Here is a 56007-nt window from a genome sequence, read left to right as displayed (position 1 = left end):
CGCGGCATACCATGGGGTCAGATAAAGCAACCACGGCGTGGCGAGCATCGCCACCGACGTGGTTGCCGGATGAACGAGCACGCGGGCGAACCGGCTCGCCAACATCCGGTCGATACGGTCGCGGGCCACCGGTCCCACGGCGTCGCGAAAGACGGTGACCGGCTTGGCCTGCGCGATGAAGAACGGCACGACGTAAAGCAGCAGCAACACCTGCAGCGCACGCACCCAGAACAGGACGTAGGCGTAGGCGCCGATCGCGCTGATGGTGGCCAGCAGCCACACCAGCATGCCCACGCCGAAGCAGGCGGCGTTCGCGGCGCGGACCGCGCCCGCGGCGGCACGGGCGCGCCGGTAGCGCCAGCAGTATCCGGCGGCGAGCGCCGCGACGACGGCCGCGGAGACCAGGTCGAGATGCCAAGTCTGGACGGCCGCGTCCCATGTCAGCGGTCCGGGATCGACGCGCACGGGCCCAGCCTATTGCGGCCCGAGTCAGCTCAGTTGCCGGTGGCACCGTCCGGCTTCGGACCGCGGTCCTCGCCGGTGATGTACTTCGGGCAGTAATGGGCGGCCGAGAGGTAGGTGAACTTGGCCGCGGCCGCGCCCTGGAAGTCCGGATTCTGGTTGCGCAGGTCGGTCACGATCTTCGCGTCGGACTGGCCGTCGTCGAGCAGTTCGCACACCGACTTGCCGATGGTGATCGCGTTGCCGCCGTCCTGATAGGTGAGGCCGGCGTCGCGGAGGTCTTTGAGGAAGTCCTGATCGTTGTCGATGTCCGCGTGCGCGGGTCCCGCCAGGATGATCATGGTTGCGAGGCTGGTCAGCCCGAGGAGAAATCGCATAGCGCAGTGATTCTCGCAAACCCGCGGGAGATTGGCATCTCGTCGGGCGAACGGGACGTGAACGTTCACCCGCTCGGCGCCGTCGCGTGCCGGACGATCGCGGTGCACAGCAACGCCGTCGGGCCCCGAGATGGCGGATCTGAATGCGTCGGGTGCGCGTCCCGAACAGGAAACTTTATCGCTTCAGCAAATTGAATCCCATTTCACCTCAGCGTCGGCCATATCCGTCCGGCGGCATGCTAAGTACGAAATGTTATCGAGAGATTTCGTCGATGTATGGAATTGTAAAAACTAAATCACATACGCCGCACACCGATCGCCCGCGAGCGGCCGGGCTAGTTAGAACTGGTGGTGGTCACGCTCGGGCTGGGCGAGGTGGTGCTCGAAGCCATGTACGGGCAGTACGTGCTGACGGCGATGGCCGCGAACTTGTTGGCTTTGTCCTCAGTCAGGTCGGAGTTCTTGGACTGCAGCGTCGAGACGACATCCGACATCGCGGTGGGGCCCTGAAGCGTCTTGCATACCCATTTGCCCGCTCCGACTGCCAGATCGCTATCGGAATACGTGATGCCGGCCTTATCCAGTGACGCGATGAATGCGTCGTCAGTGTCATCGGCGTGCGCGGGCACCGCCATTCCGACTACGGCGGCAAAGCCTGCCGCAATAAGAAGAAGTTTCATCATTTCAGATTGACAGAGAAGCGAACGCTCCGCATCTCGTGGAGCAAACCTTGACGGACTTCGTACGGCCGGTCACTTCCGTGCGGGCCAGTCCCCGCGGAGTCGTCAACCCAAGGTTGACACCCCGCGGGCGCGGGGCGCGGTGCTGGCGGCCCAGAACGCCGCGCACGAAGCGGGCAACGCCGAGATCACCCCGGACCACCTGTTGCTCGGCGTGCTCAGCGATGCGGCCGCCCTGGCGACGGTGTTGCTGCGGCTGCAGAAGGTCGACACCGAGGCGGTGCGCGTCGCCGCGACCGCGGCGATCGCCGCGCTGCGCGTGGAAGCCGAACCGCCGCAGCTCATTCCGTTCAACGGGCGGGCGCGCAAGGCGCTCGAACTGAGCGTGCGCGAGGCACTTCGGCTCGGCCACAACTATGTCGGCACCGAGCACCAGCTGCTGGTCCTGCTCGAGCTGGAGGGCGGCTCGTCCGACCAAGGGCCACTGCGCCGATGCGGCGTCGACAAAGACCGCGTCGAGGCGGATCTGATCACCGCGCTGCAATCCCTGGCCGGCGGCAACAGGGCGGCCCCGGGCCCCGCCGCGGGCGGCTGACCGGTGTCGCCGACCCCTCCCTCCGACGTCGCCGCGTGTGCGATCATGCGAGGGTCCCCTGCAACGGCGCCAAGGAGGCACCACATGGCGAAGATGCACCGCTGGCTGATGGTCGCGTCCGCCTTCCTGGTTGCCGTTGCCGGCGTCACCGCCGTCGGCGTCGCCGCGGCTCCGATGCCCCGCGCGTGGGCCGGGGACGCGCCGATCGGCCACATCGGTGACACGTTGCGGGTGGACAACGGCACGTTCATCGCCGACGTCACCGTGAGCGGCGTGGCGGCCTGCGACCCGCCGCCAGGATTCGGCTACACGCGCGAAGGCACCTACAAGGGCTTTCCGGGCAGCACCGTCGAGCGCGCCGACGTGACCATTCGCGCGATCCGGGTGCCCAATCCATACGTCATGGCGACCGTGATGGATTTCAACGGCGTGACCCCCAACGCCGACGCCTACAAGCCGCGGGCCTCCGATGCACCCGACGCGCTGGACAACGTGCTCGTCAACGCCCCGAACGGAGCGATCGTGCGCGGCGAGGTGTATTGGGACGCGTACCGCGATCCGGTCTCCACCGTCGTCCTGCTGGACAAGAAGACGGGCTACCACCTCGCGCAGTGGAACCTCTGACAGGAACGTTGCATATCGCGCCGGCCGATTCCGGCGACGCACCAGAGCTGGCTGCCGTTGCAGCCCTTACCTTTTCGTTGGCGTGTCCGGCCTCGACGACCGAGGGCAACATCACGGCGTTCGTCGAGGCCAATCTGTCGGCCACCCGCTTCGCCGAGTATCTCAGCGATCCGGATCGGGCGATCGTCACCGCGCGCCAGGACGGCCGCATCGTCGGGTACGCCATGCTGGTTCGCGGCGTGTCCGACCACGTCGGCGTCCAGCAAGCCGTGCAGACGCGGCCCGCGGCCGAGCTGTCGAAGATGTATGTCCTGCTCGACCGCCACTCCACCGGGGCCGCGGCGGCGCTGATGGAACGCATCCTGGCCGTCGCCGCCGACTGGGGCGTTCGCTGCGTGTGGCTGGGCGTGAACCAGGAGAACCAACGCGCACAACGCTTTTACCTCAAAAGTGGGTTTACCGTCAACGGCACCAGGACGTTCCAGCTAGGTGCCGACGTCGAGAGCGACTACGTCATGATCCGCGAGCTGGGTCAGCCGCCGCGGTCAGCGCCAACAGCCGGGAAGTTGCCCGCAGATACTTCTTTCGGTATCCCCCGGCCAGCATCTCCTCGCTGAAGATGGTGTCCAGCTTGGCACCCGAGGCCACCACGGGAATGCCCGCGTCGTAGAGCCGATCGGTCAGCGACACCAGCCGCAGCGCGACGTTCTGATCATCGATGCCGTGCACGCCGGTCAAGAACACCGCCCGCACCCCCTCGATCAGGGACAGGTACCGCGAGGGGTGCATGGTGGCCAGGTGCGCGCACAGCGCATCGAAATCGTCCAGCGTCGCGCCGTCGACCCGCGCGGCGCGCGCGGCCACCTGGTCGTCGGACAGCGGCCGCGGCGCCGGCGCCAGACCGCGGTGCCGGTAGTCGGGCCCCTCGATCCGTACTGTCGTGAAAATACTTGCCAGCGTGTGGATTTCGCGCAGAAAATCTTGTGCCGCAAAACGGCCCTCGCCGAGCTGCTCGGGCAGCGTGTTGGAGGTGGCGGCCACCGAGACCCCGCGCTCGACCAGCGACGAGAGCAGCCGCGAGATCAGCGTGGTGTTGCCCGGGTCGTCGAGTTCGAACTCGTCGATGCACACCGCCGTGTAGTTGGCCAGCAGGTCGACGCATTCGACGAACCCGAACACCCCGGCCAGCTGGGTCAGCTCCCCGAACGTCGCGAATGCCTTGGGCGCCGGGCCATCCGGTGACCCACCCGGTCCATCACCGGGCAGCTCGTAGTAGGTGGAGGCCAGCAGGTGGGTCTTGCCGACCCCGAACCCGCCGTCCAGGTACAACCCGACGCCGGGCCGAATTTCCCTTCTTCCCAATAGTTTTCGCCGCCCGTCGCGGCGCTCGACCGCCTGCCGGCAGAAGTCCCGACATGCCGCGACCGCGGCGCTTTGCGTCGGCTCCGCCGGATCGGGCTGATAGGTCGCGAAGCTCACGTCGGCGAACGTCGGCGGCGGTCTCAATTGGGCGATCAGCCGCTCCGGCGACGCCGTCGGGTGCCGATCCACCAGGTGAGCCACCCCGGCCGAAGCACCCGCGGAGGTGGACCCGTGCATGCAGGAACTGTAGCGGCGTGCTGCAATCAGACTCGTGCCCGACTCTGGCGTCCCCGAAAGCTCCGCGAGTTCCGCGGCCTCGGAGACGCCGCTGTCGCTGCTCGGATCGGTGCGCGGACTCGACGACGGCGACCTCCCCCGGCTCTACGGCTATCCCGAACACGATGGCACCTGGGTGCGGGCCAACTTCATCACCAGCGTCGACGGCGGGGCCACGTCGGGCGGCAGCAGCGGCGCCATGGGCGGCCCGGGCGACCGGTTCGTCTTCAACCTGCTGCGCGAGCTCGCCGACGTCATCGTGGTGGGTGCGGGCACCGTGCGAATCGAGGGTTACTCCGGCGCGCAGCTCAGCGTCCCGGAGCGTCAGCAGCGGCAGGCCCGCGGACAAAGCGAGGTGCCGCAACTGGCGATCGTGACCGGATCGGGCCACCTCAACCGCGACATGGCGGTGTTCACCCGCACCGAGGTGCAGCCGCTGGTGCTCACCTGCACCGCGGCGGCCGAGCAGACGCGCCGGGCGCTCAGCGGCCTGTGCGAGGTCCTCGACTGCTCCGGCGACGATCCCGAGCGGGTCGACGAGGCCGCGTTGCTCGCGGCCCTCGGCGCGCGTGGCATGCGCCGCGTCCTCACCGAGGGCGGCCCGACCCTGCTGGGCTCGCTGATCCAGCGCGACATGCTCGACGAGCTGTGCCTGACCATCGCGCCCTACATCGTCGGCGGCCAGGCACGACGCATTGCGACCGGCGCGGGCCAGTTGCTCACCCGGATGCGGTGTGCCCACGTCCTGACCGACGACGCCGGCTACCTTTACACCCGCTACGTCAAGGCCTAGCTACTGTGGTCGGCATGAGTCGGCCGTACACGTGCGCCACGATCCTGGTTGCGGTGACCGCGTTGCTGGCCGGCTGCGTCCCGGGCCTGGCCGCCGATCCGCGCTTCGCCACCAATTCCGGTGCGCGCCCGCAGGGGGCGGCCACCTCCAAGCCGGCGCCCAGCGGCCCGCCGCCGATCGCCGCACCCAGGAACGACCTCGCGTGGCACGACTGCACCTCACGGGTGTTCGCCGACGCGGCGGTCCCCGCCGCCGCCGGTGTCAAGCTGGATTGCGCGACCTATGACGCCGACCTGGACCCGGTCAACGGCGGGGGCGGCAGCCTGAGCATCGGAGTGGTGCGAGCGCGTTCGAGCCAGACGCCCCAGGATGCCGGGCCGCTGGTCTTCACCACCGGCTCCGATCTGCCGTCCTCGGCGCAATTGCCGGTCTGGTTGTCGCGGGCGGGCGCCGACGTGCTCGCCACCCACCCCATCGTCTCGGTCGACCGCCGCGGCATCGGCATGTCGAGCCCCATCGACTGCCGCGACAAGTTCGACCGCCAGCAGATGCGCGACCAGTCGCAATTCCAGACCGGCGACGACCCGGTGGCCAACCTGTCCGAGGTCTCCAACACCGCCACCACCAACTGCGGCGACGCCGTCGGGATCGGTCCGAACGCGTCCTCCTACGACGACGCGCACGCCGCCTCTGACATCGAGCGGTTACGCAGCCTGTGGGACGTGCCCGCCCTGGCTCTGGTGGGCATCGGCAACGGCGCGCAGGTGGCGCTGGCCTACGCCGGATCGCGGCCGGACAAGGTGGCCCGACTGATTCTCGACTCACCGGTTGCGTTGGGCACCAACGCCGAAGCCGCCGCCGAGCAACAGGTCAAGGGGCAGCAGGCCGCGCTCGACGCCTTCGCCGGCCAGTGCATCGCGGTGAATTGCGCGCTGGGCGCGGACCCCAAGGGTGCCGTCAGCGCCCTGCTGGCCGACGCCCGCGCCGGAAAGGGCCCCGGCGGCGCCTCTGTGGCGCAGGTGGCCAACGCGATCACCGTCGCGCTCGGCTATCCCGTCGGCGGCCGCGTCGACGCCACCACCAACCTGGCCAACGCGCTGGCCGGAGCGCGCTCCGGCGACACCAACGCGCTGAACAACCTGATCAACCACGCCAACGCCCTCCAGGACTCCGACGGCCAGTTCGTCAACGTGTGCAGCGACGCGGTCAACCGCCCCACGCCGGACCGGGTGCGTGAACTCGTCGTCGCCTGGGGCAAGCTCTATCCCGAATTCGGTACGGTCGCCGCGCTCAACATGGTCAAGTGCGTGCACTGGCCCACCGGCTCGCCGCCACCCGCACCCAAAACCCTCAAAGTCGACGTGCTGCTGCTGGGTGTGCAGAACGACCCGATCGTCGGCACCGACGGCGTGGCGGCGACCGCGGCCAGCATCATCAACGCCAACGCGGCCAGCAAGCGGGTGATGTGGCAGGGCATCGGCCACGGCGCCAGCATCTTCTCGGGCTGCGCCGTTCCGCCGCTGATCGGCTACCTCAAGAGCGGCAAATTGCCCAACACCGACACCTACTGCCCGGCCTGACGTGCTTTCGGGCGTGCACGGGCGCCGGTGTACGGTGCGCTGGTGATGGCAGCTGAATCGACCCGCACCGGGCTGGGTGGTTGGACCCTGGCCGCCTTTCGTCCCCGCACCGGAGCACCGGGCGTCGCGACCGTGCTGCGGATGGCGTTGTGGCCGTTGGCCATCTTCTCGGTCCTGCACCGCAGCATCATCCTGACGCTCAACGGCAACATCACCGACGACTTCAAACCGGTGTACCGCGCGGTACTCAACTTCCGGCACGGCTGGGACATCTACAACGAGCACTTCGACTACGTCGACCCGCACTATCTGTATCCGCCGGGCGGCACGCTGCTGATGGCACCGTTCGGGTACCTGCCCTTCACGCCGTCGCGGTTTCTGTTCATCCTGATCAACACCGTCGCAATCCTGATCGCCTGGTATCTGCTGCTGCGGATGTTCAAGTTCACGCTGTCCTCGGTCGCCGCCCCCGCCCTGCTGCTGGCCATGTTCTGCACCGAAAGCGTGACCAGCACGCTGGTGTTCACCAACATCAACGGCTGCGTCCTGCTGGCCGAGATGCTGTTCCTGCGCTGGCTGTTGGACGGCAGGGTCAGCCGGCAGTGGTGGGCCGGCCTGGCGATCGGGCTGACGCTCACGCTCAAACCGGTGCTGGGCCCGCTGCTGTTGCTGCCGCTGCTGAACCGCCAGTGGCGAACCCTGATACCCGCGATCGTCGTGCCCGCGGTGATCAACATCGCCGCCTGGCCCCTAGTCAGCGATCCGATGGACTTCGTCACCAAGACGCTGCCGTACATCGGGGGAACCCGGGACTACTTCAACAGCTCAATCGAGGGCAACGGCGTGTACTTCGGCCTGCCCACCTGGCTGATCGTGTTCCTGCGAATCCTGTTCGTTCTCATCACGATCGGCGCGCTGTGGCTGCTGTACCGCTACTACCGCACCCGCGACCCGCTGTTCTGGTTCACCAGCTCGTTGGGTGTGCTGCTGCTGTGTTCCTGGCTGGTGCTACCGCTGGCCCAGGGTTACTACTCGATGATGCTGTTCCCGTTCCTGATGACGGTGGTGCTGCGAAACTCGCTGATCCGGAACTGGCCGGCCTGGCTCGGGATCTATGGGTTCATGACGCTGGACGACTGGCTGATCTACCGGGCGATGAGGTATGGCCGCGCGCTGCACTACCTCAAGATCACCTACGGCTGGTCGCTGCTGCTGATCGTCGCCTTCACCGTGCTGCTCTTCCGCTACCTGGACGCCAGGGCCGAGAACCGGCTGGACGAAGGCATCGATCCAGCGTGGCTGACGGCCGAGCGCGAGCTCGCCCGGTGATCGCAAGCGCGGCGGAGCCGGGCGCAGCGGGTCACCGCTATTAGCGCTAGCGTGGATGCATGACCTCCCCCGACGTGTCGCAGCCCAAGCTGCAACTGAGCGACGACGAGTGGCGCAAGAAGCTCAGCCCGGAAGAGTTTCATGTGTTGCGCCAGGCCGGCACTGAACGGCCCTTCACCGGCGAATACACCGACACCAAAACCGAAGGCGTGTACCAGTGCCGGGCCTGCGGTACCGAATTGTTCCGCAGCACAGAGAAATTCGAGTCGCATTGCGGCTGGCCGTCCTTCTTCGATCCGGCGAAATCCGACGCGGTGATTCTGCGGCCCGACCATTCCATGGGCACGACGCGCACCGAGGTGCTGTGCGCGAACTGCCACAGCCACCTCGGCCACGTGTTCGCCGGTGAGGGCTACCCGACGCCGACGGATCAGCGCTACTGCATCAACTCGATCTCGCTGCGGCTGGTGCCGGCGGGCGGATAGCCCGCGGATCGTTTCCCGGGAGTCTCATTTCCCGGGAGTCTCAGGAGCCCCAGTCCCACGGGGCATGCCGATTGCCCGCCTCTGAGCGACAATTCAGCGACAAAATCGGTGCCGACCACACGTCTGCCCAAGAACGAATCACAGGCCTGCACGAGTTGTCGCTGAAAGGCGGGCAAAAATCCATATCACCCGCCGGCGGCAACGGTGCCGGGCGGCCGACTCAGCCCAGGGCGGGCCGCTCAGTCCTCGCGCGGCCGCTCAGTCCTCGCGCGGCCGCCCAGTCCACGCCGCGGGCCGCTCAGTCCACCCGGGTGGCGTGCACTTCCCAGAAGGGGGCGTGCGCCCGATCGCCCTCGAGCCACGGCTCGATCACCCGGAAGCGCTCCAGCAACTTCTCCGCCTGATCGGCCATGTCCGGATTGCGCTTGGCCATCATCTCGATGGACTCGACGCTGACGTTGACCTGATAGGTGGTCGTGCCCAGATAGGTGATCTCCCAGCCGCCGTCCGGAAGCACGTCGCGAAAGTCGTTCTCGGACAACGACCGCAGCATCTTGAAGCCGTTGACGTTGTGTTCGCCGAACTCGAACATGTACAGCCGCGCGCCCGGCCGGGTGGCACGGTGCAGCGCGCGCACGTAGGAGCTGCGCAACTCGGGTTCGGTGCTGAAGGTGTGATAGAAGGCGCAGTCGACCACCGTGTCGAACCGGCCGTCGAACCCGTCCAGCTTCGTCGCATCGGCCAGCTCGAAATTCACCGACACACCGGCCTTTTGGGCGTTCTCCCGGGCGCGTTCGATGGCGCCCGCAGAGCCGTCGATGCCCGTCGCCGAATAGCCCTTGGACGCGTAGTAGATGGCGTGATGGCCCGGGCCGGTGCCCGGGTCGAGCACCTCGCCCCTGATGGCGCCCACCGCGACGAGCTGCTGGACCACCGGCTGCGGGCCGCCGATATCCCACGGGGTGGCGGTCGGCAGGCCATGCGAGGTCCGCTGGTCGCGGTACATCTCCTCGAAGCGGGTGGGATCGGTCGGGTCAAACGGCGCGGTTGTCATGGCAGGGCGTTCACCAGCTGCTCGACGGGCACCCGGGGGCCGGTAAAGAACGGCGTCTCCTCGCGGGTGTGCCGGCGGGCGTCAGTGGCGCGCAGCTCGCGCATCAGGTCGACGATGCGGTGCAGCTCGGGAGCCTCGAAGGCGAGCAGCCATTCGTAGTCGCCGAGCGCGAACGCCGGGACCGTGTTGGCCCGGACATCCTTGTATTCGCGCGCGGCCATGCCGTGCTCGGCGAGCATGCGGCGGCGTTCCTCGTCGGGCAACAGATACCACTCATAGGACCGCACAAAGGGGTACACGCAGATGTAGGCGCCGGGTTCCTCGCCGGCCAGGAACGCCGGGATGTGGCTCTTGTTGAACTCGGCCGGGCGATGCAACGCGACGCTGCTCCACACCGGCGAGCTGGCCCGCCCCAGCGCGGTGGTGCGCCGGAAATCGGCGTAGGTGGCCTGCAGCGCCTCGACGCGTTCGGCGTGCGTCCAGATCATGAAGTCGGCGTCGGCCCGCAGACCCGCGACGTCGTAGAGGCCGCGCACCACGACGCCGCGCTCCTCCTGCTGCTTGAAAAACGTCGACGCCTCGTCGATGACGTCGTCGCGCTGGTCGCCGAGCTCACCCGGCTCCACGGAGAACACCGAGAACATCAGGTAGCGGATCGTGGAGTTGAGCGAGTCGTAGTCGAGCTTGGCCATGGAACCTATCGTGCCACTTGCGCGTCCAAGCCTCCGATGGCCCTGATCACACGCTCGACCGCGCGCCCGGCCGCGCCGACGCAGGCCGGCACGCCGATGCCGTCGAGGTAGCTGCCGGCCACCGCGAGCGTCGGCGGCAGGCCCGCCCGCACCTCGGCGACCACATCGGCATGGCCGGGCCCGTACTGCGGCATCGCGTCGATCCAGCGCTGAATGCGGACGTCGACGGGTTCGACGGTCAACCCGAACACGGTCGCCAGGTCACCCAACGCCCAGGTCAGCAGCTCGTCGTCGGACGTGTCGGCCGCCACGCGGTCGCCGAACCGCCCGAACGACAGCCGCAGCAGCTGCGCGTCACCCCGGCCACCCCACTTGCGCGAGGACAGCGTGATGGCCTTCGCCCGCAGCCGCTCGCCGGTGGCCACCAGCACGCCCGAACACTCCGGAAACGCGGTATCGCCCGGCACGGCGAGCGCCAGCACCACCGACGATGCGCTGGCGATGCGCACGGCGGCGGCGCCGCTGCGGGGGGCGATCTCGGCAAGCAGACGGCCACTCTCGCCGGCCGGGACGGCCAGGATCACCGCGTTGGCGGCCCAGCGAGCGCCGGTGTCGTCGAACACCGTCCAGCCCGCGCCGGCGGGCTTGAGCCGCGACACCGCCGCGGGCACCCAGCGCGGGCGGCCGCGCGCGACCAGCTCGTCGATCAGCACCTGGTAGCCACCCTCGAGCGCCCCGAACACCGGCGCGCCGGTGGCCGGCGGCAAGGCCTGCCCCACCGCGTCGGTCAGGCTGGGGGCGCCGCGGTCCAGCGCCGCCGCGACCGTCGGGGCGGCCGCGCGCAGGCCAATGGTGGCCGCCGAACCCGCATAGACCCCGCTCAGCAGCGGATCCACCGACCGGGTCACCACCTGGTCGCCGAACCGCTCGCCCACCAGATCGGCCACCGACGGATCGCCGCCCGCCCGCCACACCAGCGGGCGGGTGGGTTCGGCCTCGATGCGGGCGAGCGTGGCCTCGTCGACCAGTCCGGCCACCGACGCCGCCGTCGACGGGATCCCGAGAACGGTGCCCGCCGGCAGTGCCCGCAACTGCCGCCCGCTGTAGATCAGCGGGCGGGCGCCGGTCGAAACCCGCTGGCACTGCGACAGATTCAGCTCAGCCAGCAGCGCAGGCATCTCGGGGCGACGCAGCACGAAAGCCTCGGCACCCAAGTCCATCGGCACCCCGCCGACCAGCTCGGTGCGCAGCACGCCGCCGAGTCTGTCCCCCGGTTCGAACAGCGTGATCGCCGCGTCGTCGCCGGCGGCCATGCGCAGCCGGTAGGCCGCCGTCAGCCCCGAAATGCCGCCCCCTACAACACAATACGAAGGGGAACTCATAGGGAGTGGACCAGCGACACCAGGTCGGTCAGCACACCGGGGTCGGTCTCGGGCAGCACGCCGTGGCCGAGGTTGAAGACGTGACCGGCGGCCCCGGCGTCGATCGCGCGCCGGCCGTCGTCCACGACGGCGCGCGCCGCGCGTTCCACCACCGGCCAGCCCGCCAGCACCACCACCGGATCGAGGTTGCCCTGCAATGCCGTGCCGGGTTGCACGCGGGCGGCCGCATCGGCCAGGGAGGTTCGCCAATCGACGCCCACCACGTTCGCGCCGACCGACGACATCGCGCCCAGCAGTTCGGCGGTGCCGACCCCGAAGTGGGTCATCGGCACGCCGTAGTCGGCAAGCGCGGCGAAAACCCGGGCGCTGTGCGGCTGCACGTAGCTGCGGTAATTCGCCAGGGACAGCGCCCCGGCCCACGAGTCGAACACCTGAACGGCGTCCACCCCGGCCTCCAGCTGCACCCGCAGGAAGCCCACGGTGATGTCGGTCAGCTTCTCCATCAGCGCGTGCCAGGTGTCCGGCTCGGCCAGCATCATCGCCTTGGTGCGCGCGTGGTGGCGGCTGGGGCCGCCCTCGATCAGATAGGACGCCAAGGTGAACGGGGCGCCCGCAAAGCCGATCAGCGGAACATCGCCGAGCGCGGACACCAGCAGCGACACCGCGTCGGATACCGGTTGAACCCGTTGCCGCTCAAGGGGTTTGATCGCCGCCACGTCGGCGGCGGTGCGCACCGGCGACGCGATGACCGGGCCGACGCCCGCGACGATGTCCAGGTCGATGTCGGCGCCGAGCAACGGCACCACGATGTCGGAGAACAGGATCGCGGCGTCGACGTCGTGGCGGCGCACCGGCTGCAGGGTGATCTCGCTGACCAACTCGGAGTCGAAGCAGGCCGACAGCATGTCGGTCTGGGCTCGCAGCGCCCGGTATTCGGGCAGCGAGCGACCGGCCTGCCGCATGAACCACACCGGCACCCGGCTGGGTTTGCGGCCGCTCACGGCCGCCAGATACGGCGACTCGGGAAGATCGCGGCGAGTACTCATCAGCCCTAATGCTGCCATGACCGCCGCACACCGAACTCCGCTGCGTACTATCAACGACTGTGCCCGTCAGCCATCCCTCTGTGAATTACGACGACTTCCCCAGCCTGCGCTGCGAGCTCGGCGAGAACGGGGTGCTGACGTTGGTTCTCGAGTCCCCCGGGCTGAATTCGGTCGGCCCGCAGATGCACCGCGACCTGGCCGACATCTGGCCGGTGATCGACCGCGATCCGGCCGTGCGCGCCGTCTTGGTCCGCGGCGAGGGCAAGGCCTTCTCCTCCGGTGGCAGCTTCGACCTGATCGACGAGACCATCAACGACTACGACGGCCGGCTCCGCATCATGCGTGAAGCCCGCGACCTGGTGCACAACATGGTCGACTGCGACACCCCCGTCGTGTCGGCCATCCGCGGGCCGGCGGTGGGCGCGGGCCTGGTGGTGGCCCTGCTCGCCGACATCTCGGTGGCGGGACGGACCGCGAAGCTCATCGACGGGCACACCAAGCTCGGCGTGGCGGCCGGTGACCACGCCGCGATCTGCTGGCCGCTGCTGGTCGGCATGGCCAAGGCCAAGTACTACCTGCTGACCTGCGAGACGCTGCTGGGTGAGGAAGCCGAGCGGATCGGGCTGGTGTCCACCTGCGTCGACGACGACGACGTGCTGTCCACCGCCACGCGCATCGCCGAGACCCTGGCTCAGGGCGCGCAGAACGCGATCCGGTGGACCAAGCGCAGCCTCAACCACTGGTATCGCATGATGGGCCCCACCTTCGAGACCTCGGTGGGCCTGGAATTCCTCAGTTTCAGCGGCCCCGACGTGCAGGAAGGCCTGGCCGCGCACCGCGAGAAACGCCAGGCGCGTTTCACCCGCTGACCGCTGCCTGAGCTGCATATATAGCTTAGGTGGAGGCCTGGTAACGGCTTGGTCGCGGCCGGTTTGAAACCCGGCGCGCCTGTCGCGGCGTGTCGGGCTGTAGGTCTACCGTCGATCCCTGTGACCCGTGCCGTGACGACGCAGAACGGTCGGGATGAACAGGAGCGGCGCCAAGTGACCTCATCCGAACCGGCCCCATTCCGCGAGGCGGTAGCGGCGATGAACGCCGTCGTCGTGCGGCCGGAGATCGAGTTGGGTCCCATCCGGCCGCCGCAACGCTTGGCTCCCCACAGTTACGCGCTGGGCGCCGAGGTCAAACATCCCGATCACGACATCATTCCGGAACGGTCCGACGGCGACGCCTTCGGACGGTTGATCCTGCTGTACGACCCCGAAGGGGCCGACGCGTGGGACGGCACCATCCGCATGGTCGCCTACATCCAGGCCGACCTCGACCCCAGTGAGGCGGTTGACCCGCTGCTGCCCGAAGTAGCGTGGAGCTGGTTAGTCGAGGCACTGGAGTCACGTATGGAGCAAGTTGTCGCCCTGGGCGGCACCGTCACCGCCACCACATCGGTTCGCTACGGAGACATCTCCGGGCCGCCGCGCGCCCACCAACTCGAGCTGCGCGCGTCATGGACCGCGACGTCGCCCGCGGTCGGCGGTCATGTCGAGGCCTTCTGCGAGGTACTGGAGCACGCCGCGGGCCTCCCCCCCGCCGGAGTCACCGACCTGAGCTCGCGGTCACGCGCCTAGCATGGGCGCACCGTCGGCCGACGGGCCGGGCAGCAGCACGCCCGGCGACACCGGCACCGACCCCGCGCCCATGCCGCTGCCGCGCCCGGCCGAGGGAGTCCCGCCGATCTCGGTGAGCGTCCGCGACATCGAGGCCGCCGCGCAGCGCCTGGACCGTGGGCACGGGCCCTTCGCCGTGGACGCCGAGCGTGCATCGGGCTTCCGCTACTCCAACCGGGCCTACCTGATTCAGATCCGGCGGGCCGGTTCCGGCACCGTGCTCATCGATCCGGTGAGCCATGGCGCCGACCCGCTCGAGGCGCTGCGGCCGGTGGCCGAGGTGCTGGGCAACGACGAATGGATCTTGCATTCCGCCGACCAGGACCTGCCCTGTCTGGCGGAGGTGGGCATGCGGCCGCCGGCGTTGTATGACACCGAACTCGCCGGACGGCTGGCCGGGTTCGACCGGGTGAACCTGGCGACCATGGTCGAGCGGCTGCTGGGTTTCGGGCTGGCCAAAGGACACGGCGCGGCCGACTGGTCCAAGCGGCCCTTGCCCGAAGAATGGCTCAACTACGCCGCTCTGGACGTCGAGCTGCTCATCGAGCTGCGCGCGGCGATCTCCGAGGTCCTGGCGGAGCAGGGCAAAACCGATTGGGCCGCACAGGAATTCGACTACCTGCGGGACACGGGTTCGAAAGATCCGGGTGCCGCCGCGCGCCGGGACCGGTGGCGGCGCACGTCGGGCATCCATCGGGTTCGCGATCAGCGCGGCCTGGCCGCGGTCCGCGAATTGTGGTTGACGCGCGATCAGATCGCGCAGCGCCGTGACATCGCGCCGCGCCGCATCCTGCCCGATTCGGCGATCATCGACGCCGCCCTGTCCAACCCGACGACCGTCGAGGAACTCGTCGCCTTGCCTGTGTTCGGTGGGCGCAATCAGCGGCGCAGCGCCGCGACGTGGCTGGCGGCGCTGGACGAGGCGCGGCGGACCAGAAACCCGCCCGCGGACAGCGAACCGCCGAACGGGCCGCCGCCGCCGGCGCGGTGGAGCCGGCGCAAACCGGAGGCCGCCGCCCGGCTGGAGGCCGCGCGCTCGGCGCTGTCCGAGGTCTCCGAGCGGGTCCACGTCCCCACCGAGAACCTGGTCTCGCCGGACCTGGTGCGACGGCTGTGCTGGGACTGGGCGGCCGCGCCCGATCCGCTCGACGCCGTCGACGCGTTCCTGCGTGCCGGCCAGGCCCGGCCGTGGCAGCGGGAGTTGGTGGATCCGGTCCTGGCCCGAGCTTTGCAGGCGCCCGCGGCGCCAGACGACAGCAACGCCGAAATCGACGGCAGCGCGCGAAAGTTTGAGCAGGGGTCGCGCCGGCGCGACGGCTAGTCGAGGTGCTCGCGGATCTCCGCCTCGGTGACGCCGCTGCCCAGCGCGGCGACCCACCCGGTGATGCGGCGCGCGACGTCTTGGTCGGTGAGCGCCAGATCCGAGAGCAGCTCACCGCGCGAGGCGTGCTCGTAGAACCGTTGCGGCACTCCGACGTCGCGGCACGGAACGTCGATCTCGGCGCGGCGCAGGGCGGCGGATACCGCCGAGCCCACGCCGCCGTTGACTCCGTTGTCCTCGCAGGTGACGACGAGTTTGTGCTGCGCCGCCAATTCCAGGACGCTCTCGGACACCGGCAGCACCCAGCGCGGGTCGATGACCGTGACCCCGATCCCCTGGTCCTGCAGCCGCCGGGCCACCGCCAGCGCCATCAGCGCGAACGCCCCGACACCCACCAGCAGCACGTCGTGATTGCATCCGCCGGCCGGGACCGCGAGCACGTCGACACCCGAGAGCCCCGATCCGCGACGCTCGATCGCCGGGATGTCCTCGCCCACATCGCCTTTGGGGAAGCGCAGCGCCGTGGGGCCGTCGTCGACCCCGAGCGCCTCGCCGAGTTCCTCGCGCAATCGGGCGGCGTCGCGCGGTGCGGCCACCCGCATGCCGGGCACGATGCCCAGCATCGACATGTCCCACATGCCGTTGTGGCTGGCGCCGTCCGAACCGGTGATGCCGGCCCGGTCGAGCACCATGGTGACGGGCAGCTTGTGCAGCGCCACGTCCATCATGATCTGGTCGAAGGCCCGGTTGAGGAACGTCGAATAGATGGCCACCACCGGATGCATGCCGCCCATGGCCAGGCCGGCCGCCGACGTCATCGCGTGCTGCTCGGCGATGCCGACGTCGAACAGGCGGTCCGGGAAGTGCTGCCCGAACGGGGTCAGTCCGGTAGGGCCGGGCATGGCCGCCGTGATGGCCACGATGTCGCGGCGCTTCCTGGCGTAGCCGATGAGCGCGTCGGAGAACGTCGCCGTCCAGCCGGGCCCGGCGACCTTGGTGGCCTGGCCGGTGACCGGGTCGATGACGCCGCAGGAATGCATCTGCTCGGCTTCGTCGTCCTCGGCCGGGGCGTAGCCCATCCCCTTGCGGGTCACCACGTGCACGATCACCGGGCGACCGAAGCCGCGCGCGTGCCGCAGCGCGGCCTCCACCGCGCGTTCGTCGTGACCGTCGACGGGGCCCACGTACTTCAGCCCCAGGTCGGTGAACAGGAGCTGGGGTGACAGCGAGTCCTTGATGCCGGCCTTGACGCTGTGCATGACGCGGTAGGCGATCTTGCCGACCAGCGGCAGCGAGCGCAGCGCGTCGCGGCCCTTCTCCAGGGCCTGCTCGTAGGCCGGCTGCAGCCGCAGGGTGGCCAGATGGTCGGCGACACCGCCGATCGTCGGGGCGTAGCTGCGGCCGTTGTCGTTGACCACGATGATGATCGGGCGGCCGGACGCGGCGATGTTGTTCAGCGCCTCCCAGCACATGCCGCCGGTGAGCGCGCCGTCGCCGACCACGGCGACCACGTGCCGGTTCCGGTGCCCGCTCAGCTCGAAGGCTTTGGCCAGGCCGTCGGCGTAGGACAACGAAGCGCTGGCATGGCTGGACTCGACCCAGTCGTGCTCGCTCTCGGCGCGCGACGGGTACCCGGACAGCCCGCCCTTCTTGCGCAGGCTCTCGAACTCGTGGGAGCGGCCCGTCAGCATCTTGTGGACGTAGGCCTGGTGGCCGGTGTCGAAGATGATCGGATCGTGGGGCGAGTCGAACACGCGGTGCAGGGCGAGCGTCAGCTCGACCACGCCCAGATTGGGCCCCAGGTGTCCCCCGGTGGCAGCGACCTTGTGTATCAGGAACTCGCGGATCTCGGCGGCAAGGTCGCGAAGTTCACGTTGGGAAAGGTGCTGCAGATCAGCGGGCCCGCGGATCTGTTCCAGCATTCAGTCAGTCTACGCAGCGCGCGCCGAATGGCACGGTGGCGACGCTCACCGCGCCGGCGCCGGGCCGAACAGTTCGGCCAGGGCGTCGTGAAGCTCGGGATCCGCCAGGATGACGACCTCATCGCCGGCCTCGAGTTCGGTGTCGCCCCGCACCGGCACCAGGCCGGTGGTGCGGACCACGATGCTCACCCAGATGTCACCGACCCGGTCACTGAGACCTTCGACCGTGGACCGCTCGGCCGCGGATCCGGCGGCGACGCTGAAGCGGTGGACCCCCTCCGGTTCGTCGGCGAGCCGCACACCTATCTCCCACGGCTGGGTCTCCACCGTGCGCATCGGCAGGTGCAGCAGCCTGGCGACACCGGGCACCGAGCTGCCCTGCACGAGCACCGAGAAGACGACGACGATGACCACGACGCCGTACAGGCGTTCGGCGTCGGCGACATGGGCGGCCCGCAGGAACTCGCCCAGCAGGATCGGCACCGCGCCCTTGAGCCCGGCGAACAGCACGAAGATGCGTTCGTTTCGCTGCAGCCCTACGGGCATCAGGCAGGAGCCCACGCCCAACGGCCGAATCAGCACCGTCAGGGCCACCGCGAGGATGAGCCCGGGAATCCACACATCGGGATGGCCGAGCACGGTGAGGTCGACGGTCAGACCCAGGACGGCGAACGCGACGATTTCCGCCAGACCGGCCAGGGCGGCGTGGAATCGCTTGATCTCCGGCTTGTAGGGCGCGCGGGCGTCGCCGATCACGATGCCGGCCACGAACACGGCCAGAAATCCCGAGCCGTGCGCGAGCGTCGCAATGCCGTACAACATCAGGCAGCACGCCAGCGTTCGCAGCGGGTAGAGGCCTTCGCTCGGCAACGCCACTCGGCGCATGAACACGAGCAGGGCACGACCGCCGATCAACCCGACGGCCAGGCCGATCGCCATCTGCAAAACGAATTGAGTTCCCACGCTGGCGAATCCGGCCGCGCTGAGGCCACCGGCGGCGACCAGGCTGGACATCAGCGAGATGCCCACCGGATCGTTGGCACCGGACTCGCCCTCCAGGATGGTGCTGCTGCGGCCCCTGATCTCGCGTTTGCCCAGCACGGAGAAGACCACGGCCGGATCGGTGGGAGCGACGGCCGTGGCGACGAGCACCGCGGGAAACCAGTCGATCCCGCACACGTAGTGCACCACCAGTGCTGCCCCTGCCGCGGTCAGGGCGGTGCCCACGACGCCCACCGACAGGATCGGGACGGCCGCCGCGCGGAAGCGCGACGGCCCGATGTGCATGCCGCCGTCGAACAACACCAACACCAGCGCGATGGTGATCACCCGCTCCACGGTCTGCTCGGACGGTGGCTGCACCGCGGACACGGAGTGCACCGCGACGGCGGTGCCGATCAGCACGAGCAGGGGGACCGGGATCTTGACCCGCTCGGTCAGTCGGTTCGCCAACACCGCAACCAGGCCGACGCCACTGGCGAACAACACGATCAGCGCGTAGCGCAAGGTCTCGTTCACGACGGCAGCAATCGGGTGGCGGCGGGCACGTACCACGCACGAGATCGGTATGCCGCGACCAGCACGGCCCGTCCTTTGGTGGGAAGCACCTGAGCCTTTCGATCGGTCGACAACGACATCGCCGACCAGACTTCCCGGCACACCGCGACGGAGTCTAGCCGGTCGGCAGATCCACCCGCGCGGCATTGCGGCGAGGTCCCGGCGGGGCCGTCGCCGCCGGAACTCGCTAACGCGTCAGCAGCGCGACGCATTCGGTGTGATGGGTCAGCGGGAACGCGTCGAACACTTTGATCTTCTCGACGGAGTATCCGTGACCGAGGTAGATCCCGATGTCGCGAGCGAAAGATGCTGCCTCACAACCGATGTGCACCACCCGCGGGACATCCGCGGCCGCCAGCAGGTCGATGATCTCGCGCCCGGCCCCCGCCCGGGGCGGATCCAGCACCGCGACGTCGGCGCGACCTCGTTCCGCCGCCAGCGCGCGCCGCACCGAGTCGGTGACGATCCGCACCTGGGTCAGATCGGCCAGGGCGGCCCGAGCGGCCCGGGTCGACCCGCGCGAGGTGTCGACGCTGAGTACCCGCCCCGACCGCCCCACCGCATCGCCGAGCGCCGCGGCGAAAACGCCTGCGCCACCGTACAAATCCCACGCGCGCATCCCGGTGCCGAGCTGCGCCCAGTCAGCGACCAGATCGCTGTACACGCCCGCCGCATCGCGGTGCGCCTGCCAGAAGGCGGTCACCGGCACCTGCCAGCTGCGCCCGGCCACTCGCTGCACCGCCTCATAGCGACCCTGGACCACCTTGGTCGCGGTGTGCCTGCCCTGCCGCAGGGTGCGCACCACGTGGCGCGCGCCGTCGTCGTCGACGGCCACGTGCAGTTGCGCGGCCGGGGGCCACTCGCTCTCGGCGATCCCGTCGAGCATGCCGGCGGGCAGCTGGGCACACCGCAGGTCGGTCACCAATTCCTCGCTGTGGTACCGGTGGAAGCCCGGGCGACGGTCGCGCCCCACGTCGAGCCGAACGCGGGTGCGCCATCCCGTCGGCGCGGAATCCGCCAGCGGCTCGGCTTCCCCGCTCCAGGCATATCCGCCGAGGCGCTCCAGCTGATTGGCCACCACGTCGGCCTTGAGCGTGCGGGCCACCTCCGGGACGGCGAATGCCAGATCGCAACACCCGGCAGCGTCCACCCCGGCGATCGGGCACAGCGACGCGATACGGCCGACCGCCGGCTCGATGACCTCGATAACCTCTGCGTGCCAATAGGATCCGCGATCCGCGGTGACCCGAACCCGCACCCGCTCGCCGGGCAGCGCGTACCGGACGAACACCACGCGGCCTTCGTGATGCGCGACGCAGCTGCCGCCGTTGGCCGGGGCGCCGGTGGTCAGGGTCAGCTCCCCGACCGGGGGTGCCGCCTGTTCCCCTGCGCGTGTCGACTCGCGGGTCAATCGAAGATTCCCCGACGAGCGTCACCCGGCGCCATGTGCGGCTGCAAGGCCTTGCGGCGTTCCGACGAACTCAATTGCCACGGAACCGACGTCACCATGACACCCGGCATGAACAGCAGCCGTCCCTTGAGCCGAAGGGCGCTCTGGTTGTGCAACACCTGCTCCCACCAGTGGCCCACCACGTACTCGGGAATGAACACCGTCACCACGGTGCGCGGCGACTCCTCCCTGGCACGTTTGACGTATTCCAAGACGGGACGGGTGACTTCGCGATACGGCGAGGCGATGACCTTGAGCGGGACGCTGATATCGCTTTCTTCCCACTTGTGCACCAGGTCGCGGGTTTCCGCATCGTCGACGCTGACCGTCACGGCCTCGAGGACGTCGGGCCGGGTGGCCCTGGCGTAGGCCAGCGCCCGCAGGGTCGGCAGGTGCAGTTTGGACACCAGCACCACCGCGTGGTTGCGGCTGGGCAACACCACCTGCTCCTGGGCGGCGGCCTGCTCCTCCAACTCGCGGTTCACCGTGTTGTAGTGCCGGTGAATCATTTTCATGATTCCGAACAGCAGGCTCATCGCGAACAGGGCGATCCACGCCCCGGCGAGAAACTTGGTCGCCAGGACCACCAACAGCACCGTACCGGTGGACAGCAACCCGACCGTGTTGACCACGCGCGAACGCATCATCTTGCGCCGCATCCGCGGATCGGTTTCGGTGTGCAGCAACCGGGTCCAGTGCCGGACCATGCCGATCTGGCTCAGCGTGAAGGAAATGAACACGCCGACGATGTACAGCTGGATCAATGCGGTGACCTCACCGCGAAACGCGATGATCGCCAGCAGCGCCGCCCCGGACAAAAACAGGATTCCGTTGGAGAACGCCAATCGGTCTCCGCGGGTGTGCAATTGACGCGGTAGGTAGCTGTGCTGCGCCAGGATCGAGCCGAGCACCGGAAAGCCGTTGAACGCGGTGTTGGCCGCCAGCACCAGGATGAGCGCGGTCACCGTGGCGATCAGCAGGAACCCGATGTGAAAGCTGCCGAACACCGTCTGCGCCAGCTGGGTGACCAGTGTCTTCTGGTAGTAGCCCTTGGGCGCCCCGCCCAGTTGCCGCGCAGGATCCTCGACGAGCTGGACCCCGATCTTCTGCGCCAGCACGATGATCCCCATCAACAGGGTCACCGCGATCCCGCCCAGCATCAACAGGGTGGTCGCCGCGTTGCGCGACTTGGGTTTCTGAAACGCCGGCACCCCGTTGCTGATCGCCTCGACACCCGTCAGCGCCGCACACCCCGAGGAGAACGACCGCGCCACCAGGAACGCCAAGGCGAACCCGACGACCTGGCCGTGTTCGGCGTGCATCTGGAAGCCGGCGGACTCGGCCCGCAGCGGGTTACCCAACACGAAGATCCGGAACAGCCCCCAGCCGATCATCACCAGGACACCGATGATGAACGCGTAGGTCGGGATGGCGAAGGCCAAACCGGACTCGCGGACCCCACGCAGGTTCAGCGCCATCACCAGCAGGATGGACACCACACAGAAGAACACCTTGTGTTCGGCCACGATCGGAATCGCCGAACCGATGTTGGCCATGGCCGACGCCGTCGAGACCGCAACGGTGAGAACGTAATCCACCATTAGCGCGCTGGCGACGACGAGCCCTGCGGTGTCACCGAGATTGGTGGTGACCACCTCGTAGTCGCCGCCGCCGGACGGGTAGGCGTGGACGTTCTGGCGGTAGCTCGCCACCACCACCAGCATGACCGCGGCCACCGCGAGCCCGATCCACGGCGTCAGCGCGTACGCCGTCACCCCTGCCACCGACAGCATCAGGAAGACCTCCTCGGGCGCATACGCAACCGAGGACAGCGCGTCGGAGGCGAACACCGGCAAGGCGATCCGCTTGGGCAGCAGCGTGTGACTCAGCCGGTCGCTGCGAAACGGCCGACCGATAAGCAACCGACGGGTGGCGGTTGAAAGTTTGGACACGAGAGCCAAGAGTAAGCCCAGACCGGTTTGGCGGTAGCGTTCGTAGGAGAATGTTCGCCGACCGAAACGGCTGGCCGAAGTGGGTTGCCGGTGAAGGGCGCAGGACGCGGCCGAGAGGACCTCAAGTTGCGAGTAGTGGTGATGGGCTGCGGCAGGGTCGGTTCCTCGGTCGCCGACGGGCTGTCCCGCATCGGTCACGACGTCGCGGTCATCGATCGTGACAGCACCGCCTTCAACCGGCTCAGCCCCGAATACGCCGGCGAGCGGGTGCTGGGGCAGGGCTTCGACCGGGATGTACTGCTGAGGGCCCGCATCGAGGAGGCGGACGCGTTCGCCGCGGTGTCCTCGGGCGACAACTCCAACATCATCTCGGCGCGGTTGGCGCGGGAGACTTTCGGCGTCAAGCGGGTCGTGGCCCGCATCTACGACGCCAAGCGGGCCGAGGTCTACGAGCGTCTGGGCATTCCGACCATTGCGACCGTGCCCTGGACCACCGACCGGCTGCTGAACGCGTTGCTGCGCGAAACGGAGACGGCCAAGTGGCGCGACCCGACCGGCACCGTCGCGGTGTCCGAGGTGGTCTTGCACGAGGACTGGATCGGGCATCGCGTCACCGATCTCGAGCAGGCCACCGGCGCCCGGGTCGCGTTTCTGATCCGCTTCGGGGCCGGCGTTTTGCCGGAGCCCAAATCGGTGATCCAGGCCGGCGACCAGGTGTACGTCGCTGCCATCTCCGGCCGCGCCGCCGAGGCGGTGGCCATCGCCGCCTTACCACCGAGTGAAGATCTCTAAGGAGCGGCGCACATGAAGGTAGCTGTTGCCGGGGCCGGCGCGGTCGGCCGCTCGGTCACTCGGGAACTCATCGGCAACGGCCACGACGTGACGCTGATCGAACGCAACCCCGATCACGTCGACGTCGACGCGATCCCGGCCGCGCACTGGCGGCTGGGTGACGCCTGCGAACTGAGCCTGCTGGAGTCGGTGCACCTGCAGGAGTTCGACGTGGTGGTGGCCGCGACCGGCGACGACAAGGCCAACGTCGTGTTAAGCCTCTTGGCCAAAACCGAATTCGCGGTCCCGCGGGTGGTGGCCCGCGTCAACGATCCCCGCAACGAATGGCTGTTCACCGACGCCTGGGGGGTCGACGTGGCGGTGTCGACGCCGCGAATGCTGGCGTCGCTCATCGAAGAGGCCGTCGCCGTCGGCGATCTGGTGCGGCTGATGGAATTCCGCAAGGGTCAGGCCAACCTCGTCGAGATCACCCTGCCCGACGACACGCCGTGGGGCGGCAAACCGGTGCGCAAACTGCAGCTGCCGCGGGACACCTCGCTGGTGACGATCCTGCGCGGCCCGCGGGTGATCGTGCCCGAGGAGGACGAGCCGCTCGAAGGCGGCGACGAGCTGTTGTTCGTCGCGGTCGCCGATGCGGAGGAGGACCTGCAGAAGCTGCTATTGGGCAGTCACAGTCCGGCCGCCGACTAGTCAGTCGGTGACGGCGCCGGGTCCCATGTCGACCGCGGGGGTAGTGGTGGCGGCGATGGCCCGCTGCGCCGCCTTGATCGCCGCGTACGTGGCCAACGCGGCCAACACGGTCAGCGGCCAGCCCATCCCGATCCGTGCGACCGCCAGCCAACCGGTCCGGTCGGCGTGGTACAGCAACCCCTGAACCACGAACCGGGCCGCGAACACCAGCACCCAGGCCACCGACGCGACGTCGAACGCGTAGACGGCGCGGGGCACCCCGCGCCAGCCGTCACCACGCCCGGTCACCCAGCTCCATGCGTAGCCGACCAGGGGCCGGCGGATCACCACCGACACGGCGACGACCACCGCCCAAACCAGCGACATCCAGATGCCCAGCAGGAAATAGCCCTTGGACTCCCCCAACACGTAGGCGATCAGCGCGCACAGGGCGACGCCGAAGAAGCCGGAAATCGCCGGCTGTGCGGAATCGCGCCGAATGAGCCGCCACGCCAGGATCAGAGCGGCCACGGCCAGCGCGGCCACGATCGCAGGAATCAATCCCGACACGCTCGACGCGATGACGAAGACCACCACCGGAAGCGACGAGTAGATGACACCGCCGACCCCGCCTGCCTGTGCCAGCAGACGTTCCGGGGAGATGCGTTTAGTGGTCAATCGTTTCGACGAACCCGACTCCCGCGGGGTTGCCCCCAGATTGTCGGGATCGGTCACCGCTGAATTTCGTAGTGCGGGTTGTAGATCGCCTTGGTTCCGTTCTCCAGCTTGCCGAGGCGGCCACGCACCCGCAGGGTGCGTCCCGAGTCGATGCCGGGGATGCGGCGCTGTCCCAGCCACACGAGTGTGACGGTGTCGCTGCCATCGAACAGTTCGGCGCGGACTCCGCCGGCGCAGGCCCTGCCGTTGCACTCGACGCTACGCAGCGTGCCCACCATCGTGACCTCCTGGCCACGCTCGCAATCGATGGCGCGTTGCGCGCCGGTGCTTGCGACCTCGTCGGAGAGTTCCTCCGAGTCGAGTTGCTCCGGATTCTCCGTCAACCGACGGGTGAGCCGGCGCAGATACCCTTGGGCCCCCATGGCCACTCCTGACAATGCTGATAAGCCTCGATGCTTCCATTTATGCCAACGGACACCGTAGACCTCTTGGTTCCCCGGCGCCAACCGACTCAAACGTCGTGTTGGAGGGCGAGTGAACGGCCGGGCACTATCGAGAGATGGCGGTCGATCTGCGCGGTGTCGCGACGGTGTTGTTACCCGGAACGGGCTCCGACGACGACTACGTTCACCGGGCGTTTTCGGGCCCGTTAACCGAGGTCGGCGCGGTGCCGGTGACCCCGCCGCCGCGGCCCGACCGGTTGATCGAGGGCTACCTCGCGGCGTTGGACGGCGCGGCCCGCGGCGGGCCGATCGCTGTGGGCGGGGTCTCAATCGGCGCCGCGGTGGCGGTCGCCTGGGCGTTGGCCCATCCCGATCGTGCGGTCGCGGTGCTGGCCGCCCTGCCGGCCTGGGCGGGCGCGCCCGGGACGGCGCCCGCGGCGCTCGCGGCGCAGTATTCGGCGTCACAATTGCGTGCCGACGGGCTGGCGTCGACCACGACCCAGATGCGGGCGTCCAGCCCCCCGTGGCTGGCCGACGAGCTGACCCGATCGTGGGCCGCTCAGTGGCCACATCTGCCCGACGCCATGGAAGAAGCCGCCGCCTACATCGCGCCGAGCTGCGACGAGCTGGCCGGCCTGGCCGCGCCGCTGGGGGTGGCGTCCGCGGTCGACGACCCGATCCACCCGTTGCAGGCCGGGGTCGACTGGGTCGCCGCCGCGCCGCGCGCGGCGCTGCGCACCGTGACGCTGGAGCAGATCGGGGCGGATCCCGCCGCCCTGGGTGCGGCCTGCCTGAGCGCGCTGGCCGACCTGTAGCCGGCTCAGCCGCCGGTGGTGGTGCGGAGCTGCTGCATGGCCGACCCATCGACGCTGCGGCGCGCGGCCGGCTCGCCGGGCGGTGTCTGTTGCCCCTCGGCCTGCTGGCCGTCGCCCTGCTGGGGGGCCTGCTGCGCCGCGGCGGCTTCGCGCAGCTGCTGCGCCATCGGCTCGGGCAGCTGCACGGACAGCGGAGTCCGCACCGGAAGCGGTGTGTCACCGCGCCGAACCACGGTGTCCGCCAAGGCCGCTCGCGCCTCCTGCTCGAGAACTTCCATGGTCTCGTGCGGACCGTTGATGACGCAGCGGATCATCCAGCGGTAGCCGTCCACGCCGATGAAGCGCACCACGCCGGTGGCGGTACCCACCACTTCGCGACCCCACGGGCCGTCCTTGATGCTGACCTGGGCCGAGTCGTTGCGCAGCGACTCGGCGAGCTCGCCGGCCACCTCGCGCCACAGGCCGCCCGTCTTGGGCGCGGCGTAGGCGGCGATGGTGAAACGCCCGTTAGGCGTGACGACCCAGACCGCGCTCGGCACACCGGTTTCGGTCAGCTCGACCTGCAGCTGGCCGGCCTCCGGCATGGGAATCAGCACCGAGCCCAGGTCGAGCCGGGCCAACTCCGCGACGGCGGGGTCGTCGAAGTCCTCGATGTCGAACGGGCCCTCGAGCCCTTCGGGCGCCTGCTCGTCGGCGTCGAGGGCCGCCGCCTCGTCCGCCGCCGGAGTGTCGACGCCCGCAGACCCGCGGGGGGCGTTTTCGTTGTCGTCTTTGCGTGTGCGTTTACCGAATGCCATTACAAACTCGCATGTCCGCCGGAGGAACCGTGACCACCGTCGCCACGGGATGTTTCGGCCAGCCCGGCCTCGTCGAACGACGACACCTCGACCAGCTCGACCAATTCGACCCGCTGCACCAGCAACTGGGCGATGCGATCGCCCCGGTGCACCACGATCGGCTCGGTCGGGTCCAAGTTGATCAGCGCGACCTTGATCTCGCCGCGATAGCCCGCGTCGATGGTACCCGGACTGTTGACGATCGAAAGTCCAACGCGCGCAGCCAGTCCCGACCGGGGATGCACCAGGCCGACCATCCCGAACGGGATGGCGACCGCCACCCCCGTCCGCACCAGGGCGCGCCGACCCGGTTCCAATTTGACGTCTTCGGCGCTGTAAAGATCGATCCCGGCGTCGCCTTCGTGGGCGCGGCTGGGCAGCGGAAGTTCGGGGTCAAGGCGGACGATGGCCAGACTGGTCGACACGGGGCCACAGACTACCCTTGACTGCGTGTCCGATACGCGCGTCGCGCCGCACAACGTGCGGTATCGCGAACGATTGTGGGTTCCGTGGTGGTGGTGGGCACCGGCGTTCGCGCTCGCGGGCATCATCGCTTTCGAGTTCAACATGGGCGTCACCCGCCAGTCGTCCTGGTGGCCGTACGCGACGCTGTTCGCCGTGGCGGCCGCGGCGTTGCTGTGGCTGGGCCGCATCGAGATACGGGTGACAGCCGACCCCGCCGCTCCGGGCGAAGTGCAGCTGTGGGCCGGCCAGGCGCATCTGCCGGTCACCGTGATCGCCCGCTCCGCTGAGATAGCGCCCTCGGCCAAGTCCGCCGCCCTGGGCCGCCAACTCGACCCGGCGGCGTACGTGGTGCACCGGGCATGGGTGGGGCCGATGGTCCTGGTGGTACTCGACGACCCGGACGATCCGACGCCGTATTGGCTGGTGAGCTGCCGTCACCCCGAGCGGGTGCTGTCGGCATTGCGGAGCTGACCGCTCAGGCCGCGCAGTCGGTACAGATCATCATGCCGTTCTTCTCGCTGGCCAGCCGGCTGCGGTGTTGCACCAGGAAGCAGCTCGCGCAGGTAAACTCGTCGGCCTGCTTCGGAATCACGCGCACCGACAGCTCTTCACCGGACAGGTCGGCGCCAGGCAGTTCAAAGTTCTCAGCGGATTCAGATTCGTCGACATCGACGACGGCCGAAGCCGCCTCGTTCCGTCGCGCTTTGAGCTCCTCCAGCGAGTCCTCCGAAACGTCGTCGGTTTCGGTACGCCGTGGAGCGTCGTAGTCGGTAGGCATTGCCCTATCCCCTCACATGCCCTCGTTATCCAAGCATCGCTTTGTACCAGCGTCGAACGCATCCACCAAACGATTCGTGCCCGTATCGCGCCCCATTACTATGTGATTTGCATCACATGACCATTCTTACCCTTGCGCTCGCCTCTGAACAGTGGGTTTGGCGTGCGGCTAGAGTGCAGCTGTGGTCACGCAAATCACCGAGGGTACAGCTTTTGACAAGCACGGTCGGCCTTTTCGGCGGCGCAACCCCCAGCCCGCCATCGTCGTGGTGATTCTTCTCGCAGTGGCCACCGGCGTGATCTGGACGATCGCTTTGACGCGGCCCGCCAAGGTGCACGAGGCCGCGGTGTGCAATCCCCCGCCGCAGTCGACCGGTTCAGCGCCGGCCCAGCTGGGTGAGCACGTGTCGCGCAGCGCCATGATGGACGTCACGCCCGCCAAGCTCGCCGACACCAAAGTCCGGGTCCTCAACGCCAGCGGGCGGGGCGGACAGGCCGGCGACGTCGCCGGGGCCATGAAAGATCTCGGCTTCGCGCAACCGACCGCCGCAAATGACCCCCTCTATGCAGGCACCCGACTCACGTGCCAGGGCCAAATCCGGTTCGGCACCGCCGGACAGGCCACCGCGGCCGCCGTGTGGCTGGTGGCGCCGTGCACCGAACTCTTCAACGACAACCGCGCCGACGACTCCGTCGACCTGTCCCTGGGCACCGACTTCAGCGCGCTGGCGCACAACGACGACATCGATGCCGTGCTCGCCACCCTGCGTCCCGGCGCCACCGAGCCCTCAGATCCCACGCTGCTGGCCAAGATTCACGCCAGCAGCTGCTGACGCGGGCGGTCAGTCCAGAATCGGATCCAGGCCGTTGAACCGCTCCAGGACGGCCAACAGCTCGTCGGCGATTCCGGGCGCGGCGGCCAGCGCCAAACCGGCCCCGTCCACTCCGGGTGCGGGCAGGACCACCCGCGCCCCGGCCTCCGCGGCGATCAGCGCGCCCGCGGCGCGGTCCCACACCTGCAGGCCGTGCTCGTAGTAGGCATCGAGCCGACCCGAGGCGACCATGCACAGATCCAGTGCGGCCGAACCGATGCGACGGACATCGCGGACCACCGGCAGCAGGCGCGCCAACAGCGCCGCCTGCGCCGCGCGGCGCTGCCGCGAATAGCCGAACCCGGTGCCCAGCAACGCCATCGACAAATCGTCGACGGCAGCGCTCTGCAGCGGCTGCGTGCCGTCGTCGTCGGTGACATGCGCACCCAGGCCGAGAGCCGCCGAGTACACCCGGCGCCCGACGACGTCGGCGACGGCCCCGGCCACCGACTCGCCGTTGACCTGTGCTCCGACCGACACGGCGTAGGCGGGGATGCCGTAGACGAAATTCACCGTGCCGTCGATGGGATCGAGAACCCAGGTGACCGATCCGGCCGGCGTGCCCGCCGGGTCGGTCGGGCCGCCGCCTTCCTCGCCGAGAATCGGCTCCCCGGGCCGTAATTCGGCCAACCGGTCGCGCAACAGCCGCTCCGTTTCGGTGTCGACCACGGTCACCGGATCGGTCGGGGTGCTCTTCGATCGCACCGCGCCACCGTCTTGGGCGTTCCAGCTGCCCGCGTCGGCGCCGAAAACCTCTGCCCGCCGACGCCTCACGAATGCGGCGGCGTCCGCGGCCAGGGTTTCGGCGACCGAGCGCAGCACTGCGAGCTCGTCATCGGAAGGGGTCACGCCTCTATCGCATCACAGTCGCCACGGCCGCGTAGACGCCGCAGGCGGCACCGTCGCGGCGCTAAGGTGGGCGGACAGCCCAGTCACGCGCAGGAGATTCGATGACCAGCACCGACTCGACCACGGACACGCCCGGCATCGCTGCCGGCGACGGCGCGCCACAGCGGCGCGGGTTCGGCATCGACGTCGGCGGCAGTGGCATCAAGGGCGGCATCGTCGACATGGACACCGGACAGTTGATCGGCGAGCGGGTCAAGCTGCTGACCCCGCAGCCCGCGACGCCCTCGGCGGTGGCCAAGACCATCGCCCAGGTGGTCAACGCCTTCGAGTGGACCGGCCCGCTGGGGGTGACCTATCCCGGGGTCGTCACGCACGGCGTCGTGCAGACGGCGGCCAACGTGGACAAGGCGTGGATCGGCACCAACGCGCGCGACATCATCAGCGCCGAGCTGGACGGTCAGGACGTCACCGTCCTCAACGACGCCGACGCGGCAGGGCTGGCCGAGGAGCATTACGGCGCGGGCAAGGGCCAGTCGGGCCTGGTGGTGTTGCTGACGTTCGGCACCGGGATCGGCTCCGCGGTGATTCACAACGGGACGCTGATCCCGAACACCGAGTTCGGCCATCTCGAGGTCGGCGGCAAGGAGGCCGAGCAGCGCGCGGCGTCCTCGGTGAAGGAGAAGAAAGACTGGTCCTACGAAAAGTGGGCCAAGCAGGTGACCAGGGTGCTGGTGAGCATCGAGAACGCGGTGTGGCCGGATCTGTTCATCGCCGGCGGCGGAATCAGCCGCAAGGCCGACAAATGGCTGCCGCTGCTGACCAACCGCACCCCGGTGGTGGCCGCGGCCCTGCTCAACACCGCCGGGATCGTCGGCGCGGCCATGGCCGCCACCTCGGACGTGACCCACTGATTTTGCCCGGCAGAGCCGTAGGACCCGCGCACTGTCGTTACAATGGTCCTCGGCGAACGCCCAACCGATAGCGTGCGACCAGTCACGCTGATACCAACGCCGACATCGACATAGCAGACACTTTCGGTTAACCATGCCCACTACCCACCGAAGGTGAGCCCAAACGAAGGGGTGTAAGTGGCAGCGACCAAAGCAAGCCCGGCAACGGATGGGCCGGTGAAACGCACCGCCACGAAGTCTTCGTCCTCCCCCGCCAAACGGCCGGCGGCCAAGGCCGCGAACGGCTCAGCACCCGCGAAGCGGGCCGCCAAGGCAGCATCGCCGTCCACCAAGTCCGAGGCCGACGCCGCCGAGCCCAAGAAGGGCCGCGCCGCGACCAAGGGCGCCGACGCCAAGGCGCCGACGGCGCGTGGAACCAAGGCGGCCAAGGGCGGCCCGGCCGATTCCGAGGCCCTCGATTCCGACGGTGCCGTCGAGGATCTGGACGCCGAACCCGACCTCGAGGGCGAGCCCGGCGACGACCTCGAGATCGACACCGACCTCAGCCTCGACGACCTCGAGGACGACGTAGCGTCCGAGGGCGACGACCCCGACGAGGGCGCGGGCGAAGAGTCCGAAGAGAGCGACGGCGTGGCACAGGCTGCGGCCAAGCCCGCCAAGGCCAGCGCGCCCGCGCCGGAGGACGACGAGGAGATCGCCGAACCCAGCGAGAAGGACAAGGCCTCCGGCGATTTCGTGTGGGACGAAGACGAGTCCGAGGCGCTGCGCCAGGCCCGCAAGGACGCCGAGCTGACCGCCTCGGCCGACTCGGTTCGCGCCTACCTCAAGCAGATCGGTAAGGTCGCGCTGCTCAACGCCGAGGAAGAGGTCGAGCTGGCGAAGCGGATCGAGGCCGGCCTGTACGCCACGCAGCTGATGACCGAGCTGACCGAGCGCGGCGACAAACTGCCCGCCGCGCAGCGCCGCGACATGATGTGGATCTGCCGCGACGGCGACCGCGCGAAGAACCATTTGCTGGAAGCCAACCTGCGTCTGGTGGTCTCGCTGGCCAAGCGCTACACCGGCCGCGGCATGGCGTTCCTGGACCTCATCCAGGAGGGCAACCTGGGCCTGATCCGCGCGGTCGAGAAGTTCGACTACACCAAGGGCTACAAGTTCTCCACCTACGCGACGTGGTGGATCCGCCAGGCCATCACCCGCGCCATGGCCGACCAGGCCCGCACCATCCGCATCCCGGTGCACATGGTCGAGGTGATCAACAAGCTGGGCCGTATCCAGCGCGAGCTGCTGCAGGACCTGGGCCGCGAGCCCACGCCCGAGGAGCTGGCCAAGGAAATGGACATCACGCCCGAAAAGGTGCTGGAGATCCAGCAATACGCCCGCGAGCCGATCTCGCTGGACCAGACCATCGGCGACGAGGGCGACAGCCAGCTGGGTGACTTCATCGAGGACAGCGAGGCCGTGGTGGCCGTCGACGCGGTGTCGTTCACCTTGCTGCAGGATCAGCTGCAGTCGGTGCTGGAAACCCTCTCCGAGCGCGAGGCGGGCGTGGTACGGCTGCGTTTCGGTCTCACCGACGGCCAGCCCCGCACCCTGGACGAAATCGGGCAGGTTTACGGCGTGACCCGCGAACGCATCCGTCAGATCGAGTCCAAGACGATGTCGAAGCTGCGCCACCCCAGCCGCTCCCAGGTGTTGCGCGACTACCTCGACTAGGTAAATCCGGTCGTTCACCTCAGAATGGTTGGCGTGCAAGCATTTTCGATGCACGCCATGGGACGGTAGGTCAAACAACCTCGGCTGCCGGGAAATTCGGCTGCGCCGACGGCGCCACCGTCGTACGGTGACTCCCATGTCAACCAACCGCAAACTGGTCGCCGGCGAATCCGCCTACGAATCGGTGGTCGGTTACTCGCGCGCGGTGCGGGTAGGTCCGCAGGTGTCGGTGGCCGGGACAACCGGAGTCGGGCCGCCCGGCGATATCGCCGCTCAGACACGAGATGCTCTGCGCCGCATCGAGATTGCGTTGCATGAGGCGGGCGCCGCGCTCACCGACGTGGTGCGCACCCGCATCTACGTCACCGACATCTCGCGCTGGCGCGAGGTAGGAGCGGTGCACGAGGGGGTCTTCGGTGCGATACGCCCCGCAGCCACCATGGTCGAAGTCTCGGCGCTGATCGCACCCGAGCTTCTGGTGGAGATCGAGGTTGACGCCTACGTCGACTCCCCGGCCTCTTCGCCGGCGAGCGGCGGGAAGGTGCCATCGTCGGCCGGCGGGTAGGCGGTGACCCGGACCACAGCGGTCACCGGCAGCGGACCGTACAGGTGCGGGAACAACATCGACGCCGGATCGGTTGATACCCCTGGCTCCCACCGCACCGGCGCGGTCAGCCCGGCCGGGTCGATGTGCAACAGGATCAGGTCGCGACGCCCGCGGTAGAGCCGGTTGGCCGGCAGGTGCACCTGCTCGGGGGCCGACAGATGGATGAAGGCCGCACCGCCGGCGGCGTCCGGGCGTATGCCGCCCTGCTCACGGGCCTGCGCCCACTGCTCGGTTCCGCACAGGTGCACCAGGAAGTCAGGAACGAAGGTCACAACTTCGACACCCTAGAGACCGCCTAAACCAAACCTGACCAGGCCGTGAGAAACGACACACCCGATAACGATCGGGGAACAAGGCGAAAACGCCATACGTCTGAGAAAGTGAATGTACGAGAACGGAGAAGCCATGAATGCAACTCTGACGAGTCCCGAACTGACCAGAGCCGACCGCTGCGACCGCTGCGGCGCGGCAGCTCGAGTACGCGCCAAGCTGCCTTCCGGACTAGAGCTTCTCTTCTGCCAGCATCACGCCAACGAGCACGAGGCGAAGCTGACCGAGCTGGACGCCGTGCTGGAGTTCAGCGAAAGCTAACCCGGCGCGGAACTCGCCCATCGCCAATGTGGGCGGTGCGAGCAATCTTCGGTAATGCTGGACGGGTATGAGCGAGCAGGTCGCAAAACCGTCGCGCCACCACATTTGGCGAATCACCCTGAGGACGCTTTCCAAGAGTTGGGACGACTCAATTTTCTCGGAGTCGGCCCAGGCTGGTTTTTGGTCGGCGTTGTCCCTGCCGCCGCTGCTGCTCGGGCTGCTCGGCACCTTGGCCTATGTGGCGCCGCTATTCGGCCCGGACATGCTGCCCAGCATCCTGCGCCAGCTGATCTCGACGGCGCACAGCGTGTTCTCCCGCAGCGTGGTCAACGAGATCATCGAGCCGACCGTGCGCGACATCGCCAACCACGCCCGCGGCGAGGTGGTGTCGCTGGGTTTCATCATCTCGTTGTGGGCGGGGTCATCGGCCATCTCGTCGTTCGTCGACTCCGTGGTCGAGGCGCACGACCAAACGCCGTTGCGCCACCCGGTGCGCCAGCGGCTCTTCGCGTTGTTCCTGTACGTGGTGGGGCTGGTGTTCGTGGTGGCGACGGCGCCGCTGGTGGTCCTGGGGCCGCGCAAGGTGGGTGAGCACATTCCGGTCAGCCTGGCCAACGTGCTGCGCTACGGCTACTACCCCGCGCTGATCCTCGTCCTGCTGTTCGGGGTGGTGATCTTGTACCGCGTGTCGTTGCCCGAGCCGCTTCCAACGCATCGGCTGATCTTCGGCGCGGCGCTGGCCACCACGGTGTTCGTGGTTGCCACCCTGGGCCTGCGGATCTACCTGCAGTGGATCACCAGTACGGGCTACACCTACGGCGCGCTGTCCACGCCGATCGCATTCCTGCTGTTCTCGTTCTTCGGGGGCTTCGCGATCATGATCGGCGCCGAACTCAATGCCGCCATCCAGGAGGAATTCCCCGCGCCCCGCACGCATGCGCACCGGCTGCGCAGATGGCTGCTGTCGCGCTCGCCCGCGCTGGCGAAGGCGGCGGACACGCTGTCCAATCCCGTGACGACGAATCCCATCACCGCGCAACGCGACGTTGCAACGGTCGAACCGCCCGGCTGATCAGCCCTTCTTCATCCGGTCGTAGATCTGCTTGCAGTCCGGGCAGACCGGTGAGCCCGGCTTGGCCGCCTTGGTGACGGGAAAGACCTCGCCGCACAACGCCACGACGTGGTTGCCCATCACCGCGCTCTCGGCGATCTTGTCCTTCTTGACGTAATGAAAGTACTTCGGGGTGTCGCTGCCGGTCCCGTCGTCGACGCGTTCGTCGGTCTCGGTGCGTTCGATCGTTTGGGTCTGCATACCTGACATTGTGCACTGCCCGCTGGCCCCGAAACCGCCCGAGCCGGAATCCGCCAGTTGTGGGACAGTGGAGAAATGAAGCACGGCTCCGACCCGGGTTTCGACGGCAGGTTCGATGACTTTGACGGCAACAAAGGCCGGCCAGTGCTCATCACCGCCGCCGCGACCTCGTACGAGGAGCAGCACCGGGCGCGGGTTCGTAAATACCTGACCCTGATGGCCTTCCGGATTCCGGCGCTCATCCTGGCCGCGGTCGCCTACGGCGCGTGGCACAACGGCCTGATCTCCTTAGCGATCGTGGCGCTGTCCATCCCGTTGCCCTGGATGGCCGTGCTGATCGCCAACGACCGGCCGCCGCGCAGTGCCGACGAGCCGCGCCGGTTCGACAGTGCCCGGCAGCGCACCCCACTGTTCCCCCGGGCCGAACATCCCGCGCTCGAGGCCCCGCGACACCCGCAGCCGGAGGGGCCTTCCGGGGAGCGCGGCGGAATGGATCACGGCTAGCCGCCGTTGCAGACGAAGGTGCCGCCGCCGCACTTCTCAGGACATTCTCAGGTCGACGGGACATTTCTGCACGTCAAGACGTGTGAGATGGGGAATCGCTGGGAACTCTCAGAGCTGATCTGTCGTTGAACTCCATGACAGAACAAAGCCGAACGGGAGGTCGCTATGGCGAACGCCAGCACGAGCAGATTTGACGGCGATCTGGATGCTCAAAGCCCCGCAGCGGACCTGGTGCGCGTATATCTGAACGGGATCGGTAAGACGGCACTGCTGAATGCTGCCGGCGAGGTTGAGCTTGCCAAGCGCATCGAAGCCGGACTTTACGCCGAGCATCTGCTTGCGACGCGTAAGCGCCTCGGGGAAAACCGTAAACGCGATCTGGAGGCCGTGGTGCGGGATGGTCAGGCTGCGCGCCGCCACCTGCTGGAAGCGAACCTGCGTCTGGTGGTGTCGCTGGCCAAGCGGTACACGGGTCGGGGCATGCCACTGCTGGACCTGATCCAGGAGGGCAACCTCGGACTGATCCGCGCGATGGAAAAGTTCGACTACACAAAGGGATTCAAGTTCTCGACCTACGCGACGTGGTGGATCCGTCAGGCCATCACGCGCGGCATGGCCGACCAGAGCCGCACCATCCGGCTGCCCGTGCACCTGGTGGAGCAGGTCAACAAGTTGGCGCGGATCAAGCGCGAGATGCACCAGAACCTGGGACGCGAGGCCACCGATGAGGAACTGGCCGCCGAGTCCGGCATCCCGGTCGAAAAGATCAACGACCTGCTCGAGCACAGCCGCGACCCGGTAAGCCTGGACATGCCGGTCGGCTCCGAGGAAGAAGCCCCGCTGGGCGACTTCATCGAGGACGCCGAGGCGATGTCGGCCGAGAACGCGGTGATCGCCGAGCTGCTGCACACCGACATCCGCAGCGTGCTGGCCACCCTGGACGAGCGTGAGCACCAGGTGATCCGGTTGCGGTTCGGCCTGGACGACGGCCAGCCCCGCACCCTCGACCAGATCGGCAAGCTGTTCGGCCTGTCCCGCGAGCGGGTCCGGCAAATCGAGCGCGACGTAATGTCGAAACTCCGCAACGGCGAGCGCGCCGACCGGCTACGGTCGTACGCGAGCTAACACCTCACTCAAGCTAGGTAGCAAGACGGTATGCCCGCCGCGTCAGCGGCGGGCATACTGCTTGCCTGGGAGGCGTTACAACCATTCGCGCAGCTGGGCAAGTAGACTCAGCGTCGACGGAGGGTGCTGAATGAACGACCTGGTTGACACCACCGAGATGTACTTGCGGACCATCTACGATCTCGAAGAAGAGGGCGTGACGCCGCTGCGTGCCCGAATCGCCGAGCGCCTCGATCAGAGTGGGCCGACTGTCAGCCAAACCGTTTCGCGCATGGAGCGGGACGGTTTACTCCACGTAGCCGGCGACCGCCACCTCGAGCTCACCGACAAGGGCCGCGCGCTGGCCATTTCCGTGATGCGCAAGCATCGCCTCGCCGAACGGCTGCTGGTCGACGTCATCGGGTTGCCCTGGGAAGAGGTCCACGCCGAGGCGTGCCGCTGGGAGCACGTGATGAGCGAGGACGTCGAGCGGCGGTTGGTGAAGGTGCTCAACAACCCGACCACCTCGCCCTTCGGCAACCCGATCCCCGGCCTGCTGGACCTTGGCGTGGGCCCGGAATCCTGGTCGGAGGACGGTCCTTTGGTTCGGCTGACCGAGCTGCCCGCCGGCGCGCCCGTGGCCGTGGTGGTGCGGCAGTTGACCGAACACGTCCAGGGCGACATCGACCTGATCTCTCGCCTGAAGGACGCCGGTGTCGTCCCCAACGCACGGGTCACCGTGGAGACCAGCTCCGCCGGGGTGACCATCGTCATTCCGGGCCACGAGAACGTCACCCTGCCGCACGAGATGGCGCACGCGGTCAAGGTCGAGAAGGTCTGACGCGGCCCGTTCCTGCCCACCTATCCCGCCCTGCGGCCTAGCGGCCTTCGCGGCGGTAGCCGCACGCCCAACCGTTCGGCCAGCCGGTAGCCGGTCAGCGCCAGGTCCCGGATGTCCTCGGGCCGCAGACCCGATTGCAAAGCGGTGTCCAGCATGCCCGCCATCCGATGCCCGGGCTCGCAGCGCAGCGCAGCCTCCAGCGATACCCCGGCCAGCGGCCCGTCGCCGCGCGCGTAAGCGCTGAACGCGAGCAACACCAGCGCCTCCACCCGCCAGGGCGGAGGCAGGGTCCGAGCCAGCAGCGCCCACAACGACTCCGCCTCGTCGGCGCGCTCACCGACCGCCAGGGCGTACAGGATGTCGCGCACCTGCGCGTCGCTGAGCGCGCAGCCCAGCTTCGCCAGCTGGGCTGTGGTCAGCGCCTGGCCCGCGGCGACTCGGGACGCGGCCGCCATCGCGTGCTTCACGTCGGCGCGGGCGCAACGAGCCGGATCCGCGCGGTGGGCGGCCCAGCGCCTGGCCTCCTGCCGGTCGATCACGGCGGTCAATTTGGCGCTGCGCGCCATGTCCTCAACCGCGATGAGAGCCTGCAGGTCGGTTCGGCGCGCGTACAGCCGCCTGCCGTCGAGCACCGCCGCGGCTGCCAGCGGCGACGCCGACGGATCGTCGACGAGCCCGCTCGAACCGCAACCGTCCACGCAGTGCCAGCGCCCACCGAGGGCGACCCGGTCGACCACGTGTGCGGCCCATAGCTCGATGTCGTGCTCGGACAACGACTTTGCGAGCGCGCCGCACACCAGCCGGTAATCCTCGTTGCAGCATGGGCAGTGCGCCCCCTCCGCGTCGACGATGACCGCGATCGCGGCGTCGGGCTGGGCCGCGGCGGCGACCTCCGCGAGGTGTCCGACCCGCGCGGCGAGCTCATCGGAGAGGTCGACCCGCATCACGGCGCCGAGGTCGCCACCGTCCAAAGACACCAGTACCAATGAATTTTCGGGAACGAAGCCGAGAACGGCCGGCAGCGCGGCGATGAGTGCGCCGGGTCGGTTCAGTTTGAAGTCAGGTCCATCCGTGGTCATGGACACCACGCTGACGGGCCCCACCGTCAACCGGTGCGCACGAGGACGGGTGCCGGAGCGGACCTGTGCATGAACCCAGCACTGTGCGTTGTGCTGCCTTACTGTTTAAGCCATGAGTTCGGCGCAAGAGTACGACATGGTGGTCCTCGGGTCCGGGCCCGGCGGACAGAAGGCCGCCATCGCCTCGGCCAAGCTCGGTAAGTCGGTCGCCGTCGTCGAACGCGGCCAGATGCTCGGCGGCGTGTGCGTCCAGACCGGCACCATCCCGTCGAAGACGTTGCGCGAGGCGGTCCTCTACCTCACCGGGATGAGCCAGCGCGAACTCTACGGCGCGAGCTACCGCGTCAAGGAGAAGATCACCCCGGCCGATCTGCTGGCCCGCACCCAGCACGTGATCGGCAAGGAGGTCGACGTGGTGCGCAGCCAGCTGATGCGCAACCGCGTCGACCTGTTGATCGGCCACGGGCGTTTCGTCGACCCGCACACCATCGAGGTCGAAGACCCGTCGCGGCGCGAAAAGATAACCATCAGCGGCAAATACGTCGTCATCGCCACCGGTACCCGGCCGGCGCGGCCCTCCGGCGTCGAGTTCGACGAACACCGGGTGCTCGACTCCGACGGCATCCTCGATCTCAAGTCGCTGCCCACCTCGATGGTGGTGGTCGGCGCGGGCGTCATCGGCATCGAGTACGCCTCGATGTTCGCCGCGCTGGGCACCAAGGTCACCGTCGTGGAAAAGCGCAACGACATGCTCGACTTCTGCGACCCCGAGGTCGTCGAGGCGCTGAAGTTCCACCTGCGCGACCTGGCGGTGACGTTCCGGTTCGGCGAGGAGGTGACCGCGGTCGACGTCGGGTCGGCGGGCACCGTCACGACCCTGGCCAGCGGCAAGCAGATTCCCGCCGAGACGGTGATGTATTCGGCCGGACGGCAGGGCCAGACCGATCACCTCGATCTGCACAACGCCGAGCTGGAAGCCGACAACCGCGGGCGGATCTTCGTCGACGACAATTTTCAGACCAAGGTGCCCCACATCTATGCCGTCGGCGACGTGATCGGCTTCCCCGCGCTGGCCGCGACGTCGATGGAGCAGGGACGGCTGGCCGCCTACCACGCGTTCGGGGAAGCGTGCGACGGCATCACCGAGCTGCAGCCGATCGGCATCTACTCCATTCCTGAGGTCTCCTACGTCGGCGCCACCGAGGTCGAGCTGACGAAGAACGCCATCCCCTACGAGGTCGGCGTGGCCAGGTACCGGGAGCTCGCCCGGGGCCAGATCGCCGGCGACTCCTACGGCATGCTCAAGCTGCTGGTGTCCACCGACGACCTCAAGGTGCTCGGCGTTCACATCTTCGGCACCAGCGCCACCGAGATGGTGCACATCGGGCAGGCCGTCATGGGCTGCGGCGGCACCGTCGAGTACCTGGTGGACGCCGTGTTCAACTACCCGACGTTCTCCGAGGCCTACAAGGTCGCGGCGCTGGACGTGATGAACAAAGTCCGGGCGCTCAACCAGTTCCGCCACTAGCCCGACCGTGGCGACCCGCTGCGCCCGGCTCCCCCGCGCTGGCGATCGCCACTAGCCCGACGGCGGCGACCCGCTGCGCCCGGCTCCCCCGCGCTGGCGATCGCCACTAGCCCGACGGCGGCGACCCGCTGCGCCCGGCTCCCCCGCGCTGGCGATCGCCACTAACAGGCGTCTTGGAGGTCGCCCGAGACCGGATCGCCGGGCCCACCGACCTCGGCACGGGTCAGCAGCTCCGCGGTGTGCGCGTCGAACGGTGCAGAATACGACATGTTCGCGGCGCACCCGCCCCGCTCGAGACCGCCGATCAGGCCGATGAGTGTGGTGCCGCTGACCCAGGGCGCGCCGCTGGTGCCGTCCACCATCCCTTCGCACGCCAATGCGGGGAAGCCGGTGTCGGTGACCGACGTGTTGGCCTGACACCCGATGGGCGATCCGCCCACCCCCGCGGGATAGCCCAGCACGGTGACGCGGCTGCCCGGCGGAGGCGTCACACCCAGCGTCAGCGCCAGGCCGACCCGGGACTCGACGGGAGCGCCGGAATCGTTGCTGACCCGCGCGATCGCGTAGTCGGCGTGCGGATCCTTGCTGGCCGTCCAGCGTGGATCGAGATAGACCGCGTCGGCCTTCCACACGTCGGCGGGGCCGGGTGCGGCGTCCCCGGCGAAACCGGGAACGAAGGTGATCAGCGAGGCTCCGGCCAGGCAGTGCGCGGCGGTCATGATCAGGTTGCCGCCCGTCGAATGCACCACCGATCCCGTGCAGACGTGCAGCGGCCCGCCGTCGATGAAGATCGCCCCGATGCGCCGGTCCGGCTCGACCGGGCCCGCGACGGCCTTCTGCTCGGGCTGGCTGAGCCGCTGCACCGGGCCACCGACGCGCGGAGCGGATACCGGAGCACCCGACACCTGCTCGATGGGACGGTGACACGACGTCAACAACGTCGCCACCCCCACCACCGAGCACAGCATCAGGATCCGAATGCGCATCGCCTTCATCATGCCTGACCGGCCGCCGGCAAGCCGACTTCCATGCACCTCGGTGCGCCACCGCGGTGGCCGGCGTCCTCGATGCGATGATCCCGGATTACGCCCGGGTGTTATCGCGTTTCAGCTAACAGCGTGGGCACGAAATTTGCTGATAGATATTGGTGCCGCCTGATTCGGGGGACACTTGGTAGGGCACCCTGAAGAGATTGCCGAGAGGAGGCGATCGGAGATGGCTCACCATCAAGACCCAGGTGATCAGTACCAGCCAGGGCAGGCTGGCATGTACGAGCTCGAGCTGCCGGCGCCGCAGTTGTCGACGTCCGACGGCCGCGGTCCCGTGCTGGTGCATGCCCTCGAGGGGTTTTCCGACGCCGGTCATGCCATCAAGCTGGCGGCCACGCATCTCAAGGCGGTGCTGGACACCGAACTGGTCGCGTCCTTCGCGATCGACGAATTGCTGGACTACCGTTCGCGGCGCCCGCTGATGACGTTCAAGACCGATCACTTCACCCACTACGAGGATCCCGAGCTGAGCCTGTACGCGATGCGCGACACGGTCGGCACGCCGTTCCTGTTGCTGTCCGGCATGGAACCGGACCTCAAGTGGGAGCGCTTCATCACCGCGGTGCGGTTGCTGGCCGAACGCCTCGGCGTGCGCCAGACCATCGGTCTGGGCACTGTCCCGATGGCCGTTCCGCACACCCGGCCGACCACCATGACCGCGCACTCGAACAACCCGGAGTTGATCGCCAACTTCCAGCCGTGGATCTCGGAGATCCAGGTACCCGGCAGCGCGTCCAACCTGCTGGAGTACCGGATGGGCCAGCACGGCCACGAGGTCGTCGGGTATACCGTGCACGTCCCGCACTACCTCACGCAGACCGATTACCCCGCCGCCGCGCAGGCGCTGCTCGAGCAAGTCGCCAAGACCGCGTCGCTGGAGCTGCCGCTGACGGCGCTGACGGAGGCGGCCGAGGTGATCCGGGCCAAGATCGACGAGCAGGTCGAAGCGAGCGCGGAGGTCGCTCAAGTGGTGGCCGCGCTTGAGCGCCAGTACGATGCCTTCATCGACGCTCAGGAGAACAGATCGTTACTAGCTCGCGACGAGGATCTGCCTAGCGGCGACGAGCTGGGCGCAGAGTTTGAGCGATTTCTGGCCCAACAGGCGGAGAAGAAGTTCGACGACGACGATCATGCCTGACCGACTTAGCAAGAGTCCCTAGCCACACCGGCCTTAGCCCGGCCCGACACCAAGGTTGGCGATATGACCGAGCGGAAGCGCAAAAACACGCTCCGCCCGGTGCGTGAAGTGACCGCACCCAAACTCGAGTTCCGCACCATCCACGGCTACAAACGGGCCTACCGCATCGCCGGTTCCGGGCCGGCGATCCTGCTGATCCACGGCATCGGCGACAACTCCACCACGTGGAACACCGTGCAGGCCAAGCTCGCCCAGCGTTTCACGGTGATCGCCCCGGATCTACTGGGCCACGGGCAATCCGACAAGCCGCGCGCCGACTACTCGATCGCGGCCTATGCAAACGGGATGCGTGACCTGCTCAGCGTGCTCGACATCGAGCGGGTCACCATCATCGGTCACTCGCTGGGCGGCGGCGTGGCCATGCAATTCGCCTACCAATTTCCGCATTTGGTGGAACGGCTGATCCTGGTCGGCGCCGGCGGCGTGACCAAAGACGTCAACTTCGTCCTGCGCTGGGCCTCGCTGCCGATGGGCAGCGAAGCGATCGCCCTGCTGCGGTTGCCGCTGGTGCTGCCCGCGGTTCAGCTCATGGGACGCGTCCTGGGTGTGGCGTTGGGCAGCAGCGGGCTGGGCCGCGACCTGCCCAACGTGCTGCGGATCCTCGACGATTTGCCCGAACCGACGGCGTCCGCGGCATTCAGCCGGACGCTGCGCGCGGTGGTGGATTGGCGCGGACAGATCGTCACCATGCTCGACCGCTGCTATTTGACCGAGGCCATCCCAGTACAGATCGTCTGGGGCACAAAGGATGTGGTGGTTCCGGTCCGGCACGCGTGGATGGCGCATGCCGCGATGCCCGGCTCCCGGCTCGAAATCTTCGAAGGATCGGGCCACTTCCCCTTTCACGACGACCCGGCGCGTTTCATCGACGTCGTCGAGCGCTTCATCGACTCCACCGATCCCGCCGAATACGACCAGGCCAACCTTCGCGGGTTGCTGCGCACCGGCGGCGGCGAGCGGGCCGTCTCGGGCCCCGCTCCCACTCGCGTCGCCGTGCTCAACGCCATGGGATCCGACGAGCGCAGCGCCACCTGATCACCTCGGTCGGGGCAACCGGCTCCGGCGCCGTACAGTCGGGCCATGGGGATCGACGTGACGGTGTTGCGGGTGTTCACCGATTCGGGCGGCAACTTCGGTAACCCGCTGGGCGTGGTGGACGCCCGCCAGGTCGACCCGGCGCACCGGCAGCGGCTGGCAACCCAATTGGGCTACAGCGAGACGGTTTTCGTCGACCTGCCGGCGGCCGGCTCCTCCACCGCGCACGCCAGCATTTTCACGCCGCGAACCGAACTGCCGTTCGCCGGCCACCCGACCGTCGGCGCGACGTGGTGGCTGCGCGAGGTCGGTTCGCCGATCAACACGCTGCAGGTACCGGCCGGGCTCGTGCAGGTGGGTTACGACGAACACCGCGCCAGCATCAACGCCCGCGCGCAGTGGGCACCCGACTTCGCCCTGCACGAATTCGCTTCGCCCGACGAGGTTCTGGCCGCGGATCCGGCGGACTTTCCCGACGATGCCGCCCACTACCTGTGGGCCTGGGTCGACCGCGCGGCCGGGTCGCTGCGGGTGCGCATGTTCGCCGCCAACCTCGGTGTGGTCGAGGACGAGGCAACCGGTTCGGCGGCGATGCGGATCACCGATTACCTGAGCCAGAGCCTGCGGATCACCCAGGGCAGGGGCTCGGTCATCGACACGACGTGGAGCGCCGAAGGCTGGGTCCGGGTGGCCGGGCGGGTCGTCAATGACGGTGTGAGACACCTGGACTGACGGCGTCGCACGCCCTCGGAGGGCTCAGCGCTGCCGGTGCAGCACCGCGGCGAGGTGGTCCTGCAACGGTTGCCCGACCGCACCCATCTGCACCGTGTAAGAGAGCTCGTCGCCGTCCACGCGGAAGGAACGACCCAGCGCCGTCACCTCTTTGGCACTAGGAGTCAACCCGACGGTCGTGGTCGACATTTGCATTTCGATGAGATCACCGGTGACCGAGTAGGTGCCGACCTCGATTTCGGTGATGCCGCTGGGATGCGCCAGAACCAGTTCGACGTGGCCCGGTTGGGGCACGCGAAGGTAGCCGGTTTCGGCGTGCAGCGGCTTGCCGTCGGCTGCCGCCTTGGTTTTCTGCCCGTACGCCAGAAACGGTTTGCCGACATGGGAGAACACGACTTCTTCGAGATAGTCGAAGGGCGGGATCGTCGGGTACTTACCCGCGCCCTGGCCGGACCAGGTCCCAAGCAGGGGGGCCAGCGCCGCGAGGTCGGGATGCAAGTCAGTGGGCATGGAACCGAGCCTAGCCCGCTGAGGAGCCAGCCCGGTTTTCGTCAGCCCGGGGTCGCCACTCCCCGGTGCTCCCGAAGCGCCTGGATTTCACGCTCGAAATCGTCCGCGGACTCAAAGGACCGATACACCGAGGCGAACCGCAGGTAGGCCACCTCGTCGAGGTCGCGCAGCGGCCCCAGAATGGCCAAGCCGACCTCGTGACTGGGGATCTCCGGCGAACCCGCGGCGCGCACGGTGTCTTCGACCTGCTGGGCCAGCAGATTCAGCGCGTCGTCATCGACCTGACGCCCCTGGCAAGCCCGGCGCACGCCGCTGATGACCTTCTCCCTGCTGAACGGCTCGGTGACGCCACTGCGTTTCACCACCGCCAGGACGGCGGTCTCCACGGTGGTGAACCGTCGTCCGCACTCGGGACAGGATCGGCGGCGGCGGATCGCCTGCCCTTCATCGGTTTCGCGCGAGTCGATCACCCGGGAGTCGGGATGACGGCAGAACGGACAATGCATGACCGCTCCTTCACCGTGACGAGGTACCGCAGGACTCTGAGCGTACCCGCGCGCTGACCTGCACGGCTAATGGAGCCGCCCGACGTACGGCCTCACCACTCGCGTCCGAGGGCGCCCGTCCAGAGTCGCTTTCGCACAACGGCTGTCAGCCGACCGGGGCGATCAGGGCCTGACCCGCCATCAGGGTGGGCGAGTGCAAATCGTTCAGTTCACGGATGCGGTCGGCGACCTGAGTGGTCGGCGCGTCGGGCGCCACCCGGTGCGCGAAGTCCTGAAGCGACTCCCCCGCGTCGACGCGGACGACGGCGAGCCGGTCCGGAACGTGCGCCGCCGACGTCGTGGAGTCACCGTTGAGCGCCTGGCCGACGTTCGCGACCAGACCCAGCCACAGCGTGATCGCCCCGGCGGCCAGTGCCAACCCGATGGTCGAAGCCCAGGTGGCCGAACGCCTGCGGTGGGGAGCTACGGACATTGCCACCCCGGTGCCGTAGTAGCGCGTCGGCGCAACCGCCGGCCGCGACGGCGCGGGCCTGCGAGGCCGGGTCAGGCCGTCTCGTCCATATCGAGCACCCTGGACGGGACCGTTGATCGGGCGCCGAAGACTGCTGGTACGCGGCGCAGGCGTGTGGATGACTGTCATCTTCGTTCCTCCGGTCAACTAACTCTCGCTCGTGTGTTCGACTCTAATCGCTTGTATGTTCGAAGCCCGAACATTTGAGCGAAGCGTGTCGCACGAGCAAACGCTAGATCACACCACCGACAAACTTCGCCGGTCACTGTTGGGCCTGCAGTTCAAATACCCGATATCCCCAAAAGTTACACACGTGTGATTCACCGGCTATAGGGTCTTGATCCACCAGCGGCAGGGACTTTTGGCCCTCATGCGCCCCAGGCGACACGCTACTCGAACACATGTTTGATTCTTGTTCGCGGTACCGCTACATTCAGTGCCATGGGCGACAGCAACGACAATTCACCGGCCGATCCCGACGGCCGGTTGCACTCCGTCGATACCTCGCTGACCGAACGGCAGCGCACCATTCTGAATGTCATCCGCGCCTCGGTCACCAGCCGCGGCTACCCGCCGAGCATCAGGGAGATCGGCGACGCCGTCGGTCTGACGTCGACGTCGTCGGTGGCGCACCAGCTGCGCACCCTGGAGCGCAAGGGGTACCTGCGCCGCGACCCGAACCGCCCGCGCGCGGTCGACGTCCGCGGGGCCGACGACGACGTGGCGGCGCCCGCCACCGAGGTGGCCGGGTCGGATGCCCTGCCGGAGCCCACGTTCGTCCCGGTGCTCGGGCGCATCGCGGCCGGCGGCCCCATCCTTGCCGAAGAGGCCGTCGAAGATGTCTTTCCCCTACCGCGCGAATTGGTCGGCGAAGGAACGCTTTTCCTGCTCAAGGTGGTCGGAGACTCGATGGTCGAGGCCGCGATCTGTGACGGCGACTGGGTGGTGGTGCGTCAGCAGAACGTCGCCGACAACGGCGACATCGTCGCGGCGATGCTTGACGGCGAGGCCACCGTCAAGACATTCAAACGCGCCGGCGGTCAGGTGTGGCTGATGCCGCACAACCCGGCGTTCGACCCCATCCCCGGCAATGACGCGAGCGTGCTGGGCAAGGTTGTCACGGTCATCCGCAAGGTGTGACCCGCCCAGGCCGAATCAGTCGGCCCTGGTGAAGCCGTTGGCCAACGCGACTTCTTCGCTCGACAGCCAGATCTCGGCGAGCGTGTCCTGATACAGGTCGCTGCCCGGCGTGTAATACAGGCCGTAACGAGCGCTGGCCTTGATCGGGTACCCCTCGGGCGCCTGGTACGGGTCATCGAGCGGCAGGTGAATCGTGGGGCGTCCGTCCGGGCCCGCCAAACCGTTCTCCGAGCCGTCCTCGTCGTCCGCGGCGGCGTGCCGACCGCTTCGTGCCAGCGTCCCGGCCGCGACCGCACCGGCTCCCGTCCCGACGTCCGCGGGGGTCTCCTCTAGGGACTCGACGTCCTGCTCCGGCGTTGCGAGCTCGTGGTATTCGTCCTCGGGCTCGGCGGTTTCCAGGGCGCCGGTCACGGCTTCGGTGTCCGGCGGGGTGTGCGGAACGGCGACGTCGGCATACTCGTCCTCGGCATACTCCGTGTCCGCGTAGCCAGCATCGTATTCATCCGCGTCGACGTATGCGGCGTCGTCGGCCGTCTCGGACTCGGCGACCTCGGGAACGCCGTCGGTGTAGTCGGTGTAGTCGGCTCCGGCATCGGCATAGTCGGCCTCCGACAGCATCTCCTCGGAGACGACCGGGATGGAGTCGGTGACGATCGCGTCGGGATCAGCGTCGGTGAACCCGTATTCACTCTCGGCCGGCATCTGACGTTGCCAGCTGACCCGCGCGGCCTCCGGTGCCGGTTCGGGCTGCTGCGGCGCGCTCAGCCGGAGCGGCTCGGCGTCGAGGTCGGAATCGTCCCGCCCCCAGGGCCCTTCGGCGTCATAACCGAAATCCCCGCCGTGCTCGGGCGCGTAGCCCGCGGCGTCCTCGTGCCCGGACCGGCGCCGGCGCCAGACGAACAGCATCCACACCAACAGCACGAGCAGCGCCAGCACCGGAATTGCGGCCATCAGCCACCACCAGTGCCAGGTGAATTTCTTGGGATGCGCCGGCACGGCCGAAGTGCTCGGCTGATTCTGGCCCGACACCTGCAGGCCCGACAGCAACGGCGCCAGGTTGGCCGGTTCCGTAGTGAACGTGTTCTTCGCCCGGTTCCACGAAATCTTGCCGCCGGTGAACTGCTGCGAGATCACATCGCCGCTCACGGACTGGTCGCCGACCGGCGCACCCAGTTTGCCGGCGGGGGCGCGCAGCTTGTCCCATGCGGCCCTCATCGCCCCGCGCACGACGAACGCGCCGTGGTCGGAGGTCCAGAAGATGACCGGCTTGTCGGCGGCGGAGAAAGTGCAGATGCGGCTGGAAGGCCCGATGCCGCCGTCGGTTTCGTTGGTGGTGGGGAATCCCAGGTCGCTGCCGACCGGTCCGCCGAGCGACTCGTATTTGGCCAGGATGTCGCTCTCGACGGCGTTTGCGCCGGTGGCCGGGGTGAAGAACACCTTGCCGCCGGCGAAGTTCTGGGCGATGCCGTCGCCGCCGACGGGATATTGCCCGCCCTGCTTGGCGCCCAAGGGTCCGGTGGGTCCGCCGGCCGCGCGCCAGGCCGTGTTGATCGACGCGGTGGGATCGATCGCCACCTGCAGGCCCTTCAACTGGTCGGCCAGCGCCGGCGGCTCGGTGGTGAACTGCTTCGTCTGCCGGTTCCACGACACCTGGCCGCCGCTGAAGTTCTGCGACGACACCTCGCCGGAGTAGGTCTCGTCGCCGACGGGCACCCCGAGCACCCCGCCCGAGCTGCCGAGCTTGTCCCAGGCGGTGTTGAGGGCGCCGCGCACCACGTGCGGGCCGTGCTCGGGGGTCCAGAAAATCACCGGCTTGTCGCTGGCCGAGAATGTGATTACCCGGCTGTCCGGACCGGCGAGGCCGGGCACCTCGTTGATGGTCGGGAAGCCCAGATCGCTGCCCGCCGGCCCGCCGAGCGACTCGTATTTGTCCAGGACGGGCCCGTAGGCGAATTTGGCCCCGGTGGCCGGGGTGAAGAACATCTTGCCGCCGTCGAAGTCCAGGGCGAAACCGTCGCCGACGGGGTAGACATCGCCCTTGCGGGCACCCAGCGGCGACGTGTCACCGCCGGCCTTGTCCCATGCGGCCATGATCGCCGCCTCGGCGTCGCCGATCGGGCTCGCTACCGCCGTGGGGGCCAGCAATACGGTGGCCAGTGCGGTAGTCGTCAAGCTGACCAGCGCGCTTCCGATCAGCCTGCGCATGTGACCTCTCTGCACCTTCACCAAGCCTCCCAGCCGGCGGATATGGCTTTATCTGCGGCTATGCCCTTACCTGCATAGCCGGCGAGCGGGCCGGGTGTGCGCGGGAAAGAAACCCGCACGCGATCAGCCTTATCGCCGGGCTCGCATAACTTTGCTCCAGCCAACAAGAAATGCGAAGTCAAATCACAAATTCTACAAAAACGGATACCACACCGATGTCGAAATGATGCCGGGCCACGGCCCAATTGCGACGAACAGCGCCACGGTTCACGCGAGGTTGCCGATGCCGCAGACAAAAGGGAGGGCCAACGCGGGATCGGGGCGCGCCGCCGGACTGCCGACTCGCACAGCAGAATTGCGCCGGTCGCGGTGGCGCGGGGCGCGCACGCCGCCACCGGCGACGCGCTCATGAGCCTGACTATGCGCGATGGCGCGGTCGGCACACCAGAAACACATGTGCCGACGGTACGTGAGCCGTCGACGCATTCACGCCATACCCCGGCGCGACGGACCAATCATCCGCACCGGTCGGTTTATCGCTCACCGGCAATAGCGCCGCGCCCAGTCGACCGCCGAATGTTCGTCGCGCCCTGCGATTGCCGAACATTCCCGCGCCGTTATCGCCCGCGGGGGTTCGCGGTCGCGGACCGCGGTCCAGCAAACGAAACGCTATACGCCGAGGCTGCGGCCGATGATTTCCTTCATGATCTCGGTCGTGCCGCCGTAGATGGTTTGCACCCGCGCATCCAGATAGGCACGGGCAACGGGATATTCACGCATGTAGCCGTAGCCACCGTGCAGTTGCAGGCAGCGGTCGATCAGGTGCACCTGCTTTTCGGTGCAGTACCACTTGGCCATCGCGGCCTGTTCGGCCGTGAGTTTGTGATCCAGGTGCAGGCGAACGAATTCGTCGACCATCATCCGTACCACGGTCGCTTCCGTCGCCAGTTCGGCGAGCACGAAGCGGCTGTTCTGGAAGCTGCCGATCGGCTTGCCAAATGCCTTGCGTTCCTTGGTGTATTGCAGGGTCTGCTCGAGCACCTGCTCCATCGCCGCGGCCGCCATGATGGCGATCGAGATCCGTTCCTGTGGCAGGTTCTGCATCAGGTAGATGAAGCCCATACCCTCTTGGCCCAGCAGGTTTTCGGCCGGCACCTTGACGTCGGTGAACGACAGCTCGGCCGTGTCCTGCGCGTCGAGCCCGATCTTGTCCAAGTGGCGCCCGCGCTCGAAGCCCTCCATGCCCCGCTCGACGGCGAGCAGCGAGAAGCCCTGCGCACCCTTCTCCGGGTCGGTCTGTGCGACCACAATCACCAGGTCGGAGTTGATTCCGTTGGTGATGAACGTCTTTGATCCGTTGAGCACATAATGGTCGCCCTGCTTGACCGCGCGGGTCTTGATGCCCTGCAGGTCGCTGCCGGTTCCCGGCTCGGTCATCGCGATCGCCGTAATCAGCTCTCCCGTACAGAATTTCGGCAGCCAGCGCTGCTTCTGCTCCTCGGTGGCCAGGGCCAACAGGTAGGGCGCCACGATGTCGTTGTGCAGGCCGAAGCCGATGCCGCTGTAGCGGCCCGCGGTGGTCTCCTCGGTGATGATCGTGTTGTACCGGAAATCGGGGTTGCCACCGCCGCCGTACTCTTCGGGCACCGCCATGCCCAGGAAGCCCTGCTTGCCCGCCTCTAGCCACACACCACGGTCGACGATCTTCGCCTTCTCCCACTCGTCGTGGTACGGCGCGACGTGGCGCTCGAGGAAGCCCCGGTAGGACTCACGGAACAGGTCGTGCTCTGGCTCGAAAAGCGTGCGCTGGTATTTGATGGCGCTGCTCATTGGAAGACCTCCGGCGACTGGGATTTCTGCAGCCCAACATATACCAACCGGACGGTTGGTAGGCAGCTGGCGGGGTCGGCTACCGTCGCGCTTCGGCGTCGCGAACGGTCGTGCGCCGCACGGATCGCCCGATTACGCGGCGCAAACGCCCGTCAGCGAGCCGCGAACTCGCGCAGCCGACCGGCCAGGGCCACCGGGACCCGGGCCCTGATGCGGGTGCCCTCGGCGTTGTGCTCCTCCTGTTGGACTCGCCCATCGGCGTGCAGGCGGGCCACCAGATCGCCGCGATGGTACGGGATCACCACATCGACGGCCGTGTCGGCGGGAACGGCGAGCTCGGCGATCCGGCGGCGCAGGGCGTCGATACCGTCGCCGGTGCGCGCCGAGACGAACATGGCGCCGGGCAGGGCGTGACGAAGCTTGGCCAGCGTCAGATCGCTTGCGGCGTCGATCTTGTTCACCACCAACAGCTCGGGCGGTGGCTCCCCGTCGTGGTCGGCCCCGTAGTCGGCGAAGACTTCGGAGACCACCTGGCGGACCGCGTTGATCTGCGCCAGGGGGTTGACGTCGGAGCCGTCGACGACGTGGACCAACAGGTCGGCGTCGACGACCTCCTCCAGCGTGGAGCGGAAGGCCTCGACCAGCTGGGTGGGCAGGTGCCGGACGAACCCGACGGTGTCGGTGAGCACGTACGGCCGGCCGTCCTCGAACTCGGCTCGCCGGGTGGTGGGTTCCAGGGTGGCGAACAGCGCGTCCTGTACCAGCACCCCGGCCCCGGTCAGCGCGTTGAGCAGGCTCGACTTGCCGGCGTTGGTGTAGCCGACGATGGCGATCGAGGACAGGTCGCTGCGCAGCCGGCGGCTGCGCTGGGTGTCGCGGACCTGCTTCATCTCTTTGATCTCGCGGCGCAGCTTGGACATGCGCTCGCGGATGCGCCGCCGGTCGGTCTCGATCTTGGTTTCACCGGGACCGCGCAGGCCCACGCCTCCCCCGCTGCCGCCGGCCCGGCCACCGGCCTGCCGGGACATCGACTCACCCCAGCCGCGGAGCCGCGGCAGCATGTATTCCATCTGGGCCAGCGATACCTGTGCCTTGCCTTCCCGGCTGGTGGCGTGCTGGGCGAAGATGTCCAGGATCAACGCGGTCCGGTCGATGACCTTGACCTTGACCGCCTTTTCCAGTGCGGTCAGCTGCGCCGGGGACAGCTCACCGTCGCAGATGACGGTGTCGGCGCCGGTCGCCAGCACCACTTCGCGCAGTTCCTGGGCCTTACCCGAGCCGATGTAGGTCGACGGGTCGGGCTTGTCGCGGCGCTGGATCAGCCCCTCGAGCACCTGCGAGCCCGCGGTCTCGGCCAGGGCGGCCAGCTCGGCCATGCTGGCTTCGCTGTCCGCGGCGCTGCCGTCGGTCCACACGCCCACCAGGACGACCCGCTCGAGCCGCAGCTGGCGGTATTCGACTTCGGAGACGTCGGTGAGCTCGGTCGATAGGCCGGCGACGCGGCGCAGCGCCGACCGGTCTTCGAGGGCGAGTTCACCCGTGCTGGGCTCCGGGATTGCCGGAGCGTGGTGGCGAAATTCAGGTTCTGTCATAGGCAATACAAGATGATGCACGGCAAAACGGTGTCGTGCACCTGATTTAACGCTGCTGCTCGCGCCACCATTCCTCGCTGAGTTCTCCTTGGGCCACCAGCACCGACGGTCCGCGCAGGAAGCTGGTGGCGTCGGTGATGGTGACGACGACCTCGCCACCGGGCACGCACACGGTCAGGCTGCCGGTCGCCACCGTCCCGGTGCCGGCCAGCGCGGCGACCGTGGCCGCGACCGTCCCGGTGCCGCACGAACGTGTCTCGCCGACTCCGCGCTCGTGGACGCGCATGTGCACCGTCCCGTCGGCCGGTGCGGTGAGAATCTCGACGTTCACCCCGTCCGGGAATTGGGCGGCATCGAAGCTCACCGGCGCGGCCACATCCAGCCCCGCCAACGCCTCGACGGTCAGGCGCGGGTCGACACAGGCCAGGTGGGGGTTGCCCACGTCGACAGCCAGGCCGGAAAATCGCCGGCCCCCGACGACGGCGTCACCGGGGCCCAGCGTGTTGGCCTTGCCCATGTCGACGCTGATGTCGGCGGTGGTCGCGTCGACGCGATGCACGGCGACCGGCCGCGGGCCGGCCAGCGACCCGACCACGAATTCGTCGCGGGCCTCCATGCCGCTGGCCCGCAAGTAGTGCGCGAAGACCCGCACGCCGTTGCCGCACATCTGGGCGACGGACCCGTCGGCGTTGCGATAGTCCATGTACCAGTCGTCGGCGGCCACGCCGTCGGGCGCCCGGTCGAGCACTCCGGCCGCCAGCGCCGCACCGGCGGTGGTCACTCGCAGCACCCCGTCGGCGCCCAGGCCGCGCCGCCGGTCGCAGAGCGCAGCCACCGCCGACTCGGTCAGACTCAGCTCGGCCTGCGGGTCCGGCAGCACCACGAAGTCGTTCTGGGTGCCGTGGCCCTTCGCGAAATACACCTGCTCAGGATACGTGGCGCCACGCCCGCACGGCGGCGTCGACGACGGCGCCCTCGGTCGGGGTCGCCGCGCCGACGTCGAGCCACTGCACCCGGTGGTCGCGGCGAAACCAGGACCGCTGGCGTCGCACATAGCGCCGGGTGCCGAAGAAGGTCTGCTCGCGGGCGTCCCGCAGTTGTTCGGCGCTTGGGCCCGCCGGACCGCCCGCGTCCAGCGCCGCGAGCACCTGCGCATAGCCCAGCGCGCGCGACGCGGTGACGCCGTCGCGCAAGCCCTTGTCCAGCAGCGCAATCACCTCACCGACCAGACCCTGCTCGAACATGGCGTCGGTGCGCCGGGCCAGCCGCTCATCGAGAATCGTTGTGTCGCAGTCCAACCCGACGATAGCGGTGTCCCACCTCGGGGCGCCGATCTGTGGTGCGGACGCGGCGAACGGCTGCCCGGTCAGCTCGACCACTTCCAGGGCACGCACCGTGCGCCGGGCGTCGGTGGGCAGAATGGATGCGGCCGCGGCGGGATCGCGACGGGCCAGTTCGGCGTGCAGCTTGCCCACCCCGATCTCGGCGAGTCGCCGTTCCCAGCGTGCGCGCACCGCGGGATCGGTGGCGGGAAACGACCAGTGGTCGAGCAGCGACTGGATGTAGAGCATGGAGCCGCCCACGATGATCGGCAGCGCCCCCCGGGCCGCGATCGCTTCGATGTCGGCCGCGGCGGCGCCCTGATAGCGGGCGACGGTCGCGGTCTCGGTGACTTCGAGGACGTCGAGCTGGTGATGCGGGATGCCGCGGCGGGCCTCGACGGGCAGCTTGGCGGTGCCGATGTCCATGCCGCGATAGAGCTGCATCGCGTCGGCGTTGACGATCTCGGCGCGGACGCCGAGCCGTTCGACCCGTTCCGCGAAGTCGAGCGCCAACTGCGACTTGCCGGTGCCGGTGGGGCCGATGATCGCCAAGGGGCGCACGGCGTCCGTCACGGCTGCCAGGCGCCGGCGAAGTAGCCCACCCCGTAGGGCGCTCCGCGGTACAGCTCCTTGGCCGATCGGGGTCCGGGTCCGGCCAGCCCGGCCAGCACCTGAAATGCGACCCGCCCCAGGATCGGGTGCGGCAGGCCGCTCAGCGCGGCGACGTCGCCGCTGGCCAGCGCGTCGTCCAGGGCCTCCTGCGCGGCGGCGTTGTCCGGGTCGTATCCGCCCGGCGCGGACGGTGTCAGGGTGTTCGCGCCGTCGGCCACGACGAGCACCCCGACCGGCTCGGGCAGCCGATCGATCTCGGCGCGCAGGTGTTCGCCGCAGCGCAGCGCGGCGCCGGCCTCGTGGTCGGCGCGATAGACCCGGACCTGTGCGCTGGCGTGCGGCTGTGCCTGGCCGCGCACCCAGCCTGCCAGCAGCGCGCAGACGGGGAGTGCGGCCGGCGCCGCGGTCTCGGCCACCGGTGGGGAGAGCCGGACGCGGACGTCAGCACCGAAACCCGCGAAGGTGCCCACCATGTCCGGACCGAACACCTGGTCGGCGGAGCCCGTGCCGATCACCACCCAGCGTTCGGGCAGCAGTGCGGCCGCGGCGACGGTGGCCGCGGCCAGGTCGGCCACCTCGGCGGCGGCCGCTCCGGCGAGTTCGGGAACGAGGACCGGTGCCGACGGGACGATCGCAATGGCGCTCAGCACGCCACCAAACTAACCCGGCGGCCCGGCGCTAGTTCGATGTGCTCGGCGCCGCCCGCGCGCCGGAAGTCACCGGGGGAAGCTGTCCGCCACAGCCAGGCGGCCACTGAAGGGGCCGAAGCCATCGTCTTTGGTTACCTCTTGGGCCCGTATTTCTCGCGGGGCACCACCCGGCCCCTGCTCGGCCCGGTCGATCGTGGCGGCTTCGCCGCGGGCCAGCGCTATCGTCGCGACGATGACCACGGCCACCGCCCCGATCAGCACAAACGCCTTGGGGCCGGTGGCGTTCAGCGTCTCACCCAGCACGAGAACCCCGAGCAGGCCGGCGACCACCGGCTTGGCCACCGTCATCGTCGGCAGCGACGCGGTCAGTCCGCCGGCCCGGAACGCCGATTGCTGGAAGATCATCCCGCACAGGGCCACCAGGATCCACGGCACGAACTCCGGCGAGGTCAGCACGGCCACCGGGCCGTACTCGGATATCTCGACGACGCCCTTGGTCAGCACCGCGAACAGCGCCAGCGAGGAACCCGCCACGACGGCGAGCAGCACGGCCGAGAACGGGCGGCCGGCCCGCAGCCGTGCCACCACCACGCAGGTCACCAGCAGCGGCACGATGATCACGGCCACGACCATCCAGGTTCGCAGCGGCGCGCGCTGATGACCGGCTGCCGGGTCGCCGACGATGATGACCACCGCCAGCGCGGCGGCCAGGATGAGCGCCCACATCCACTCCCTGGGCTTGACCCGGTGATGGGCGAGCCGCGCGTAGATGGGCAGGGCGAAAAGCAGCGCCGTCACCTGCAGCGCGGTAACCAGCACCACCGAACCCCAGGCCAGGGCGGCGGCCTGCAGGCTGTAGTTGGTGATCGCGGCCAGGCCGCCCAGCCACCACCGGGTGTCCCGCAGCGACATGCGGAACAGTTCCAGGTGGCCCACTGGCCGGTCGGTGATCTCGTGCGCGGAGCGCTGGCGGATCACATCGCCGACAGCCGATGCCAGCGCGGCGCACACCGCGAGTAACGCTGCGACATCAACCTTCGACATATCGACCCCTCCGCCTCACGCCCGTTCGACCCAGCTTTCCCCGCACCGCAAGCAAATACACGCACAATTTGCGTTCAGT

The 56007-nt window shown here is 68.4% G+C and carries 58 protein-coding genes and 2 pseudogenes (1 of these 60 running past the window's edge); 28 read left to right on the top strand and 32 right to left on the bottom strand.

Features of this window, described 5'->3' with window-relative positions:
- The 3 genes from G6N50_RS02005 to G6N50_RS01995 all read right to left on the bottom strand — a co-directional run.
- Window positions 1-465: the 5' end (the start) of a cytochrome c oxidase assembly protein gene (locus G6N50_RS02005; protein WP_083096323.1), read on the bottom strand. 507 nt of this gene lie to the left of the window's left edge; the window shows 465 of its 972 coding nt (coding positions 1-465); its start codon is at window positions 463-465; its stop codon lies beyond the left edge, outside the window.
- 29 nt (window positions 466-494) lie between these two features.
- Window positions 495-839: a DUF732 domain-containing protein gene (locus G6N50_RS02000; RefSeq protein ID WP_083096325.1), complete on the bottom strand. Its 345-nt coding sequence runs from the start codon at window positions 837-839 to the stop codon at window positions 495-497.
- A gap of 335 nt (window positions 840-1174) precedes the next feature.
- Complete coding sequence (locus tag G6N50_RS01995) at window positions 1175-1519, bottom strand: DUF732 domain-containing protein (protein WP_083096464.1); 345 nt, start codon at window positions 1517-1519, stop codon at window positions 1175-1177.
- 121 nt (window positions 1520-1640) lie between these two features.
- On the opposite strand from G6N50_RS01995, the pseudogene G6N50_RS29670 reads away from it, so the two are divergent.
- The 3 genes and pseudogenes from G6N50_RS29670 to G6N50_RS01980 form a co-directional block, all read left to right on the top strand.
- A pseudogene (locus G6N50_RS29670) lies at window positions 1641-2114 on the top strand (Clp protease N-terminal domain-containing protein); the annotation flags it as partial.
- A 93-nt stretch (window positions 2115-2207) separates the two neighbouring features.
- Window positions 2208-2738 (top strand): DUF1942 domain-containing protein, encoded by a 531-nt coding sequence (locus G6N50_RS01985; protein WP_169926968.1) that lies wholly within the window; start codon window positions 2208-2210, stop codon window positions 2736-2738.
- Complete coding sequence (locus G6N50_RS01980; protein WP_083096337.1) at window positions 2726-3355, top strand: GNAT family N-acetyltransferase; 630 nt, start codon at window positions 2726-2728, stop codon at window positions 3353-3355. Before G6N50_RS01985 ends, G6N50_RS01980 begins: the two co-directional genes overlap by 13 nt.
- Here G6N50_RS01980 and zapE read toward each other — a convergent pair.
- Window positions 3252-4337, bottom strand: a complete 1086-nt coding sequence (gene zapE / locus G6N50_RS01975) for a cell division protein ZapE (protein ID WP_083096338.1) — start codon at window positions 4335-4337, stop codon at window positions 3252-3254. The genes G6N50_RS01980 and zapE overlap by 104 nt on opposite strands.
- 34 nt (window positions 4338-4371) lie before the next feature.
- On the opposite strand from zapE, the gene G6N50_RS01970 reads away from it, so the two are divergent.
- The 4 genes from G6N50_RS01970 (at window position 4372) to msrB (ending at window position 8563) form a co-directional block, all read left to right on the top strand.
- Window positions 4372-5169 carry a pyrimidine reductase family protein gene (locus tag G6N50_RS01970; protein WP_083096340.1) on the top strand — a complete coding sequence of 266 codons (798 nt, stop codon included), beginning with the start codon at window positions 4372-4374 and terminating at the stop codon, window positions 5167-5169.
- A gap of 14 nt (window positions 5170-5183) precedes the next feature.
- Window positions 5184-6749, top strand: coding sequence for an alpha/beta hydrolase (locus G6N50_RS01965; RefSeq protein ID WP_083096341.1), 1566 nt, complete (start codon window positions 5184-5186; stop codon window positions 6747-6749).
- A 27-nt stretch (window positions 6750-6776) separates the two neighbouring features.
- Window positions 6777-8078: an arabinofuranan 3-O-arabinosyltransferase gene (aftC, locus tag G6N50_RS01960; RefSeq protein ID WP_083096343.1), complete on the top strand. Its 1302-nt coding sequence runs from the start codon at window positions 6777-6779 to the stop codon at window positions 8076-8078.
- A 74-nt stretch (window positions 8079-8152) separates the two neighbouring features.
- Complete coding sequence (msrB, locus tag G6N50_RS01955; RefSeq protein WP_142275616.1) at window positions 8153-8563, top strand: peptide-methionine (R)-S-oxide reductase MsrB; 411 nt, start codon at window positions 8153-8155, stop codon at window positions 8561-8563.
- Between the two features lie 298 nt (window positions 8564-8861).
- Here msrB and G6N50_RS01950 read toward each other — a convergent pair whose 3' ends face one another.
- Genes G6N50_RS01950 through hemE form a run of 4 tightly spaced genes read right to left on the bottom strand, consistent with a single transcriptional unit; the run spans window position 8862 to window position 12737 of the window.
- The gene (locus G6N50_RS01950) at window positions 8862-9617 is read right to left on the bottom strand and encodes a class I SAM-dependent methyltransferase (protein ID WP_083096346.1); all 756 of its coding nucleotides are present in this window, start codon (window positions 9615-9617) and stop codon (window positions 8862-8864) included.
- Complete coding sequence (hemQ, locus tag G6N50_RS01945; protein WP_067839943.1) at window positions 9614-10309, bottom strand: hydrogen peroxide-dependent heme synthase; 696 nt, start codon at window positions 10307-10309, stop codon at window positions 9614-9616. The genes G6N50_RS01950 and hemQ overlap by 4 nt, the downstream gene beginning before the upstream one ends.
- Window positions 10310-10314: 5 nt before the next feature.
- Window positions 10315-11691, bottom strand: coding sequence for a protoporphyrinogen oxidase (locus tag G6N50_RS01940; RefSeq protein WP_083096348.1), 1377 nt, complete (start codon window positions 11689-11691; stop codon window positions 10315-10317).
- Window positions 11688-12737, bottom strand: coding sequence for a uroporphyrinogen decarboxylase (hemE, locus tag G6N50_RS01935; RefSeq protein WP_083096349.1), 1050 nt, complete (start codon window positions 12735-12737; stop codon window positions 11688-11690). The genes G6N50_RS01940 and hemE overlap by 4 nt, the downstream gene beginning before the upstream one ends.
- Before the next feature lie 59 nt (window positions 12738-12796).
- On the opposite strand from hemE, the gene G6N50_RS01930 reads away from it, so the two are divergent.
- The 3 genes and pseudogenes from G6N50_RS01930 (at window position 12797) to G6N50_RS01920 (ending at window position 15722) form a co-directional block, all read left to right on the top strand.
- Entirely contained in the window at window positions 12797-13606 is an 810-nt protein-coding gene (locus tag G6N50_RS01930; protein ID WP_083096351.1) for an enoyl-CoA hydratase/isomerase family protein, read from the top strand.
- 89 nt (window positions 13607-13695) lie between these two features.
- Window positions 13696-14362, top strand: a pseudogene (locus G6N50_RS01925) (DUF3000 domain-containing protein).
- A 1-nt stretch (window position 14363) separates the two neighbouring features.
- Window positions 14364-15722, top strand: coding sequence for an HRDC domain-containing protein (locus tag G6N50_RS01920; RefSeq protein WP_083096352.1), 1359 nt, complete (start codon window positions 14364-14366; stop codon window positions 15720-15722).
- Here G6N50_RS01920 and dxs read toward each other — a convergent pair.
- The 4 genes from dxs to G6N50_RS01900 all read right to left on the bottom strand — a co-directional run bounded on the left by dxs (window position 15719) and on the right by G6N50_RS01900 (window position 22603).
- Window positions 15719-17644: a 1-deoxy-D-xylulose-5-phosphate synthase gene (gene dxs, locus G6N50_RS01915; RefSeq protein WP_083096354.1), complete on the bottom strand. Its 1926-nt coding sequence runs from the start codon at window positions 17642-17644 to the stop codon at window positions 15719-15721. The genes G6N50_RS01920 and dxs overlap by 4 nt on opposite strands.
- A 45-nt stretch (window positions 17645-17689) precedes the next feature.
- The gene (locus G6N50_RS01910) at window positions 17690-19162 is read right to left on the bottom strand and encodes a cation:proton antiporter domain-containing protein (protein ID WP_232068862.1); all 1473 of its coding nucleotides are present in this window, start codon (window positions 19160-19162) and stop codon (window positions 17690-17692) included.
- A 226-nt stretch (window positions 19163-19388) separates the two neighbouring features.
- Window positions 19389-20612 (bottom strand): class I SAM-dependent RNA methyltransferase, encoded by a 1224-nt coding sequence (locus tag G6N50_RS01905; protein ID WP_083096358.1) that lies wholly within the window; start codon window positions 20610-20612, stop codon window positions 19389-19391.
- Complete coding sequence (locus G6N50_RS01900; protein ID WP_083096359.1) at window positions 20609-22603, bottom strand: APC family permease; 1995 nt, start codon at window positions 22601-22603, stop codon at window positions 20609-20611. Before G6N50_RS01900 ends, G6N50_RS01905 begins: the two co-directional genes overlap by 4 nt.
- A gap of 126 nt (window positions 22604-22729) precedes the next feature.
- Between G6N50_RS01900 and G6N50_RS01895 the strand changes: the two genes are divergently transcribed.
- Entirely contained in the window at window positions 22730-23395 is a 666-nt protein-coding gene (locus G6N50_RS01895; protein ID WP_120312186.1) for a potassium channel family protein, read from the top strand.
- Between the two features lie 12 nt (window positions 23396-23407).
- Complete coding sequence (locus G6N50_RS01890; RefSeq protein ID WP_083096361.1) at window positions 23408-24085, top strand: potassium channel family protein; 678 nt, start codon at window positions 23408-23410, stop codon at window positions 24083-24085.
- On the opposite strand, the gene G6N50_RS01885 is transcribed toward G6N50_RS01890, so the two are convergent.
- Window positions 24086-24742, bottom strand: coding sequence for a DUF3159 domain-containing protein (locus G6N50_RS01885; RefSeq protein ID WP_083096468.1), 657 nt, complete (start codon window positions 24740-24742; stop codon window positions 24086-24088).
- A gap of 53 nt (window positions 24743-24795) precedes the next feature.
- Window positions 24796-25164 carry an OB-fold nucleic acid binding domain-containing protein gene (locus tag G6N50_RS01880; RefSeq protein ID WP_083096362.1) on the bottom strand — a complete coding sequence of 123 codons (369 nt, stop codon included), beginning with the start codon at window positions 25162-25164 and terminating at the stop codon, window positions 24796-24798.
- Window positions 25165-25301: 137 nt separating this feature from the next.
- On the opposite strand from G6N50_RS01880, the gene G6N50_RS01875 reads away from it, so the two are divergent.
- Entirely contained in the window at window positions 25302-26000 is a 699-nt protein-coding gene (locus G6N50_RS01875) for a hypothetical protein (RefSeq protein WP_083096364.1), read from the top strand.
- A gap of 5 nt (window positions 26001-26005) precedes the next feature.
- Here the strand turns inward: G6N50_RS01875 and G6N50_RS01870 are convergent, their stop codons facing one another.
- Together G6N50_RS01870 and dut are read right to left on the bottom strand one after the other, a co-directional pair.
- Complete coding sequence (locus tag G6N50_RS01870; protein WP_083096366.1) at window positions 26006-26797, bottom strand: DUF3710 domain-containing protein; 792 nt, start codon at window positions 26795-26797, stop codon at window positions 26006-26008.
- Entirely contained in the window at window positions 26797-27261 is a 465-nt protein-coding gene (dut, locus tag G6N50_RS01865; RefSeq protein ID WP_083096368.1) for a dUTP diphosphatase, read from the bottom strand. The genes G6N50_RS01870 and dut overlap by 1 nt, the downstream gene beginning before the upstream one ends.
- A gap of 25 nt (window positions 27262-27286) precedes the next feature.
- Between dut and G6N50_RS01860 the strand changes: the two genes are divergently transcribed.
- Window positions 27287-27772 carry a DUF3093 domain-containing protein gene (locus G6N50_RS01860; protein ID WP_083096370.1) on the top strand — a complete coding sequence of 162 codons (486 nt, stop codon included), beginning with the start codon at window positions 27287-27289 and terminating at the stop codon, window positions 27770-27772.
- A gap of 4 nt (window positions 27773-27776) precedes the next feature.
- Here the strand turns inward: G6N50_RS01860 and G6N50_RS01855 are convergent, their stop codons facing one another.
- Window positions 27777-28079 (bottom strand): DUF4193 domain-containing protein, encoded by a 303-nt coding sequence (locus G6N50_RS01855; protein WP_083096372.1) that lies wholly within the window; start codon window positions 28077-28079, stop codon window positions 27777-27779.
- 181 nt (window positions 28080-28260) lie between these two features.
- Between G6N50_RS01855 and cei the strand changes: the two genes are divergently transcribed.
- The gene (gene cei / locus G6N50_RS01850; RefSeq protein ID WP_083096373.1) at window positions 28261-28911 is read left to right on the top strand and encodes an envelope integrity protein Cei; all 651 of its coding nucleotides are present in this window, start codon (window positions 28261-28263) and stop codon (window positions 28909-28911) included.
- 9 nt (window positions 28912-28920) lie between these two features.
- On the opposite strand, the gene G6N50_RS01845 is transcribed toward cei, so the two are convergent.
- Entirely contained in the window at window positions 28921-29799 is an 879-nt protein-coding gene (locus G6N50_RS01845) for an inositol monophosphatase family protein (protein ID WP_083096375.1), read from the bottom strand.
- A 101-nt stretch (window positions 29800-29900) separates the two neighbouring features.
- On the opposite strand from G6N50_RS01845, the gene ppgK reads away from it, so the two are divergent.
- The 3 genes from ppgK to G6N50_RS01830 all read left to right on the top strand — a co-directional run bounded on the left by ppgK (window position 29901) and on the right by G6N50_RS01830 (window position 32991).
- Complete coding sequence (gene ppgK, locus G6N50_RS01840) at window positions 29901-30710, top strand: polyphosphate--glucose phosphotransferase (protein WP_083096376.1); 810 nt, start codon at window positions 29901-29903, stop codon at window positions 30708-30710.
- Between the two features lie 177 nt (window positions 30711-30887).
- On the top strand, window positions 30888-32426 hold the full coding sequence (locus G6N50_RS01835) for an RNA polymerase sigma factor (RefSeq protein WP_142275613.1): 1539 nt from the start codon (window positions 30888-30890) through the stop codon (window positions 32424-32426).
- Between the two features lie 136 nt (window positions 32427-32562).
- Complete coding sequence (locus tag G6N50_RS01830) at window positions 32563-32991, top strand: RidA family protein (RefSeq protein ID WP_083096380.1); 429 nt, start codon at window positions 32563-32565, stop codon at window positions 32989-32991.
- Here G6N50_RS01830 and G6N50_RS01825 read toward each other — a convergent pair.
- Window positions 32925-33305 carry a DUF952 domain-containing protein gene (locus G6N50_RS01825; RefSeq protein ID WP_083096382.1) on the bottom strand — a complete coding sequence of 127 codons (381 nt, stop codon included), beginning with the start codon at window positions 33303-33305 and terminating at the stop codon, window positions 32925-32927. The two genes, G6N50_RS01830 and G6N50_RS01825, sit on opposite strands and share 67 nt — an antisense overlap.
- A 133-nt stretch (window positions 33306-33438) precedes the next feature.
- Between G6N50_RS01825 and G6N50_RS01820 the strand changes: the two genes are divergently transcribed.
- Window positions 33439-33624, top strand: a complete 186-nt coding sequence (locus tag G6N50_RS01820) for a DUF7455 domain-containing protein (protein WP_007774888.1) — start codon at window positions 33439-33441, stop codon at window positions 33622-33624.
- Between the two features lie 67 nt (window positions 33625-33691).
- Entirely contained in the window at window positions 33692-34696 is a 1005-nt protein-coding gene (locus tag G6N50_RS01815; RefSeq protein ID WP_083096384.1) for a YihY/virulence factor BrkB family protein, read from the top strand.
- Here G6N50_RS01815 and G6N50_RS01810 read toward each other — a convergent pair whose 3' ends face one another.
- The gene (locus tag G6N50_RS01810) at window positions 34697-34936 is read right to left on the bottom strand and encodes a DUF3039 domain-containing protein (protein ID WP_064879665.1); all 240 of its coding nucleotides are present in this window, start codon (window positions 34934-34936) and stop codon (window positions 34697-34699) included.
- 57 nt (window positions 34937-34993) lie between these two features.
- Between G6N50_RS01810 and G6N50_RS01805 the strand changes: the two genes are divergently transcribed.
- The 3 genes from G6N50_RS01805 to G6N50_RS01795 all read left to right on the top strand — a co-directional run bounded on the left by G6N50_RS01805 (window position 34994) and on the right by G6N50_RS01795 (window position 37385).
- Window positions 34994-35440: a DUF3099 domain-containing protein gene (locus tag G6N50_RS01805; protein WP_142275614.1), complete on the top strand. Its 447-nt coding sequence runs from the start codon at window positions 34994-34996 to the stop codon at window positions 35438-35440.
- A 165-nt stretch (window positions 35441-35605) separates the two neighbouring features.
- The gene (sigB, locus tag G6N50_RS01800) at window positions 35606-36565 is read left to right on the top strand and encodes a sigma-70 family RNA polymerase sigma factor SigB (protein ID WP_007774892.1); all 960 of its coding nucleotides are present in this window, start codon (window positions 35606-35608) and stop codon (window positions 36563-36565) included.
- Window positions 36566-36695: 130 nt separating this feature from the next.
- The gene (locus G6N50_RS01795) at window positions 36696-37385 is read left to right on the top strand and encodes a metal-dependent transcriptional regulator (protein WP_067839871.1); all 690 of its coding nucleotides are present in this window, start codon (window positions 36696-36698) and stop codon (window positions 37383-37385) included.
- A gap of 20 nt (window positions 37386-37405) precedes the next feature.
- Here the strand turns inward: G6N50_RS01795 and G6N50_RS01790 are convergent, their stop codons facing one another.
- A complete protein-coding gene (locus tag G6N50_RS01790; protein WP_083096470.1) occupies window positions 37406-38464 on the bottom strand; it encodes a DUF4192 domain-containing protein in 1059 nt (352 codons plus the stop codon).
- A gap of 112 nt (window positions 38465-38576) precedes the next feature.
- Here G6N50_RS01790 and sthA point away from each other — a divergent pair, with 112 nt between their 5' ends.
- Complete coding sequence (sthA, locus tag G6N50_RS01785; RefSeq protein ID WP_083096387.1) at window positions 38577-39992, top strand: Si-specific NAD(P)(+) transhydrogenase; 1416 nt, start codon at window positions 38577-38579, stop codon at window positions 39990-39992.
- A gap of 161 nt (window positions 39993-40153) precedes the next feature.
- Here sthA and G6N50_RS01775 read toward each other — a convergent pair whose 3' ends face one another.
- Window positions 40154-40990 carry a trypsin-like serine peptidase gene (locus G6N50_RS01775; RefSeq protein WP_083096389.1) on the bottom strand — a complete coding sequence of 279 codons (837 nt, stop codon included), beginning with the start codon at window positions 40988-40990 and terminating at the stop codon, window positions 40154-40156.
- A gap of 217 nt (window positions 40991-41207) precedes the next feature.
- Between G6N50_RS01775 and G6N50_RS01770 the strand changes: the two genes are divergently transcribed.
- From G6N50_RS01770 to G6N50_RS01760, 3 genes are all read left to right on the top strand, one after another.
- On the top strand, window positions 41208-42179 hold the full coding sequence (locus tag G6N50_RS01770) for a proteasome assembly chaperone family protein (RefSeq protein ID WP_067839860.1): 972 nt from the start codon (window positions 41208-41210) through the stop codon (window positions 42177-42179).
- Window positions 42180-42242: 63 nt separating this feature from the next.
- The gene (locus G6N50_RS01765) at window positions 42243-43274 is read left to right on the top strand and encodes an alpha/beta fold hydrolase (protein ID WP_083096391.1); all 1032 of its coding nucleotides are present in this window, start codon (window positions 42243-42245) and stop codon (window positions 43272-43274) included.
- Between the two features lie 45 nt (window positions 43275-43319).
- Entirely contained in the window at window positions 43320-44006 is a 687-nt protein-coding gene (locus tag G6N50_RS01760; protein ID WP_083096393.1) for a PhzF family phenazine biosynthesis protein, read from the top strand.
- Window positions 44007-44030: 24 nt separating this feature from the next.
- Here the strand turns inward: G6N50_RS01760 and G6N50_RS01755 are convergent, their stop codons facing one another.
- The 3 genes from G6N50_RS01755 to G6N50_RS01745 form a co-directional block, all read right to left on the bottom strand.
- On the bottom strand, window positions 44031-44516 hold the full coding sequence (locus G6N50_RS01755) for a peroxynitrite isomerase (RefSeq protein WP_083096394.1): 486 nt from the start codon (window positions 44514-44516) through the stop codon (window positions 44031-44033).
- 41 nt (window positions 44517-44557) lie between these two features.
- Window positions 44558-45022 carry a transcriptional regulator NrdR gene (gene nrdR / locus G6N50_RS01750; RefSeq protein WP_067839848.1) on the bottom strand — a complete coding sequence of 155 codons (465 nt, stop codon included), beginning with the start codon at window positions 45020-45022 and terminating at the stop codon, window positions 44558-44560.
- A gap of 145 nt (window positions 45023-45167) precedes the next feature.
- The gene (locus G6N50_RS01745) at window positions 45168-45662 is read right to left on the bottom strand and encodes a LysM peptidoglycan-binding domain-containing protein (protein WP_083096396.1); all 495 of its coding nucleotides are present in this window, start codon (window positions 45660-45662) and stop codon (window positions 45168-45170) included.
- 312 nt (window positions 45663-45974) lie between these two features.
- Here G6N50_RS01745 and lexA point away from each other — a divergent pair, with 312 nt between their 5' ends.
- A complete protein-coding gene (gene lexA / locus G6N50_RS01740; protein ID WP_083096398.1) occupies window positions 45975-46673 on the top strand; it encodes a transcriptional repressor LexA in 699 nt (232 codons plus the stop codon).
- A gap of 15 nt (window positions 46674-46688) precedes the next feature.
- Here lexA and G6N50_RS01735 read toward each other — a convergent pair whose 3' ends face one another.
- The 7 genes from G6N50_RS01735 to G6N50_RS01705 form a co-directional block, all read right to left on the bottom strand.
- Entirely contained in the window at window positions 46689-48878 is a 2190-nt protein-coding gene (locus tag G6N50_RS01735) for an LGFP repeat-containing protein (RefSeq protein ID WP_083096400.1), read from the bottom strand.
- Window positions 48879-49547: 669 nt separating this feature from the next.
- Window positions 49548-50708 carry an acyl-CoA dehydrogenase family protein gene (locus tag G6N50_RS01730; RefSeq protein ID WP_083096401.1) on the bottom strand — a complete coding sequence of 387 codons (1161 nt, stop codon included), beginning with the start codon at window positions 50706-50708 and terminating at the stop codon, window positions 49548-49550.
- Window positions 50709-50860: 152 nt separating this feature from the next.
- Window positions 50861-52300 (bottom strand): GTPase HflX, encoded by a 1440-nt coding sequence (gene hflX / locus G6N50_RS01725; RefSeq protein WP_083096403.1) that lies wholly within the window; start codon window positions 52298-52300, stop codon window positions 50861-50863.
- A 46-nt stretch (window positions 52301-52346) separates the two neighbouring features.
- Window positions 52347-53222, bottom strand: coding sequence for a diaminopimelate epimerase (gene dapF, locus G6N50_RS01720; protein WP_083096404.1), 876 nt, complete (start codon window positions 53220-53222; stop codon window positions 52347-52349).
- A 4-nt stretch (window positions 53223-53226) separates the two neighbouring features.
- On the bottom strand, window positions 53227-54183 hold the full coding sequence (gene miaA, locus G6N50_RS01715; RefSeq protein ID WP_083096472.1) for a tRNA (adenosine(37)-N6)-dimethylallyltransferase MiaA: 957 nt from the start codon (window positions 54181-54183) through the stop codon (window positions 53227-53229).
- Window positions 54184-54191: 8 nt separating this feature from the next.
- On the bottom strand, window positions 54192-54884 hold the full coding sequence (locus G6N50_RS01710) for a class III extradiol ring-cleavage dioxygenase family protein (RefSeq protein ID WP_083096406.1): 693 nt from the start codon (window positions 54882-54884) through the stop codon (window positions 54192-54194).
- Between the two features lie 66 nt (window positions 54885-54950).
- Window positions 54951-55928, bottom strand: a complete 978-nt coding sequence (locus tag G6N50_RS01705; RefSeq protein ID WP_083096407.1) for a DMT family transporter — start codon at window positions 55926-55928, stop codon at window positions 54951-54953.
- Between the last annotated feature and the right edge of the window lie 79 nt (window positions 55929-56007).

It is taken from the genome of Mycobacterium mantenii (assembly GCF_010731775.1).
Lineage (GTDB): Bacteria > Actinomycetota > Actinomycetes > Mycobacteriales > Mycobacteriaceae > Mycobacterium > Mycobacterium mantenii.
This window is presented reverse-complemented; position numbering and strand designations above follow the sequence as displayed.

Excerpts from the sequence above, each read along its gene's own strand:
- G6N50_RS01745 (WP_083096396.1), bottom strand. The coding sequence starts at position 45,662 with ATGACAGTCATCCACACGCCTGCGCCGCGTACCAGCAGTCTTCGGCGC.
- G6N50_RS01810 (WP_064879665.1), bottom strand. The coding sequence starts at position 34,936 with ATGCAGACCCAAACGATCGAACGCACCGAGACCGACGAACGCGTCGAC.
- G6N50_RS01705 (WP_083096407.1), bottom strand. The coding sequence starts at position 55,928 with ATGTCGAAGGTTGATGTCGCAGCGTTACTCGCGGTGTGCGCCGCGCTG.
- G6N50_RS01775 (WP_083096389.1), bottom strand. The coding sequence starts at position 40,990 with ATGATGAAGGCGATGCGCATTCGGATCCTGATGCTGTGCTCGGTGGTG.
- G6N50_RS01830 (WP_083096380.1), top strand. The coding sequence starts at position 32,563 with ATGTCAACCAACCGCAAACTGGTCGCCGGCGAATCCGCCTACGAATCG.
- G6N50_RS01795 (WP_067839871.1), top strand. The coding sequence starts at position 36,696 with ATGAACGACCTGGTTGACACCACCGAGATGTACTTGCGGACCATCTAC.
- G6N50_RS01870 (WP_083096366.1), bottom strand. The coding sequence starts at position 26,797 with ATGGCATTCGGTAAACGCACACGCAAAGACGACAACGAAAACGCCCCC.
- G6N50_RS01880 (WP_083096362.1), bottom strand. The coding sequence starts at position 25,164 with ATGGGGGCCCAAGGGTATCTGCGCCGGCTCACCCGTCGGTTGACGGAG.
- hemQ (WP_067839943.1), bottom strand. The coding sequence starts at position 10,309 with ATGGCCAAGCTCGACTACGACTCGCTCAACTCCACGATCCGCTACCTG.
- G6N50_RS01755 (WP_083096394.1), bottom strand. The coding sequence starts at position 44,516 with ATGCCCACTGACTTGCATCCCGACCTCGCGGCGCTGGCCCCCCTGCTT.
- hemE (WP_083096349.1), bottom strand. The coding sequence starts at position 12,737 with ATGAGTACTCGCCGCGATCTTCCCGAGTCGCCGTATCTGGCGGCCGTG.
- G6N50_RS01965 (WP_083096341.1), top strand. The coding sequence starts at position 5,184 with ATGAGTCGGCCGTACACGTGCGCCACGATCCTGGTTGCGGTGACCGCG.
- G6N50_RS01815 (WP_083096384.1), top strand. The coding sequence starts at position 33,692 with ATGAGCGAGCAGGTCGCAAAACCGTCGCGCCACCACATTTGGCGAATC.
- G6N50_RS01730 (WP_083096401.1), bottom strand. The coding sequence starts at position 50,708 with ATGAGCAGCGCCATCAAATACCAGCGCACGCTTTTCGAGCCAGAGCAC.
- sthA (WP_083096387.1), top strand. The coding sequence starts at position 38,577 with ATGAGTTCGGCGCAAGAGTACGACATGGTGGTCCTCGGGTCCGGGCCC.
- G6N50_RS01985 (WP_169926968.1), top strand. The coding sequence starts at position 2,208 with ATGCACCGCTGGCTGATGGTCGCGTCCGCCTTCCTGGTTGCCGTTGCC.
- G6N50_RS01770 (WP_067839860.1), top strand. The coding sequence starts at position 41,208 with ATGGCTCACCATCAAGACCCAGGTGATCAGTACCAGCCAGGGCAGGCT.
- G6N50_RS01995 (WP_083096464.1), bottom strand. The coding sequence starts at position 1,519 with ATGAAACTTCTTCTTATTGCGGCAGGCTTTGCCGCCGTAGTCGGAATG.
- G6N50_RS01820 (WP_007774888.1), top strand. The coding sequence starts at position 33,439 with ATGAATGCAACTCTGACGAGTCCCGAACTGACCAGAGCCGACCGCTGC.
- dxs (WP_083096354.1), bottom strand. The coding sequence starts at position 17,644 with ATGCTGGAACAGATCCGCGGGCCCGCTGATCTGCAGCACCTTTCCCAA.
- G6N50_RS01735 (WP_083096400.1), bottom strand. The coding sequence starts at position 48,878 with ATGCGCAGGCTGATCGGAAGCGCGCTGGTCAGCTTGACGACTACCGCA.
- G6N50_RS01790 (WP_083096470.1), bottom strand. The coding sequence starts at position 38,464 with ATGACCACGGATGGACCTGACTTCAAACTGAACCGACCCGGCGCACTC.
- G6N50_RS01760 (WP_083096393.1), top strand. The coding sequence starts at position 43,320 with ATGGGGATCGACGTGACGGTGTTGCGGGTGTTCACCGATTCGGGCGGC.
- G6N50_RS01940 (WP_083096348.1), bottom strand. The coding sequence starts at position 11,691 with ATGAGTTCCCCTTCGTATTGTGTTGTAGGGGGCGGCATTTCGGGGCTG.
- ppgK (WP_083096376.1), top strand. The coding sequence starts at position 29,901 with ATGACCAGCACCGACTCGACCACGGACACGCCCGGCATCGCTGCCGGC.
- G6N50_RS01920 (WP_083096352.1), top strand. The coding sequence starts at position 14,364 with ATGGGCGCACCGTCGGCCGACGGGCCGGGCAGCAGCACGCCCGGCGAC.
- sigB (WP_007774892.1), top strand. The coding sequence starts at position 35,606 with ATGGCGAACGCCAGCACGAGCAGATTTGACGGCGATCTGGATGCTCAA.
- G6N50_RS01875 (WP_083096364.1), top strand. The coding sequence starts at position 25,302 with ATGGCGGTCGATCTGCGCGGTGTCGCGACGGTGTTGTTACCCGGAACG.
- G6N50_RS01765 (WP_083096391.1), top strand. The coding sequence starts at position 42,243 with ATGACCGAGCGGAAGCGCAAAAACACGCTCCGCCCGGTGCGTGAAGTG.
- G6N50_RS01890 (WP_083096361.1), top strand. The coding sequence starts at position 23,408 with ATGAAGGTAGCTGTTGCCGGGGCCGGCGCGGTCGGCCGCTCGGTCACT.
- G6N50_RS01855 (WP_083096372.1), bottom strand. The coding sequence starts at position 28,079 with ATGCCTACCGACTACGACGCTCCACGGCGTACCGAAACCGACGACGTT.
- G6N50_RS01950 (WP_083096346.1), bottom strand. The coding sequence starts at position 9,617 with ATGACAACCGCGCCGTTTGACCCGACCGATCCCACCCGCTTCGAGGAG.
- zapE (WP_083096338.1), bottom strand. The coding sequence starts at position 4,337 with ATGCACGGGTCCACCTCCGCGGGTGCTTCGGCCGGGGTGGCTCACCTG.
- G6N50_RS02000 (WP_083096325.1), bottom strand. The coding sequence starts at position 839 with ATGCGATTTCTCCTCGGGCTGACCAGCCTCGCAACCATGATCATCCTG.
- lexA (WP_083096398.1), top strand. The coding sequence starts at position 45,975 with ATGGGCGACAGCAACGACAATTCACCGGCCGATCCCGACGGCCGGTTG.
- nrdR (WP_067839848.1), bottom strand. The coding sequence starts at position 45,022 with ATGCATTGTCCGTTCTGCCGTCATCCCGACTCCCGGGTGATCGACTCG.
- hflX (WP_083096403.1), bottom strand. The coding sequence starts at position 52,300 with ATGACAGAACCTGAATTTCGCCACCACGCTCCGGCAATCCCGGAGCCC.